Source organism: Ferrimonas futtsuensis DSM 18154, from assembly GCF_000422645.1.
Classification (GTDB): domain Bacteria; phylum Pseudomonadota; class Gammaproteobacteria; order Enterobacterales; family Shewanellaceae; genus Ferrimonas; species Ferrimonas futtsuensis.
Genome location: NZ_AUGL01000026.1, coordinates 1 through 55872, shown reverse-complemented (window position 1 = coordinate 55872; position 55872 = coordinate 1). Strand labels below are relative to the sequence as shown.

The 55872-nt window shown below is 58.7% G+C and carries 55 protein-coding genes; 36 read left to right on the top strand and 19 right to left on the bottom strand.

The genetic code is table 11. The features are described 5' to 3' along the window. Positions 1–31: 31 nt before the first annotated feature. From G505_RS0115770 to G505_RS0115745, 6 genes are read left to right on the top strand one after another with little or no spacing between them, the layout of a single operon-like run. Complete coding sequence (locus tag G505_RS0115770) at positions 32–679, top strand: 4Fe-4S dicluster domain-containing protein (protein WP_051216328.1); 648 nt, start codon at positions 32–34, stop codon at positions 677–679. A 4-nt stretch (positions 680–683) separates the two neighbouring features. Further along, a complete protein-coding gene (gene nrfD, locus G505_RS0115765; protein ID WP_028110435.1) occupies positions 684–1628 on the top strand; it encodes an NrfD/PsrC family molybdoenzyme membrane anchor subunit in 945 nt (314 codons plus the stop codon). Positions 1629–1675: 47 nt separating this feature from the next. Continuing rightward, positions 1676–2200 (top strand): nitrous oxide reductase accessory protein NosL, encoded by a 525-nt coding sequence (locus tag G505_RS0115760; protein WP_028110434.1) that lies wholly within the window; start codon positions 1676–1678, stop codon positions 2198–2200. Positions 2201–2210: 10 nt separating this feature from the next. After that, complete coding sequence (gene nosD, locus G505_RS0115755; protein WP_035385480.1) at positions 2211–3482, top strand: nitrous oxide reductase family maturation protein NosD; 1272 nt, start codon at positions 2211–2213, stop codon at positions 3480–3482. Then, positions 3479–4390: an ABC transporter ATP-binding protein gene (locus G505_RS0115750; protein ID WP_028110432.1), complete on the top strand. Its 912-nt coding sequence runs from the start codon at positions 3479–3481 to the stop codon at positions 4388–4390. Before nosD ends, G505_RS0115750 begins: the two co-directional genes overlap by 4 nt. After that, on the top strand, positions 4384–5205 hold the full coding sequence (locus G505_RS0115745) for an ABC transporter permease (protein WP_051216319.1): 822 nt from the start codon (positions 4384–4386) through the stop codon (positions 5203–5205). Before G505_RS0115750 ends, G505_RS0115745 begins: the two co-directional genes overlap by 7 nt. Positions 5206–5253: 48 nt before the next feature. Here G505_RS0115745 and G505_RS0115740 read toward each other — a convergent pair whose 3' ends face one another. Both G505_RS0115740 and mutY read right to left on the bottom strand, forming a co-directional pair. Then, positions 5254–5529, bottom strand: coding sequence for an oxidative damage protection protein (locus tag G505_RS0115740; RefSeq protein ID WP_028110430.1), 276 nt, complete (start codon positions 5527–5529; stop codon positions 5254–5256). Positions 5530–5585: 56 nt separating this feature from the next. Further along, positions 5586–6641: an A/G-specific adenine glycosylase gene (mutY, locus tag G505_RS0115735; RefSeq protein ID WP_028110429.1), complete on the bottom strand. Its 1056-nt coding sequence runs from the start codon at positions 6639–6641 to the stop codon at positions 5586–5588. 79 nt (positions 6642–6720) lie between these two features. Here mutY and trmB point away from each other — a divergent pair, with 79 nt between their 5' ends. The 5 genes from trmB to G505_RS0115710 all read left to right on the top strand — a co-directional run bounded on the left by trmB (position 6721) and on the right by G505_RS0115710 (position 10744). Then, positions 6721–7431 carry a tRNA (guanosine(46)-N7)-methyltransferase TrmB gene (gene trmB / locus G505_RS0115730; RefSeq protein WP_028110428.1) on the top strand — a complete coding sequence of 237 codons (711 nt, stop codon included), beginning with the start codon at positions 6721–6723 and terminating at the stop codon, positions 7429–7431. A 9-nt stretch (positions 7432–7440) separates the two neighbouring features. Continuing rightward, the gene (locus tag G505_RS0115725) at positions 7441–7782 is read left to right on the top strand and encodes a 50S ribosome-binding protein YggL (RefSeq protein ID WP_028110427.1); all 342 of its coding nucleotides are present in this window, start codon (positions 7441–7443) and stop codon (positions 7780–7782) included. After that, positions 7782–8696 carry a glutaminase B gene (glsB, locus tag G505_RS0115720; RefSeq protein WP_028110426.1) on the top strand — a complete coding sequence of 305 codons (915 nt, stop codon included), beginning with the start codon at positions 7782–7784 and terminating at the stop codon, positions 8694–8696. The genes G505_RS0115725 and glsB overlap by 1 nt, the downstream gene beginning before the upstream one ends. Positions 8697–8837: 141 nt before the next feature. Beyond that, complete coding sequence (locus G505_RS0115715) at positions 8838–9647, top strand: DUF2884 family protein (RefSeq protein WP_028110425.1); 810 nt, start codon at positions 8838–8840, stop codon at positions 9645–9647. Between the two features lie 167 nt (positions 9648–9814). Continuing rightward, complete coding sequence (locus G505_RS0115710; protein WP_028110424.1) at positions 9815–10744, top strand: LysR family transcriptional regulator; 930 nt, start codon at positions 9815–9817, stop codon at positions 10742–10744. Positions 10745–11345: 601 nt separating this feature from the next. Here G505_RS0115710 and hemW read toward each other — a convergent pair. From hemW to G505_RS0115675, 7 genes are all read right to left on the bottom strand, one after another. After that, on the bottom strand, positions 11346–12488 hold the full coding sequence (gene hemW / locus G505_RS0115705) for a radical SAM family heme chaperone HemW (RefSeq protein ID WP_084644030.1): 1143 nt from the start codon (positions 12486–12488) through the stop codon (positions 11346–11348). Positions 12489–12490: 2 nt separating this feature from the next. Beyond that, entirely contained in the window at positions 12491–13087 is a 597-nt protein-coding gene (rdgB, locus tag G505_RS0115700; RefSeq protein ID WP_028110422.1) for an RdgB/HAM1 family non-canonical purine NTP pyrophosphatase, read from the bottom strand. A gap of 63 nt (positions 13088–13150) precedes the next feature. Beyond that, positions 13151–13588 carry a DUF4426 domain-containing protein gene (locus tag G505_RS0115695; protein ID WP_028110421.1) on the bottom strand — a complete coding sequence of 146 codons (438 nt, stop codon included), beginning with the start codon at positions 13586–13588 and terminating at the stop codon, positions 13151–13153. A 65-nt stretch (positions 13589–13653) separates the two neighbouring features. Then, positions 13654–13941, bottom strand: coding sequence for a DUF167 family protein YggU (gene yggU / locus G505_RS0115690; protein ID WP_035385479.1), 288 nt, complete (start codon positions 13939–13941; stop codon positions 13654–13656). After that, positions 13938–14486, bottom strand: a complete 549-nt coding sequence (locus G505_RS0115685) for a YggT family protein (RefSeq protein ID WP_028110419.1) — start codon at positions 14484–14486, stop codon at positions 13938–13940. The genes yggU and G505_RS0115685 overlap by 4 nt, the downstream gene beginning before the upstream one ends. A 26-nt stretch (positions 14487–14512) precedes the next feature. Next, positions 14513–15331, bottom strand: a complete 819-nt coding sequence (gene proC, locus G505_RS0115680; RefSeq protein ID WP_028110418.1) for a pyrroline-5-carboxylate reductase — start codon at positions 15329–15331, stop codon at positions 14513–14515. An 11-nt stretch (positions 15332–15342) separates the two neighbouring features. Next, positions 15343–16026 (bottom strand): YggS family pyridoxal phosphate-dependent enzyme, encoded by a 684-nt coding sequence (locus G505_RS0115675; RefSeq protein WP_028110417.1) that lies wholly within the window; start codon positions 16024–16026, stop codon positions 15343–15345. Positions 16027–16054: 28 nt separating this feature from the next. Between G505_RS0115675 and G505_RS0115670 the strand changes: the two genes are divergently transcribed. The 5 genes from G505_RS0115670 (at position 16055) to G505_RS0115650 (ending at position 23043) form a co-directional block, all read left to right on the top strand. Next, complete coding sequence (locus G505_RS0115670; RefSeq protein ID WP_028110416.1) at positions 16055–17086, top strand: type IV pilus twitching motility protein PilT; 1032 nt, start codon at positions 16055–16057, stop codon at positions 17084–17086. A gap of 8 nt (positions 17087–17094) precedes the next feature. After that, positions 17095–18210: a PilT/PilU family type 4a pilus ATPase gene (locus G505_RS0115665; RefSeq protein WP_028110415.1), complete on the top strand. Its 1116-nt coding sequence runs from the start codon at positions 17095–17097 to the stop codon at positions 18208–18210. A gap of 23 nt (positions 18211–18233) precedes the next feature. Next, positions 18234–18881, top strand: a complete 648-nt coding sequence (locus G505_RS0115660) for a TetR/AcrR family transcriptional regulator (RefSeq protein WP_028110414.1) — start codon at positions 18234–18236, stop codon at positions 18879–18881. A gap of 186 nt (positions 18882–19067) precedes the next feature. Continuing rightward, positions 19068–21329 carry a putative bifunctional diguanylate cyclase/phosphodiesterase gene (locus G505_RS22540; protein ID WP_051216317.1) on the top strand — a complete coding sequence of 754 codons (2262 nt, stop codon included), beginning with the start codon at positions 19068–19070 and terminating at the stop codon, positions 21327–21329. 418 nt (positions 21330–21747) lie between these two features. Next, a complete protein-coding gene (locus G505_RS0115650; RefSeq protein ID WP_028110413.1) occupies positions 21748–23043 on the top strand; it encodes an NAD(P)/FAD-dependent oxidoreductase in 1296 nt (431 codons plus the stop codon). A gap of 74 nt (positions 23044–23117) precedes the next feature. Here G505_RS0115650 and yciA read toward each other — a convergent pair whose 3' ends face one another. The 3 genes from yciA to nfo form a co-directional block, all read right to left on the bottom strand. Then, positions 23118–23513 carry an acyl-CoA thioester hydrolase YciA gene (gene yciA / locus G505_RS0115645; protein WP_035385478.1) on the bottom strand — a complete coding sequence of 132 codons (396 nt, stop codon included), beginning with the start codon at positions 23511–23513 and terminating at the stop codon, positions 23118–23120. Beyond that, positions 23513–24529: a low-specificity L-threonine aldolase gene (gene ltaE, locus G505_RS0115640; protein ID WP_028110411.1), complete on the bottom strand. Its 1017-nt coding sequence runs from the start codon at positions 24527–24529 to the stop codon at positions 23513–23515. Before ltaE ends, yciA begins: the two co-directional genes overlap by 1 nt. Positions 24530–25004: 475 nt before the next feature. Next, complete coding sequence (gene nfo, locus G505_RS0115635; protein ID WP_028110410.1) at positions 25005–25850, bottom strand: deoxyribonuclease IV; 846 nt, start codon at positions 25848–25850, stop codon at positions 25005–25007. A gap of 127 nt (positions 25851–25977) precedes the next feature. Between nfo and ung the strand changes: the two genes are divergently transcribed. Both ung and G505_RS0115625 read left to right on the top strand, forming a co-directional pair. Continuing rightward, the gene (gene ung / locus G505_RS0115630) at positions 25978–26634 is read left to right on the top strand and encodes a uracil-DNA glycosylase (protein ID WP_211219983.1); all 657 of its coding nucleotides are present in this window, start codon (positions 25978–25980) and stop codon (positions 26632–26634) included. Between the two features lie 97 nt (positions 26635–26731). After that, a complete protein-coding gene (locus G505_RS0115625) occupies positions 26732–27274 on the top strand; it encodes a hemerythrin domain-containing protein (protein WP_028110408.1) in 543 nt (180 codons plus the stop codon). A gap of 55 nt (positions 27275–27329) precedes the next feature. Here G505_RS0115625 and G505_RS0115620 read toward each other — a convergent pair whose 3' ends face one another. From G505_RS0115620 to tal, 3 genes are all read right to left on the bottom strand, one after another. Beyond that, positions 27330–27515, bottom strand: coding sequence for a DUF3545 family protein (locus G505_RS0115620; RefSeq protein ID WP_028110407.1), 186 nt, complete (start codon positions 27513–27515; stop codon positions 27330–27332). Between the two features lie 109 nt (positions 27516–27624). After that, positions 27625–29268 carry a glucose-6-phosphate isomerase gene (pgi, locus tag G505_RS0115615; RefSeq protein ID WP_028110406.1) on the bottom strand — a complete coding sequence of 548 codons (1644 nt, stop codon included), beginning with the start codon at positions 29266–29268 and terminating at the stop codon, positions 27625–27627. Positions 29269–29323: 55 nt separating this feature from the next. Continuing rightward, positions 29324–30280 (bottom strand): transaldolase, encoded by a 957-nt coding sequence (tal, locus tag G505_RS0115610; protein ID WP_028110405.1) that lies wholly within the window; start codon positions 30278–30280, stop codon positions 29324–29326. A 761-nt stretch (positions 30281–31041) separates the two neighbouring features. On the opposite strand from tal, the gene G505_RS0115605 reads away from it, so the two are divergent. Further along, entirely contained in the window at positions 31042–32490 is a 1449-nt protein-coding gene (locus tag G505_RS0115605) for an alanine/glycine:cation symporter family protein (RefSeq protein ID WP_028110404.1), read from the top strand. 102 nt (positions 32491–32592) lie between these two features. Next, a complete protein-coding gene (gene yaaA / locus G505_RS0115600) occupies positions 32593–33369 on the top strand; it encodes a peroxide stress protein YaaA (protein WP_028110403.1) in 777 nt (258 codons plus the stop codon). A gap of 61 nt (positions 33370–33430) precedes the next feature. On the opposite strand, the gene G505_RS0115595 is transcribed toward yaaA, so the two are convergent. Both G505_RS0115595 and rpsT read right to left on the bottom strand, forming a co-directional pair. Further along, positions 33431–34828 carry a M20/M25/M40 family metallo-hydrolase gene (locus G505_RS0115595; protein WP_028110402.1) on the bottom strand — a complete coding sequence of 466 codons (1398 nt, stop codon included), beginning with the start codon at positions 34826–34828 and terminating at the stop codon, positions 33431–33433. 150 nt (positions 34829–34978) lie between these two features. Beyond that, positions 34979–35239: a 30S ribosomal protein S20 gene (rpsT, locus tag G505_RS0115590; protein ID WP_028110401.1), complete on the bottom strand. Its 261-nt coding sequence runs from the start codon at positions 35237–35239 to the stop codon at positions 34979–34981. Between the two features lie 263 nt (positions 35240–35502). Here rpsT and murJ point away from each other — a divergent pair, with 263 nt between their 5' ends. The 12 genes from murJ (at position 35503) to G505_RS0115530 (ending at position 49196) form a co-directional block, all read left to right on the top strand. Then, the gene (murJ, locus tag G505_RS0115585) at positions 35503–37059 is read left to right on the top strand and encodes a murein biosynthesis integral membrane protein MurJ (RefSeq protein ID WP_028110400.1); all 1557 of its coding nucleotides are present in this window, start codon (positions 35503–35505) and stop codon (positions 37057–37059) included. Positions 37060–37128: 69 nt separating this feature from the next. Then, positions 37129–38058, top strand: coding sequence for a bifunctional riboflavin kinase/FAD synthetase (gene ribF, locus G505_RS0115580; RefSeq protein WP_028110399.1), 930 nt, complete (start codon positions 37129–37131; stop codon positions 38056–38058). 60 nt (positions 38059–38118) lie between these two features. Further along, complete coding sequence (gene ileS / locus G505_RS0115575) at positions 38119–40935, top strand: isoleucine--tRNA ligase (protein ID WP_028110398.1); 2817 nt, start codon at positions 38119–38121, stop codon at positions 40933–40935. A 10-nt stretch (positions 40936–40945) separates the two neighbouring features. Continuing rightward, positions 40946–41446, top strand: coding sequence for a signal peptidase II (gene lspA, locus G505_RS0115570; RefSeq protein ID WP_028110397.1), 501 nt, complete (start codon positions 40946–40948; stop codon positions 41444–41446). After that, positions 41443–41889 carry an FKBP-type peptidyl-prolyl cis-trans isomerase gene (fkpB, locus tag G505_RS0115565; protein WP_028110396.1) on the top strand — a complete coding sequence of 149 codons (447 nt, stop codon included), beginning with the start codon at positions 41443–41445 and terminating at the stop codon, positions 41887–41889. Before lspA ends, fkpB begins: the two co-directional genes overlap by 4 nt. Positions 41890–41891: 2 nt before the next feature. Beyond that, positions 41892–42821, top strand: a complete 930-nt coding sequence (ispH, locus tag G505_RS0115560; protein ID WP_028110395.1) for a 4-hydroxy-3-methylbut-2-enyl diphosphate reductase — start codon at positions 41892–41894, stop codon at positions 42819–42821. Positions 42822–42928: 107 nt separating this feature from the next. Further along, positions 42929–43486 (top strand): type IV pilus modification protein PilV, encoded by a 558-nt coding sequence (pilV, locus tag G505_RS0115555; RefSeq protein WP_028110394.1) that lies wholly within the window; start codon positions 42929–42931, stop codon positions 43484–43486. Next, positions 43483–44436, top strand: coding sequence for a PilW family protein (locus G505_RS0115550; RefSeq protein ID WP_028110393.1), 954 nt, complete (start codon positions 43483–43485; stop codon positions 44434–44436). Before pilV ends, G505_RS0115550 begins: the two co-directional genes overlap by 4 nt. Then, entirely contained in the window at positions 44433–44873 is a 441-nt protein-coding gene (locus G505_RS0115545) for a hypothetical protein (RefSeq protein WP_028110392.1), read from the top strand. The genes G505_RS0115550 and G505_RS0115545 overlap by 4 nt, the downstream gene beginning before the upstream one ends. Beyond that, positions 44873–48538 carry a pilus assembly protein gene (locus G505_RS21765; protein WP_051216314.1) on the top strand — a complete coding sequence of 1222 codons (3666 nt, stop codon included), beginning with the start codon at positions 44873–44875 and terminating at the stop codon, positions 48536–48538. Before G505_RS0115545 ends, G505_RS21765 begins: the two co-directional genes overlap by 1 nt. Next, the gene (locus tag G505_RS0115535) at positions 48535–48930 is read left to right on the top strand and encodes a type IV pilin protein (RefSeq protein ID WP_028110391.1); all 396 of its coding nucleotides are present in this window, start codon (positions 48535–48537) and stop codon (positions 48928–48930) included. The genes G505_RS21765 and G505_RS0115535 overlap by 4 nt, the downstream gene beginning before the upstream one ends. Next, entirely contained in the window at positions 48927–49196 is a 270-nt protein-coding gene (locus G505_RS0115530; protein ID WP_028110390.1) for a TapY2 family type IVa secretion system protein, read from the top strand. Before G505_RS0115535 ends, G505_RS0115530 begins: the two co-directional genes overlap by 4 nt. On the opposite strand, the gene G505_RS21760 is transcribed toward G505_RS0115530, so the two are convergent. Next, positions 49197–49724 carry a GspH/FimT family pseudopilin gene (locus tag G505_RS21760; RefSeq protein WP_051216312.1) on the bottom strand — a complete coding sequence of 176 codons (528 nt, stop codon included), beginning with the start codon at positions 49722–49724 and terminating at the stop codon, positions 49197–49199. Positions 49725–49832: 108 nt separating this feature from the next. Here G505_RS21760 and G505_RS0115520 point away from each other — a divergent pair, with 108 nt between their 5' ends. After that, positions 49833–50171, top strand: coding sequence for a P-II family nitrogen regulator (locus G505_RS0115520; protein ID WP_028110389.1), 339 nt, complete (start codon positions 49833–49835; stop codon positions 50169–50171). A gap of 70 nt (positions 50172–50241) precedes the next feature. On the opposite strand, the gene G505_RS0115515 is transcribed toward G505_RS0115520, so the two are convergent. After that, complete coding sequence (locus G505_RS0115515) at positions 50242–51009, bottom strand: outer membrane protein assembly factor BamD (RefSeq protein ID WP_028110388.1); 768 nt, start codon at positions 51007–51009, stop codon at positions 50242–50244. Positions 51010–51132: 123 nt separating this feature from the next. On the opposite strand from G505_RS0115515, the gene rluD reads away from it, so the two are divergent. From rluD to clpB, 3 genes are all read left to right on the top strand, one after another. Further along, positions 51133–52104: a 23S rRNA pseudouridine(1911/1915/1917) synthase RluD gene (gene rluD, locus G505_RS0115510; protein WP_028110387.1), complete on the top strand. Its 972-nt coding sequence runs from the start codon at positions 51133–51135 to the stop codon at positions 52102–52104. Continuing rightward, positions 52104–52826, top strand: coding sequence for a peptidoglycan editing factor PgeF (gene pgeF / locus G505_RS0115505; protein WP_028110386.1), 723 nt, complete (start codon positions 52104–52106; stop codon positions 52824–52826). Before rluD ends, pgeF begins: the two co-directional genes overlap by 1 nt. A gap of 70 nt (positions 52827–52896) precedes the next feature. Continuing rightward, positions 52897–55467, top strand: coding sequence for an ATP-dependent chaperone ClpB (clpB, locus tag G505_RS0115500; RefSeq protein WP_028110385.1), 2571 nt, complete (start codon positions 52897–52899; stop codon positions 55465–55467). The last annotated feature ends 405 nt before the right edge of the window (positions 55468–55872 follow it).

Below are 55872 nucleotides of genomic sequence, written 5' to 3'. Positions count from 1 at the left end.
GTTGAAGGGCCTGGGCGTGGGGTCGGTAGCCATGCTGGCGGGAGGGTGCGGTTCCACCGATCCTGCCGCCGGAGGTGGTGAGGGACCCAACTATGTGCTGCTGTTTGACCAGACCAAGTGTGTGGGCTGCGGCCGCTGTAAAGATGCCTGTAACCAGGCGAACAACCTGCCGGAGGGCGTTGCCCGCCTGACCCTGGAGCGTCAGAGCGACCGGGTGCCGGGTGCGGTATGTCCCCGCTGTGGCAAGACCGAGTGCAATTGCGATCGCAAATATGTGCGGGTCTCCTGCCAACAGTGTGACAACGCCCCCTGCGTGATGGTGTGCCCCACAGGGGCGGCGTACCGGGATGAGAAAACCGGCATCGTCACCATGGACGGCGACAAATGTGCCGGCTGCAAATACTGCATCGCCGCCTGTCCCTACAAGGTGCGATTTATCAACAGTGAAACCAAGGTGGCGGAGAACTGCGACTTCTGTCTGCAAAGCCGACTGGCCAAAGGTGAGCTGCCGGCCTGTGTCAGTCAGTGCAAGTTTGACGCCCTGGTGTTTGGCGATGCCAGCGATCCCAAGTCCTACGTCGCCCGACTGCTGGCGGTCAAGAACACCGCCAGGGTGAAGCCACACCTGGGCACCGAGCCCAGTGTTCACTACATCCCTATTGCCAAGCCTGAGGTGTAACAAGATGAACGGAATCGATTTTTCCACCGGTCTTGGCGACGCCATCGCCTGGCCCTGGCCCATTGCGGTTTACCTGTTCTTTGCGGGGATCTCCGGTGGCGCCCTGGCCATTGCCCTGTTAATGCGGATCTACAAGAAGCAGACCCAGGATACGCCGCTGCTCAAGGCGGCGGGTGTCGTCTCTTTTGTCACCATCTGTCTGGGGATGTTGTGCCTGGTGCTGGATCTTTCCAACCCACTGTTCTTTTGGAAAATCCTGCTCTATTACAACCTGAATTCGGTGATGTCCCTGGGCGTTATCGTACTGCTGTTCTACATTCCGCTGACCGCGGTGATTGCCGCCATCGCCCTGCGTGGTGAACTGGCCCGCTTCCCCCAGCTGAAGTCGCTGATGCCCTGGCTGGAGAGGCTGGCTACCCTGCGCACTCCCCTGGAGTGGTTGACCCTGGTGCTGGCGGTCTCCGTCTGCGCCTACACCGGCTTCCTGATCTCGGCGCTGATTCGCTTCCCCATCATCAATACCTCGTTGCTGCCGGCGCTGTTCATCGTCTCCGGCCTGTCCGCGGGGGCGGCCATGGCCAAGATGGTGGCGGTGAAGTGGTTTGGTGAGTCTCTGCACTCCCAGGATATGACCCTGCTGCACGGCGCCGAATGGCCGATCATGGCGGTTGAGGCGATGTTCCTGTTCATGCTGTTCAGCGGCCTTATCTTCGGCGCCGGACCCAGCCAGGCGGCCACCCAGGCGTTTTCTCAGGGAGGCTGGTCCAGCCTGTTCTGGGGCGGGGTCATCGGCCTCGGCTTCGTTCTTCCCCTGATGCTGAACTTCGCTCTGGGTCAGAAGTTTGCCCACTCGGGCAGAGCCTTCTACCTCACGGGGGGCAGTGTGATTTGCGGCATGATGTGCCTGCGACTCTTCCTGCTCTACGCGGGGCAGATCTACACCATCTGATATGAGTACCGGGGAGGCTGGTCCTCCCCACAACCAAGAGAAAGACTATGCGTAACCTCCTGTTGCTCCTTCTGCCCCTGGTTTTGACCGGCTGCGGCCAATCTGTAGCGGACACGACTCCGGTGGCCGGCCCCAAGACCCACAGCATTCAGGTCACCGACGAGCGACGTTGCCACCAGTGTGGCATGTTCATTACCCGTTATCCGGGTCCTAAGGGGGTCGCCCGGGTCAAGGGACAACCTGGAGATACCGCGTTCTGTTCTACCAGCGACCTGTTCCAGTTTATCCTTCAGCCCCAGAATCGGCGCCAGGTGGAACAGGCCTGGGTTCATGACCTGGCCCAGACCGACTGGGACAAGCCCTCCGACAGCGCCTTTATTCCTGCGAACCGGGCCTGGTATGTGGTGGGATCCTCCCGACACGGTGCCATGGGCCCCACCCTGGCCAGTTTCAGCTCCCGTAATATGGCGGAGGCCTTTGCCAACTCCTATGGCGGTAAGGTTCGTGCCTATGACCAGCTGACCCTGGAGATGCTGGGCAAGGGTGGTCACCACAAGCACAAGCATCACTGACGGAGTCCAGATGTTGAGAGGGCTGCTGTTTCTACTGACGTTTCTGCCCCTGCTGTGTCAGGGGGCGAGCATCAGCGTGCAGGGGCCACAACAGCTCGCCCACTGGCTTGAGGCGGCCAGGCCCGGTGATGAGCTGCGGCTTGAGCCCGGTCTCTACCCTGGCAACTGGCGCATCGGTCAGTCGTTGATTTTGCGAGGCCAGCCTGGGGTGATCTTCGATGGCGGCGGTCGGGGGACCGCCATCCTGCTTGCTGCCGACGGCATCGAGCTTCACGGACTGACGGTGGAGAACTGGGGGGATGAGCTGCCGGAGATGGACGCCGCCATTCGCGGTGAACAGGGCGTCTCCCGAGTGCTGATTGCCAACAACACCCTGCGCGGTGACGGCTTTGGTATCCGCTTCGATGCCGGGGAGGGGTTTCAGATCCTCGGTAATCTGATTGAGGGGAACACCAGCCGACCCGTGGTTGCCCGGGGAGACAACATCTACTTCAAGGGCAGCCGCCAGGCGGTCATCAGCGGCAACCGTCTCAGTGGCGGTCGTGATGGCGTCTATGTGGAGAGTGTGGCGGAGGTGGTGATCGACGCCAACACCATGAGCGATCAGCAGTATCCGGTGCACTATATGTATGCCAGGGAGACGGTCACCAGTCACAACACCAGTCACAATGTCGTGGGCGGCTACGCAATTATGGGTTCCGAAGGGGGAGCAGTACTGGGCAACCGCGTGGAGGATGCGGTAGAGTTCGGCATCCTGCTCAATATCAGCAGTGGCGTACGGGTTCAGGATAATCTGGTAAGCCGCATCCATAACCCTGATGCTGCAACTGTTTTTGATGGCGAAGGCAAGGGGATCTACGTCTATGGCGCCCAGGATAACACCATCTCAGGCAATCGCTTCGCCCAGAGCCAGATAGGCATCGCCATGGCGCTGGGAGGGGAGGGCAACCAGGTGTTCGCTAACGACTTCATCGCCAATCAGGTGCAGGTGCGTTACGTCGGGGACGTGGTGCTGGAGTGGAGCCACCAGGGACGGGGCAACTATTGGAGCAGCTACGGCGGCTGGGACACAGACCGAGATGGCATCGGCGATCTTCCCTATCGCCCCAATGATGCCCTGGATAGGCTGTTCTGGGTCTACCCGGAAGCAAAATTTTTAATGGAATCCCCGGTTGTGGGGGTTCTGCGTTGGCTGGAGCGGCAGATGTTGCCGCCCCAGGCGGAAGGCATTACCGACAGCCGACCGTTAATCTCTCCCGTCATTGAAAGAAGTAACCTATGACACAATCGGCAGTCTCAGTGGTACAGGTGAGCAAGCGCTTTGGCGAGGTTCAGGCTCTGGATGAGGTCAGCCTGTCTCTGCGCCCCGGCGAACTGCTGGGGTTGCTGGGCCATAATGGTGCCGGCAAGACCACTCTGATCAAACTGATCCTCGGCCTGAGCACCCCGGATCGTGGCCAGATCCGGGTCAATGGCAGGGATCCGGGCCGGACCGAACACCGGGCTTCTCTGTCTATCGGCTACCTGCCTGAGCATGTCAGCCTCTATGACAACCTCAGTGGCGGAGAGTTGCTGGGCTATTTTGCCGGCCTACGCCGGGTAGGCAAGGAACGGGTGGAGGAGGTGCTGGCCAGGCTGCAGCTGGATTACGCCAGGGACCGCAAGGTGCGCACCTACTCCAAGGGGATGCGTCAACGCCTGGGGCTGGCTCAGGCGATCCTGGCTGAGCCCAGGGTGTTGATCCTGGATGAGCCCACCGTGGGCCTGGATCCCCAGGCCAGCGCCCTGTTCTACGAACTGGTGGCCGCCCTGCGCAACAATGGCACCGCGGTGATCATCTGCACCCATGAGCTGACCCTCATCGATCGCCATCTGGACTCGGCCCTGATCCTGGCCAAGGGGCGCGAGCTGGCCCGGGGCAGCATCGAGGAGTTGCGCCAGGAGCACAAGCTTCCCACCAAGGTGGAGGTGGCCGGAGCAGAGCTGCTGGCCAGTCGTGATATGTTGCTGGCGGCTATGTATGACCCTCAAAGCAAAGCCTTTATGGTCGGCCAGGAGCAGAAGCGACAGCTGCTTGAGCACCTGACCGCCCACCATAAGATTTTCGACTTCAATGTCCTGCCCCCATCGCTGCCTGAGGTGTATCAGAGCTGCCAGCTTAGGGCGCAACTGGAGGAGTTACCATGCTGAACCCGGTGGCCCTGGTGGCCCACAAAGAGTTTATCGACGGTTTTCGCCACCGCTGGGTAGTTTTTGCCTCTCTCAGCTTTGCACTGCTATCCCTGGCGGTGGCTTTTCTTGGCTCGGCGGTCAGTGGCCAGCTGAGCACCCCGGAGCTGGCGCCCACCATCTCCGCCTTGGCAACCCTGGCGGCCCTGGTGATCCCCCTGCTGGCGGTGCTTCTCGGCCACGACAGCTTTGTGGGGGAGCTCGAAGGGGGCACCCTGCTGCTGCTGCTCTCCTACCCCATCAGCCGTTGGCAGCTGCTGCTGGGCAAGTTCCTCGGGCAGGGGGCGGTACTGGCCACCACCTGCCTCATCGGGTTCGGGGTCACCGCCGTGGCTCTGGGTTTTGTGGTGGGCACCGATCAGCTGCTGGAGCTGACCGCCGCCTTCGCCCTGTTTATCTTCAGCTCGGCTTTGCTGGCCTGCACCTTCCTGCTGGTGAGCTATCTGGTGAGCCTGGCGGTGAGCACCAAGGGCAGGGCGATGGCCATCTGCCTGCTGCTGTGGTTTGTGCTGGTGCTGCTCTACGACCTGGTACTGCTGGGACTGATTGTGGCCGAGGGCAGCGAGTCCTGGGTCAGGGCGCTGATGATGGCCAACCCGGTGGATCTGTTCCGCCTCTCCAACCTGGTGTACGTGGAGCATCAGTCGGTCAGCGGCGTACTCTCCCTGGTGACTTCCCAGAACTCTAACCTGTGGCTGATGTTGCTGCTGATGTTCGCCTGGAGCGCCGCCGGCCTGTTTGCCGGCTGGCAGATCTTCAAGCGCAAAAGGGTCTGACAGACAACAAAAAGCCCGCCAGTTGGCGGGCTTTTTCGTGGAACAGGCTTACTTCTCCTCGGGCGGACGGTAGCCTTCAATCTCCACGTCCTGGCCTTCAAACAGGAAGCCGGTCATCTTCTCCTCAAGCATCTGGCGGTGCTCGGGATTCATCATGTTGAGCTTGTGCTCATTGATCAGCATGGTCTGCTTCTTCTGCCACAGGCCGAAGGCTTCCTTGGAGATGTTGTCGAAGATCTTCTTCCCCAGCTCGCCGGGGTACAGCTGAAAGTCCAGGCCTTCAGCCTCTTTGTTCAGGTATTGGCAAAATACGGTGCGTGCCATGATCGGGTCCTTACCAGATTGGATTGCTCAGTTATACCAAATGCGGCCCTAGAACTCTAATCCCGACGGCCGGTTACCAGGCTCCTCAGCAGCCCTTCGGTGGGGGCGGCCAGACCCACCTGGATGGGGCTCTCAAGGGCAAACCAGTTGTGCTCCAGTTCCCCCACCTGGCCAGGCGGGCGTCCCAGCTCCAGCTTCACCGGTTGAATATCCAGGTGATAGTGGCTGAAGGTGTGGCGAAATGGTTCGAAAGGGTGCCAATCTGTGTCGATGCCCTGGGTTGTCAGCCACTGTCTGGCCTGCTGCTCGGTGTCGAACTGGGGAAAGCACCACAGGCCGCCCCAGATGCCGCTGGGGGGGCGTTTGTGCAGCAGAACCTGACCGTCATGCACCAGCATCAGCTGGACGCAGGCCCGCACCGGCTTCTCTCTCTTGGGCTTCTTGCCTGGGTAGTCGGTCTGGCTGCCCTGGTCATGGGCCTGACAGTCGTCTCCCACCGGGCACTCGCCACACCTGGGTTTGGTGCGGGTGCAGATCATGGCGCCTATGTCCATCATCGCCTGGTTGTAGGCCTGGATCTCGTCTGCCGGTGTTACCGCTTCGGTGGCTTGCCACAGGCGGTTCTCCACCGCTTTCTGCCCTGGCCAGCCGTCGATGGCCTGATGACGGGCCAGCACCCGCTTGACGTTGCCGTCGAGGATGGGATGACGCTGTCCCTGGGAGAGGGAGAGCACGGCGCCGGCGGTGGAGCGACCAATGCCGGGCAGGGCCATCACCTGCTCCAGGGTTTGAGGGAACTCGCCATTGTGCTCGGCCATGATCGCCTTGGCGGCTTTGTGCAGATTGCGGGCACGGGCGTAGTAGCCCAGCCCGGTCCAGTGGTGGAGCACGTCATCCGTGGGGGCCTCGGCCAGATCCTTGATCGTCGGGAAGCGCTCCATGAATTTCAGGTAGTAGGGAATCACAGTTGCGACCTGAGTTTGTTGCAACATGATCTCTGAGATCCATACTCTGTAGGGACTTTTATCCTGCTGCCATGGCAGGGTTTTTCGTCCAGCGAGCCGGTACCACTGAATCACCCTGTCAGAAAATGACCTCCTGCTCGCTTCCATCAACTATTCACCTAAATTACAATTGCCGCTTTTTGGCGTCACAGTGTAACGCCTTAGGGCTATAAGCGAGAAGGTTGAGATGACTGAAGAGCAAAAGCCGGATCTGCCTGAGGGCAAGCGTATCCGCAAGATCCGCTCCTATGTAAAGCGTGAAGGGCGCATGACCAAGGGCCAGGCCCGGGCTATGGAGGTCTACTGGCCCACCATGGGCCTGGAGCACGACATGGGCAGGATCGATCTGACCCAGGTATTCGGTCGTGAGGCGCCTGTGGTGCTGGAGATCGGTTTCGGCATGGGTAAGTCCCTGGTCGAGATGGCCGCCGCCGAGCCGGAGAAGAACTTCATCGGCATCGAGGTACACGGCCCTGGCGTGGGTGCCTGCCTGATGTACGCCGAAGAGCTGGGTGTAAAGAACCTGCGCGTCTATGAACACGACGCGGTGGAGATACTGGGCGACTGCATCCCTGATGCCTCCCTGGATCGGGTACAGTTGTACTTCCCAGACCCCTGGCATAAGAAGCGTCACCACAAGCGCCGCATTGTTCAGCCGGAATTCATTGAATCGGTACGCAATAAGCTTAAGATGGGCGGCGTATTCCATATGGCGACCGACTGGGAGCACTATGCCGAGCATATGTTGGAGGAGATGAATGAAGCCCCGGGCTTTACCAACACCGCCGACAAGGACTTTGTGCCCCGCCCCGATTTCCGTCCCCTGACCAAGTTTGAAGCCCGTGGCCATCGCCTGGGCCACGGTGTCTGGGACCTTATCTTTGCTCGAAGCAAATAGGAGAGCAGTATGACCACCATTCCAACCGCCAAGAACCGTAGCCGCCGCCTGCGCAAGAAGCTGCGCGTAGACGAGTTCCAGGAGCTGGGTTTCGACCTGAGCTGGCGCTTTAACGACGATGTGACCGAAGAGCAGATCGACGCCCTGGTGGATCAGCTGATTGAGGAGGTGATCGAGCCTCTGAAGCTGGGTTACAGCGGTGGCGGCCACAAGGCCTGGGACGGCATCGTTTGTACCCAGAAACTGGGCAAATGCACCGAGGAGCACCGTCAGGCGGTAGAGAAGTTCTTTGCCGACAAGCCGGTGACTGAGGTTAACGCTTCCGAGCTGTACGACATCTGGTGGGGCTGATGCCCGACCTGGCTCTGCTGCAAAGCATCCATGAAGAAGCCCTGCCCCTTATCGGGCAGGGTCAGGTGGCGGACTATATTCCGGCTTTGGCCGGGGTGCCTGCCACCCGCCTCGGCATCGCCATCTGCACCGCGGATGGTGAGATGCTGGGGGCCGGTGATTACCTGGAGCCCTTTTCCATTCAGAGTATCTCCAAGGTGTTCTCCCTGATTCAGGCCATGAGCCTGTATGAGGAGGAGGAGCTGTGGAAGCGAGTGGGTAAGGAGCCCTCGGGAAACCCGTTCAACTCCCTGGTTCAGCTGGAGTTTGAACACGGCATTCCCAGAAATCCCTTTATCAATGCAGGCGCCCTGGTGGTGAGCGACATGCTCCAGGGGAGGCTGAGTGCCCCCAAGCATCGGATGCTGGAGCTGGTGCGCGAGCTCTCCGGCAATCCGCACATCGTCTGCGACAAGGTGGTGGCCCGTTCCGAGTATGAACACTCGGCCCGTAATGCGGCGATCTGCTACCTGATGAAATCTTTCGGCAACTTCCACAACGACGTGGATGACGTGATGAAGAGCTACTTCAACCACTGTGCCATCCGCATGAGCTGCGCCGATCTGGCCCGGGCCTTCTTCTTCCTGGCCAACAAGGGGGTCTGCCTGGGTGGCAGGCGGATGATCAGTGAGCGCCAAAGCCGTCAGGTGAACGCCCTGCTGGCGACCTGTGGGCTTTACGACGGGGCAGGAGAGTTCGCCTATCGTGTCGGCATGCCTGGCAAGAGTGGCGTCGGCGGCGGCATTGTGGCGCTAGTCCCTGGCGAACTCAGTGTTTGCGTCTGGTCCCCCGAGCTCGACCCTTCGGGGAACTCCCTGGCGGGTACCCGGATGCTGGAGCTGCTGGCCAAGCGGCTGGAGCGTTCCATCTTCTGATGGTGAATCTCACCACATTCTGGTGAACACCCCTAGCAACGCCTCGCTACCTTTTATTTAATTTCTTCCATATCAGCAGCTTACATATGTGGCCCGATATTGGCATTATCCAGACATAATCCAATTCAAAGGAGCTGAGTAATGTCATTGTCCAAAGTTGCCGCCGCCGTGATGCTGTCCTCCACTCTGGCCTCAGGTGCCGCCCTGGCCGAAAACCAGCAGTGTGACTTCTCTTTCAACCACGATCTGGTGATCAGCGACACCAAGCTGGAGGTGATGGAGGAGGGGCGCACCCTGTACCTGTTTGAAGATGGCCGACTGTGGGTTGAGGGAGACAGTGTCTCTCTGGATGGCAGCCAGCAGGATGCCATGAATGATTTCCAGTTGGCGGTCTACAACCAGATGCCCGCCACCATGGCGGTGATTGAACAGGCGCTGGAGATGGCGAGCATCGCCATGGATGCGGTCGCCACCGAGTTCTCCGAGCTGGGTGTGGATATGGACAACCTGCGTGATGTGGCTGACACCCTGGCCCAGTCGGTGCGCGAGAAGATTGCCATGGATGATGGTTCCTATCGCCTGGTGAGCGGTGATTTCGATCAATTCGGCGACCAGTTCGATCAGGAGTTCGAGCGTCAGCTGGAGACGGCGATAACCCAGTCCATGGGGGCGATCATGATGCAGATGGGCTCCGCCATGATGAACAGTGAGGGTGAAGGCTTCGAAGCCAAGATGGAAGCCTTTGGCGAGCGCATGGAGCGTATGGGCGAAGAGCTGGAGCAACGCTTCGCCGGCCAGGAACAGATTCTGGAAGCCCAGGCCGAGCAGCTGTGTCGCAGCTGGCAGCAACTGGACGAGATGGAAAATCAGCTGCTGCAGCAGATCCCCGAACTCAAGCCCTTTGACCAGCTGGATGTGAAAGCAGACAAGCTGGCATACCGCTGGTACTGAGCTTTGAACGGGGGCTGGCAGTCTGCCCCCTAAATTCAGTTCGCTACAGCGGACAATCTACTCCCTGAAAAGTTGATCCAAACTCCACTCTTTGCGGCATACCTGCATTTGCCGCTTTTTTTTTGTTTTCTAAAAGGGTTCAATGTATGGGTTAACCGGAGAGTGATATGCGTGAGCTGTTAGAACCCATAGTTATCTATACCCATGTGGTGCGTGCCCAGGGCTTTTCTGCCGCCGCCCGCCGTCTGGGCATCTCAAAATCCAAGGTAAGTAGCCAGGTAAGTCAGCTGGAACAGCAACTTGGCGTTCAACTGGTGCAGCGCACCACCCGCTCTCTGAGCCTGACCGAAGCGGGGGAAACCCTCTATCGTCATGGCGAGTCCATCATCCGTGAGGTGGACTCTGCGGTGGCAAACGTTCAGAGCCTGCATGATGAGATCCGTGGCGTGCTTCGGGTGGGCATTACCCAGGCCTTTGGCTCCATGCACCTGATGCCTCTTATCCCTGATTTTATGGCTCGCTACCCCAACCTGGAGCTGGAGATCAGCTTCCTGGATCACAAGGTGGACGTGGTGAATGAAGGGCTGGACCTGCTGCTTACCATGTCAGAGCAGCTGCCCCTGGGGATGGTTGCCAGGCCTTTGATGGACTGCCGTTTCGTTCTGGTGGCGTCTCCTGACTACCTGGCCAAACACGGTGTTCCCTCTACGCCTGATGATCTGGTGAAGCATAACTGCCTGGTTTACAAAAGCGAGTGGTATGAGCATGCGGTGTGGGAGTTTAAGCGCGGTGCCGACGAGAAGAAGATCCCGGTAAAGGGTAACTATAGGGTAGATGACGCCCCGGCACTGAAAGAGGTCGCCAAGAAGGGGCTGGGCATTGTCTATCTCTCTACCTACCTGCTGGACAACGAACTGCAGGAGGGGGAACTGATCCCTATCTTAACCGAGTGGAGCCTGACCCACCCTCTGGCCCTGCAGGCGGTTTATCCCAGACGCCAGAATTTGGCCCCCAAGGTGCGTGCCTTCACCGATTTCGTCAAGGAGAGCCTGGGCGAAGTGCCACGCTGGGATCGCAAATTGGCCCTGTTATTGTAGTTCCTGGCGAAAACATTGTTCTCAATAAGGAACACAGCCGTGGTTTGCTGGACCCCTGATAGCTAACCTGTTGATTTTTAAGATCTCGCCTGCTTAATCCTGAACCTGATTTTGCAGAAATGTTGCGTTATGGTGGAATTGTTAACGGGCGAGGCCTTGTCAATTGTTCTGATATGAATACAATGGCCACATCGGTTGAGGTTAAAAGCTTTCTGGAATTGACCCCTCCATTAAGCCAGCCGTTTGACCTCACCGAGTGGTGGCGAGTCACCTCGCGGTTCTCCATCACAGGATTATTGAAATCCATCATCTGGAATTTTGGCCCCGGCAGTATCCGGGGCATTTTTCAGCGGCAAAGATACCTCCTCCGTACCCTACAAATAAAGGCCAAAGAGCCTTGGAGAGCGGTAGCCGGGCGATGGGCAGCGTCAAAAACAAAATAATTGAGCCCAGCATAATAACAAGAGATGGGAGAGCCGAAAGGCTCTCCCTTTTTCTTTGGCTGTGCGTCAACATCTGTTGAGATGGGCCAACTATTGTTTGCTGAGGTGAACAAGTGTCGAGGGCTTTCGACAGCCTGCCCGGGAAGTTGGCCTCAGGATCAGTCAGGCAGGAACATCGCAAGCAGTTCATTCAGATAGCGATGACCCTGTTCGGTCAGCCCCATCCTTTCATCATCCAGATGGATCAGTCCCCGGTCCCTGGCCTGCTGCAGCTGTGGCAGAACCTGGGCCAGTGTCAGCGGGGTTCGCTGCGTGAGTTCCGACACAGGCATGCTTTCCATCAGCCTCAGCCGATTCATGTAATACTCCAGGGCGAAGTCCTCCTGCTCGACTCTTGAACAGCTGTCCATGAACTCTCTGTTTGGGTCCAGGAATCCGGTGGGGTGCTTCACCTTCACTGTTCTCAGAACCTGATCGGTCAGAGGCTGGGTGATCTTGCCGTGCGCACCGCAGCCGATGCCCAGATAGTCGCCGAAACGCCAGTAGTTGAGGTTGTGCTCACAGCGGTAGCCCGGTTTGGCCCAGGCGGAGATCTCATACTGTTCATAGCCGGCGGCCACAAGCAGCTGCCGCCCCTTTTCGAAGATCTGCCACTGCACCTCCTCTTCAGGCAATGCTGGGGGCCGGGAGGCAAACTGGGTGTTGGGCTCTATGGTGAGCTGGTACCAGGAGAGGTGAACCGTGTCCTGGGCAATGGCCTGGCGCAGATCATAGAGGGCGTCTTCCACGCTCTGGTCCGGCAGTCCATGCATGAGATCCAGGTTGATGCGCTCGAAGCCCGCTTCTCTGGCGCTGGCCACAGCCTCCAGCGCCTGGGCATCGTCATGGATGCGCCCCAGCACCTTGAGCTTCTGTGGCTGGAAGCTTTGTACCCCTATGGAGAGGCGATTGATGCCGGCACGGCGGTAGCCCTGATAACGGCCCGCCTCCAGGGTGCCGGGGTTGGCCTCCATGGTGATCTCAATGCCTGGGACAAAGGGGAGCCGCTGCTCGATGCCCTGCAGCAAACGCCCAATCCCTTCGGCAGAGATCAGGGATGGGGTGCCGCCGCCAATAAAGATGCTGCGCAGGGCGCGTCCCTGGGCCAGGTGCCTGTCCCGGTCCAGATCCGCCAGCAGGGCATCAATGTAGCCCTCCTCCGGAATGGCGCCTTTGCGGCCATGGGAGTTGAAATCGCAATAGGGGCACTTCTGTTCACACCAGGGGATGTGGACGTAGAGGGAGAGCGGCGGCAGCTGCATCATCAGATGATGCCCTTCTCTGTCAGCTGGGCCAGCAGCAGATCCATCGCCTTGCCACGATGGCTCAGCGCATTTTTCTCGTCAGCATCCAGTTCGGCGGCAGTGCGGGAGTCCCCCTTCACCAGAAACACGGGATCATAGCCGTGGCCCTTCTCGCCGCGGGCCTCGGTAAGGATCTCACCCTCCCAGCTGGCCTGACAGATGATTGGGGTCGGGTCTTCGGCGTGACGCATAAACACCAGAACACACTGGAAGCGGGCATCGCGGTTCTCTTTGCCGTCCATCTCCACCAGCAGTTTGCGCCAGTTGTTCTCGGCATTGGAGGGTAAGCCGGCGAAGCGGGCTGAATAGATGCCAGGCTTGCCGTTCAAGGCATCCACCTCGATGCCGGAGTCATCGGCGATGGCGGGCAGGCCGGTGGCCTTGGCGGCATTGCGCGCCTTAATCAGCGCGTTTTCTACGAAGGTGAGGCCATCTTCAACGGCTTCGGGAACCTCAAATTCGCTTTGGGGGGAAACGCTAATGGGGAAGTCGGCCAGCAGGGTGGCGAACTCTTTGACCTTGCCGGCATTGCCGGTGGCCAGGACAATCTGTTTCATGGCATCTACTCAAACCAGGGCTAGGGGCTGGAATTCTACCCGAGCCCCGGCCTGAGTGCGATATCAGTCTACGTAGAACTTCTGTTTGAACTGCAGGTTGGTGTCCAGGTCCGTGCCGTTGGAGATGTCCAGGGTGAAGGTGAAGGTCTCCTCATTCCTATGGTTCACCTCGGCGATGTAGTAGATGGCAGTGCCTTCGCGAATCTCTTTGAACTTGAGGGACTTCTGGCTTCCCAAGAGGTTCTGGGCATTGCCGCTGATGCTGGCGGCGACCGCCTCTCCCTCATCACCTTTGGAGGTGTCCAGTATGACCACATTCACCAGGCCAACATAGCGACTGCGGTTGATGCCATAGGTCTTGGCGATGGAGGGGGGGATAAAGGTGCTGCCGAAGGAGACGTAGTGGATGGCGTAGTCCCCCACCTGAACCTTCTGCTCCGCCTGGGCGGGAAGGACCAGGAACAGGCTGAGCGCCAGCAGGGCGCATAGACGTTTGAACATAAACGAACTCCTTCTCTGTGTGTTGCGCGTTGGTATGGCCCCGCCTCACAGGGCCACTGTCACTATTATAATAGTTGCTCAATGGGTTCAGGGATCTGCACCGGGTCATCAATGCGTACCTGCTTGTGACGGCCCAGCTCCCCTTTGAGTATGGATACCTGACCCTTGGCCACCCGGAACTGCTTGGCCAGGTACTTGGTCAGGTGAGCGTTGGCCTTGCCGTCTACCGGAGGGGCGGTGATGGCTATCTTCAACTCCTCGCCGTGAGCACCCACTATCTGGTCTCGGCTGGCCTTGGGTTGAATATAGAGATTCAGCAGCAGGGATTCCCCCTGCTGCTCTACTGGCCTCAAATGGCGCCCCAGAGAGGGATCAGGTCATAGAGGAACAGGTTGATGAAGTTGAGGCCAATCAGTACCACCATCAGGGAGAAATCCAGGCCGCCCATGGCAGGAATGACCCGGCGGATGGGGGCCAGCATCGGCTCGGTGAGCTGCATGAACACGTACTCGATGGGGTTCTGGCCCTGGCTTATCCAGCTCATGATGGCGCGAATGATCAGGATCCAGAACAGCAGCATACCGGTTTCCTTCACCAGGGTGATCCCCCCCAGGTAGAAGGCGATGGGGTCAAAGGTGCCGCTTTGTACCAGCATCAGCACCGCCCACTTGCCCAGGGCGACCAGATAAGCCAGCACGACTCCGGCCAGATCCAGGCTGCCGATGGCGGGAATGAACCGTCGCAGAGGGGCCAGTAAAGGGTGGGTGGCCTTCACAATGAACTGACTGAAGGGGTTATAGAAATCGGCGCGGGCCCACTGCAGCCAGACACGCAGGATGACCACCATCAGATAGAGGTTAAAGACCGTGCTGATCAGATAGAGAAAGGCAGATGACATAGTTAATGGTTACCCTAATAAAAAAATTAAAACTGTTCGGCCATCTCTACGGCCCGTTTTACCGCGGCCTTCATGGCCCCGTCCACTGTGTCGCGCAATCCCTGCTGTTCGAAATGTTCTATCGCCTTGGCGGTGGTGCCTCCCTTGGAGGTGACCCGGTTCCGCAGCTCTGCCAGGGACAGATCGGGATTCTGTTTTACCATAGCGGCGGCACCGATGGCGGTCTGTTGGATCATCTCCCTGGCCTGCTCCCGGCTGACCCCCAGGCTGTTGACGGCGCTCTGCTCCATGGCTTCCATCATCAGGAAGAAGTAGGCGGGGGCACTGCCGGCACAGGCGATCACCTGATCGATGCCGGACTCCTGCTCCACCCAGGTGATCTCTCCCACCGCCTGCATCAGGTGACCGGCCAGCTGCCGATCTGCCTGGCTGCACCCCTTTGCCGCGTATAGGCCTGTCATACCCAGCCCGAGCAGGGATGGGGTGTTCGGCATGGCGCGTACCACCCGCACTTCCTGACCCAGATACTCGGCGATTCTGGCGCAGGTAACGCCGGCAGCGATGGAGACCACCAGCTTGTTGCTGAAATCGATGTGGCTTAGGGTTTCGCAGACCTGTTTCAGGATCTGGGGTTTCACTGCCAGGATCACAACCTCGCTGGCCGCCGCATCCAGATTATCGTTGCTGGTGCGGATGGAGAATCTGTTTTGCAGCTCCTCCAGCTTCGGGTTGCTTGGATTGCTGGCGATGATGGCACTGGCAGGGTAGCCGCCCTTGACCAGGCCACTGATGATACTGTGGCTCATGTTGCCGGCCCCGATAAAGCCCAGGGTTGGCTGTTGCATCTGTGTCACTGTTAGGTCCTTGCCCCAAAAATGGCCGTTCCCAGCCTGACCATGGTGCTCTGTTCGGCGATGGCGGCATCTAGGTCGCCGCTCATCCCCATGGAAAGGGTATCTATATCGCTAAATTCAGATTTTAGCTCATTAAACAGCTTTTTAACTTTGGCAAACTGCGCCCTCTGCTGTGCGGGATCCGGAGTGGCCATGGGGATGGCCATCAGTCCGCGCAGACGGACGTTCTGCAGTTGGCTGACTTCCCGAGCCAGGGCGAGCACCTCATTGGCACTGGCGCCGGATTTGGACTCCTCATCGCTGATGTTCACCTGAAGGCAGATGTTCAGCGGGGCCAGCTCAGCCGGCCTCTGTTTCGCCAGCCGTCGGGCGACTTTGATGCGATCCACGCTGTGAACCCAGTGGAACTGCTCGGCGATGGGGCGTGTCTTGTTGGACTGGATGGGGCCGATAAAGTGCCAGATGATCCCCAGATCGGTCAGCTGCTGCTGTTTCTCCAGCGATTCCTGAAGATAGTTTTCTCCGAAATGGCGCTGACCCGCCTCATAGGCCTCTCTGAGCATGGACGCGGGCTTGGTCTTGCTTACGGCGAGCAGGGTGATCTCGTCTGAATTTCGTCCGGCGGCGGCGGCAGACTGTGCAATCTGCGCTTTGGCCAGACTCAGCTGGTCTGCTATGGTTGTCATAATTTTTGGGTTATGTGATGTCAGATAAATGGATATTACTGAGCTTCTTGCTTTTAGTGTAAAACACAACGCCTCCGATCTGCACCTATCTTCCGGCGTGGCACCTCTTATTCGGGTGGACGGCGAGGTTCGCCGTCTGAGTGTTCCGGAACTGGATCACGCCACCATCCAGGCTCTTGTCTACGACATTATGAATGACAAGCAGCGTAAGGAGTATGAAGAGAAACTGGAGATCGACTTCTCCTTCGAAGTGCCGGATCTGGCACGCTTCAGGGTAAACGCCTTCCACCAGTCTCGGGGGGCCGCCGCGGTGTTCCGTACCATCCCCAGCGAAGTGCTGACTCTGGAACAACTGGATGCCCCGGACATTTTCCGTCAGATCGCCTCCTTCCCCAGGGGGCTGGTGCTGGTGACCGGCCCTACCGGTTCCGGTAAGAGTACCACCCTGGCGGCCATGGTGGATTACATCAACGCGGATCGCCGCGATCATATCCTGACCATTGAGGATCCCATTGAATTCGTCCACAAGCCGAAAAACTGCCTGATCAACCAGAGGGAGGTGCACCGGGATACTCACAGCTTCAACAATGCCCTGCGCAGCGCCCTGCGGGAGGATCCCGATGTGATCCTGGTAGGGGAGCTCAGGGACCTGGAAACCATCCGCCTGGCTCTGACTGCGGCAGAAACCGGCCACCTGGTGTTTGGCACCCTGCACACTACGTCGGCGGCCAAGACCATCGACCGGGTGGTGGATGTCTTTCCGGCGGCGGAGAAGGATATGGTGCGCACCATGTTGTCGGAATCCCTGCAGGCGGTGATCTCCCAGACTCTGGTGAAGAAGGTGGGGGGAGGCCGGGTGGCTGCTCATGAGATCATGATGGGCACTCCGGCCATCCGTAACCTGATCCGTGAGGACAAGGTGGCGCAGATGTATTCCGCCATTCAGACCGGTATGAGCCATGGTATGCAGACCCTGGAGCAGAGCCTGACCAAGCTGGCCAACCAGGGCGTCATCAGCCGTCAGGATATGCTGTCCAAGCTGAATAAGCCTTCCCTCTAGGAGCCCCCATGGAGATCAATCGGCTTTTGGCCCAGATGGTCAGCCACCAGGCCAGTGACCTGTTTATCACCGCAGACTTTCCCCCCAGTGCCAAGGTTGACGGGGTGATGACTCCCCTTGGTGAGGCGCCACTGACCGCTGAGCAGGCTCTGTCCCTGGTGGAGTCTGTGATGACTGCGGACACCAAAGCGCAGTTTCATCGGCATCGCGAGGCCAATTTCGCCTACAGCTTTGATGAGTCTCTGGGGCGTTTCCGGGTCTCTGCATTCTGGCAGCGGGAGCAGGCAGGCATGGTGCTGCGTCGCATTCAGACCGAGATCCCCACGCCCCAGCAGTTGCACCTGCCTCGGGTGATGACGGACGTGGTGATGGCCAAGCGCGGCCTGGTGATCATGGTGGGGGCCACGGGCACGGGTAAGTCCACCTCGCTGGCGGCCATGGTGGGACACCGCAATGCCCATCAGGCGGGGCACATCCTCACCATCGAGGACCCGGTGGAGTTTGTCCATAAGCACCGCAAAAGCATAGTGACCCAGAGGGAGGTGGGGCTGGACACCGAATCCTTCGAAGCGGCCCTGAAGAGCTCCCTGCGCCAGGCTCCGGATGTGATCCTCATTGGTGAGATCCGCAGTCAGGAGACCATGGAGTTTGCCCTGGCCTTCGCGGAAACCGGCCATCTGTGTATGGCCACACTGCACGCTAACAACGCCAATCAGGCACTGGATCGCATCATGCACCTGGTGCCCAAGGAGAAGCACCGGCAGCTGCTGTTTGACCTCTCGTTGAATCTGAAGGCGGTGATGGCCCAACAACTGGTGCCCTGCAAGGAGGGCAATGGCCGCAGGGTGGCCATCGAGGTGCTGCTGAACACCCCCAGGGTGGCGGACCTGATTGCCAAGGGTGAACTGCATGAGTTGAAGGCGACCATGGCGGCCAGTCGGGAGCAGGGGATGCAGACCTTCGACCAGGCTCTGTTTGACCTCTACATGGCTAAGCAGATCAGCTATGAGGATGCCCTTCACTACGCCGATTCCCCCAATGACCTGAGACTGATGATCAAACTCAAGGCCAGTGAGGGGGGCTCAACGGGCAGCCTGGAAGGGGTCACCATTGAACTGGACTAGAGTACGCAGGGGTGACGGAATCCATGGCCAATAAACTGGGGCGGCCAGTCGGGGAGTCCAATGCCAGAGAGCTGTTGATAGAAGCAGCCCGGGATCTGTTCTCTGAATTGCCCTACGAAAAGGTGTCCACCCGTAAGGTGGCCGAGCGGGCCGGGGTGAATGCTTCGCTGATTCGCTACTACTTCTCCAACAAGTGGGGATTGTTTGAGGCGATGATGCAGGAGACGGTTCAGCCTGTGTTCGACAAGGCGATCAAGGCCAGGCAGGGGGAGGACTTCTCATCCCTGTCTGAGATGTTTCGTACCTATTATCGGGTGATGTCCAAGAGCCCCTCTTTTCCCAAGCTGATGTATCGACTGCTCTCCATGGATGGCAGGGATGGTCAGGTCGTTCATGCCTACTCCATGATTGAGAAAGGACTTGGGCTGGGCGAAAAGCCGCTGATGCAGGCCATGGCAGACAATGGTGATCTCAAGCCCGGTATAGACCCAACCATGGCCAGACTGAGCCTGATGAGCTTGATGGTGTTTCCTTTTGTCGCACCGCCGAAAATGCTCCAGCTTCATGGCATTACTCTGGATGAAGAGTTCATCGAACGCCTGGCTGAGCACAACCTGGCCCTGCTGGAAGCGGGACTGCTGCGAGAAAGTGACTCATCCACTTGTGAGTGATCCGCCCGGATTTCTAGGAAATGTTTGGTGGTGACTCTGGGGCAACTATCTGACCAAATAGCTTTTTGTGCCAGGAGACTGCTAACTCGACACCCTGGTTTTGCACCTGGGCCTAGCGGGAACCGTCCATTCTGACTAACTTTAAAGTTGGAGTCGGGAGGACTCTCTGGGTTTAGAGGTGCAAGGATGCGCAGTTACTCCGCATGGTCTATCAGAGCACAGCTGGTGGTGCTCTTTCTCATTATTCTCTCATTGGGTGGACTGGGTGCCTGGCGCATCCATCTGCATGGTGTCGAGCTCGATGGCGCCAGCCACCATCTGGTCAATGAGCAACTGCCCAGCCTGGCCCAGGTGCATCGGCTGCAGTTCGAGGTCGTATCCATAGAGAAGCTGTTGATGGCGCTCAGGCATCAAGGGCTGACTCCCTCTCTGCTCCAGTCCCTGACCCAGGCCAGATTGCGCGTGCTCGACATGGTTTCCACCGGTGCCCTGGAGCGCCACTCTCCTGTTTTGGTGCGGCTGTTGGAGGAGGGGGCAGGCCGCCTGGATGAACTGCTGGCCCTCTACGGCGAAGGGCTGAGTCAGGGGGAGCGCCTGGAATCCGTTTTTTCTGCCACCCTGTCTGTCTCGGAACGGGTTCAGGGTGAGCTCTCCTCCATGTCTGAACAGCTGATGCTCAGCGGCCAGAGTTATCCCGATACGGTGCGAGCCCTCAATCAGCAAGCCATGGAGATGGCCATGGGGGCCAATCTGGCCCTGTGGTTGCTGGTTGGCGCCGTCATCTATCTGTTGCGACTCTACACGAAAGAACACAGGCGAAGCCTCAGGCTGACCAGTTTTGCCAAGCGCAACCCGGATCCTGTCATGGCGAGCAACCTGAACCTGGAGGTGGAATACGCCAATCCTGCGGCGTTGAGTCTGTGCCGCTTGCTGGGGCTGTCCGGCCCGGCAACACTGCTTGAACAGATTAAGCCTGACGCCCAGCAGCTGATTCAGCAGGGTGATGAGCTTTTGGAGAGGGAGCAGGAGGTGGGCAACCGCACCCTGCTGGTGCGCATGGTGTTGCTCAAATCATTGTCCCAGGTGCAGTTCCATCTCAAGGATATCTCCAAGGCTCGCCGGGTAGAGAAGAACATGGAGCATCAGGTTAACCATGACTTTCTCACTGGCCTGCCAAACCGACGCCAGTTCGAGCGGGATCTCAAGTTCTGGCTTAAAGAGTCTCAGCACGATGTGGTGGTGGGTATGCTGCACCTGGACCGCTTTCAAAGGGTGACCGCCGCCATCGGTTTCGAAGGGGGGGATTCTGTGCTCAAGGGGGCCACAGAGTTGCTGAGGAACCAGTTGAATAAGGAGGCGGATCCCGATGCACAGCTCTCCCTCTACCGGTTCGAGTCTACCCGGTTTGCCATGCTCTGGGTGACCCCGTTTAAACGCACCAGGGTGAAGGCGTTGGCCGAACGGATCCGGCGGGGGTTTGCGTCGCCAGTGGTGTGCGTCAGGACCAACCGGCGTTTTCATTTCACACTGAGCCAGGGGTTTGCGGCAACGGGATTGTCCGAGCGGGATGTGGACAGCCTGGTGCGTGATGCGGACTGCGCAGCGGGGCGGGCCGCGGCCCAGGGAGGGGACCGCCTCTGTATCCATACTCCTGAGCAGGGTGACATGGAGCGTCGCAGGGTGCAGTTGGAGCAGGATCTGCGCTATGCCCTGGAGCGGAATCAACTGCAGGTCTACTACCAGAAGCAGTGCAACCATCATGGGCAGATTGTCGGGGCCGAAGCACTGTTGCGCTGGCAGCACCCGGAACTGGGTTTGGTCCCCCCTGATGAATTTATCGGCCTGGCGGAGCAGACTGGCCTGATACTGGACATCGGGGAGTGGGTGCTGGAACAGGCCTGCCTTCAGGTGTGCAGCTGGAATGGTCAGGGAGGAGAGATGGGGGTGGCGGTGAACATCTCGGCCCGCCAGCTGATGGACAGCAAATTTGTTGAGAGGGTGGAGTCGGTGATCCAGCGCACCGGGGTGGACCCGGAGATGGTGGAGTTTGAGTTGACCGAGTCGATGATGATGGAGAACCTGGAGCGGGGCAAGGAGGTGATGCTCAGGCTGAAGGCCTTAGGGATCTGCTTTGCCATCGATGACTTCGGAACCGGCTACTCTTCACTGGCCCACCTGTCCCAGCTTCCCTTTGATGTGCTCAAGATCGATTACAGTTTTGTGCGTCATCTCCCCCGGGATCCCTATTACTGCAAAATCACCAAAGCGGTGCTGTCACTGGCCAACACCCTGGGTCTCACTGTGGTTGCCGAGGGGGTGGAGTACGCAGAGCAGCAGAGGTGGCTGGCCCGCCATGGCTGCGACCTGATGCAGGGCTATCTGCACGGCAAGCCCATGCCCATTGTGGAGTTTGGTAAAGTCCTGGAAGTGGAGCCCCTTGCCCATTGACCTGGTCTTACCCTTGGACCCTGGGGGGGAGTCTGTGAAACTTTCTGAGAAGCCAAGGAGAACAAACATCATTACTGGGCGTCATTCTCAATGTTTGCACAGCTTTGGTGCATAAAAGTGTAACTTTTCAAGATTATCGAAAGCTCAATTGGTCAATTGGTTATTTTTTCAAGAAAACTTTCGATAATCAGCGCATTAGATGTGCGCCCCATCTTCATTTCTGGTTTATTTAGTTGCTGATCATAAAAGCTTTTTTCCTATCCTTTTGGCTAATTGCTGAGCACCTTGGCCATTGTTAGACTCGCCCCGATCTTCACTGGATCAACTTTTGCTTAAGCCGTTGTTAACCCGGTACTTTACCGGATGGCGGGAGTCACCCGCCAAGTGTTTTCCTAAGAGTCCAACCTGGAGTGGAGCAATGACTAAGATAGTGATCGTCGGCGGCGGAGCCGGCGGCATGGAGATAGTGACTAAGCTGGGCAGGAAATTGGGAAAGAAGGGAAAAGCGGAGATCACCCTGGTGGATCGCTGTGATCACCATATCTGGAAGCCTCTGTTGCATGAGCTGGCCACGGGCAGTCTGGATGAGGGGCTCAATGCCCTGGATTACCGGGTTCATGCTGCACGGAATGGGTATCGGTTCGAGCAGGGGATGCTGCATGGCATCGACCGGGGGGCGAAGCAGCTGATTCTCTCTCCCATGAAGGATGACCAGGACAGGGAGATCCTGCCTGAGCGGCGCATCGACTATGACTACCTGGTGTTGGGAGTGGGGGCGGTCACCAACGATTTTGGGATTGCCGGCGTGCAGCAGTACTGTGATTTTCTTGATCTGACCGAGGAGGCGATGCAGCTGCGTCGCAAGATCCGCAACCGATTCCTGCAGTACGCCAAGGAGCATAATGTGGAGACGGAGCACTTCCAGATCTCCATCGTTGGTGCCGGAGCAACCGGTGTTGAGATGGCGGCGGAGATGCACCATGCGGCCAATACCCTGAGGGGCTACGGCTATGACATCAAGGAAGATCTGCTGAAGGTCAACCTGATAGAAGCGTCCAACCGGGTACTGCCGAGGATCGATAAACTGCACATCTGCGATGCGGTAGGCCGAGAGCTGGGCAAACTGGGGGTTAATGTGATGACCAATACCCGCATCAGCGAAGTAAAGGCTGATGGCATGTTGACCAGTAGTGGCCAGTTTATCCCGTCAGATATGGTGATCTGGTCCGCTGGGGTAAAAGGCCACCCCATGCTTGCCACTCTGGGGCTGGAGACCAGCAACACGGATCAGATCCTGGTGCACCCAAGTTGTCAGAGTGTCACCGATCCGGCCATCTTTGCCTTCGGAGACTGTGCCGCCTGCCCTCAGGAGGATGGTTCCTGGGTGCCGCCGAGGGGGCAGACTGCCCGGCAGATGGCTCTGTTGGTGGGTGACAACGTTCAGAAGTTGATGGAGGACTCCAACGCCCCCCTGGGTGAGTATGTTTACCGGGATCTGGGTGCCTTCATCAACATGTCCAGATTCCATACCGTGGGCAATCTGCTCTCCTGTGTCGGAGGTGGAATGACGGTGAAGGGGAAGCTGGCACGCTGGGTGTATACCACCCTCTATCGCCGACACCTGATCGCCCTGCATGGGCTTTGGCGAGGGCTGTTGCTGATGACCCTCAATGGGTTGCAACGTCTGATGCGGCCTGAGTTAAAGTTGCATTGATATTCAGTCAGTGAATGATGCAGGTAGAGAAAGGGGAGCCATTGGCTCCCCATTTTTTGGCAGATGTCCTGATGTCAGCGCTGTGCTGGGACTGGCCTTGGCTTCCCGGAGTCGGTGATGGCCACATAGGTAAAGGTGCCTTCTGTCACGCAATGACGCTCATCTTCTCCTTTGAGTACCGGCTTGGCCCACACCTCCAGGGTAATGGTCATGGAGCTGGTGCCAACTCGGGTACATTGGCCATAAACGCACACCGCGTCTCCTACCGAGACCGGAGTATGGAAACTCATGCCATCTACCGACACTGTGCAGATACGTCCTCGGGCGATCTCCTTGGCCAGCAGACCGCCTGCCATGTCCATCTGGGACATGATCCAGCCGCCGAAAATGTCGCCGTTGGGGTTGGTGTCAGCGGGCATGGCCAGGGTACGCAGCAGCAGTTGGCCCTTGGGAGTGCGTGTGTTGCTCATTATCTGTTACTCGTAAAGAAAGCTTTGGTTTCGGTGACCAGCTTATCCACGCCGGCTCGATCCACATCCAGGTGGGTCACCAGTCTCAGGGTATTGGCCGCGGAGATGACGATACCCCGCTGAGCCAGGTGATGCTGCAGAGCCCTCGGATCCTGTCCCTTCAGGCGGGCAAACACCATATTGGTCTGGACCTGGGCCAGGTCAACTTCAAACTCCTCAAGTTGGCTCAGTTCACTGGCCAGGTGAAGGGCGTTGGCGTGATCCTCGGCCAGGCGCGCCACATTGTGCTCAAGGGCGTATTGCCCGGCGGCGGCCAGGATGCCAGCCTGGCGCATGCCTCCGCCCAGCACCTTGCGCCAGCGGCGAGCCTTGTTGATAAGGGCTTCATCACCGACCAGCAGCGAGCCCACAGGTGCCCCCAACCCCTTGGACAGACAGATGGTCAGGGAGTCGAAATGCTGGGCGATGGCGGACAGGGGCAGTTGCAGCTTTACCGCTGCGTTGAATACCCGGGCGCCATCCAGGTGGATCTTCAGGCCATGATCGAAGGCAAAACGCTGGGCTCGAGCCAGATACTCCTGGGGGAGTACCTTACCGCCGATGGTGTTCTCCAGGCTCAGCAGTCGGGTCTGGGCGAAGTGGATGTCATCGGGCTTTATCTGGGCCGCAAGCGTATCCAGAGGCAGGGTGCCATCTGGGTTGTTCTCCACCGGTTGAGGCTGGATGGATCCCAGAACGGCGGCGCCGCCCCCTTCGAATCGGTAGTTGTGTGCCTGCTGACCACAGAGGTATTCGTCTCCCCGCTGGCAATGGCTCATCAGGGCCAGCAGATTGGCCTGGGTGCCGGAGCTGGTGAACAGGGCTGCTTCGAAACCGGCCAGATCCGCGGTGTACTCCTCCAGTCGATTGACGCTGGGGTCATCGCCGTAGACGTCGTCCCCAACCTGAGCGTCGGCCATAAGACGGCGCATCTCTTCACTGGGGCGGGTTACCGTATCGGAGCGGAAATCGATCATCGCAGTTCCTGATTTTCTGTGGAGAGTGGAGGCCACACTCTATCAGTTTGGTTTATTAATGACACTTATTTGCATTGATACCGGACTCTGTGCTGTGGCATGGGTCACAGCAATGGTCAGGTTGCATGAAGTTACTGATTTGTAGAGATCGGTTAATGGGAGCGATATCGCCATTTCACATGAGCGAAATTAATTCGAGGAGTATTTTTCGTCGTTTGTGCCAGGCCTGGATTGGGGGTAAATTGAACACCTCGTTGATTCAGGAGTCAGAGTCCAGGTCAATGATCGCCGCAGGGTATAGGCACAAGGTTTGTGCCATCTCAGTGTGTGAGTGTTTTTCGTTTCATCCAGTTATTTTGCCAAATGGGGCCGAGAAGTTTTTTTGTGTCGGAGCTTCTCAATACGTCAGTCCCTTTTGCTATTTTACTGTTGGCAGGCCTTGATGGCCTGCCTTTTTTTTGCCTGTCTTCCGGGCTCAATCTCTCTCCAGGCTGTACAACCAGCGGATCTCTTCGGCCCAAAGATCTTCATCAATGGTCTCCAGGACCATGGGGATCTCCTGTGTCGAGGGATGGTTCATAATAAATTCAAATGCGTCGACCCCCATCTCCCCTTGCTGCAGGCTGTGGTGACGGTCCACCCGACTGCCCAGGGTGGATTTGGAGCCATTGAGGTGCATCGCCTTGAGGTATTCCAGTCCTACGATTGCGTCAAACTCCGCGAAGGTGGCCTCGGCGGCGGCGTAGCTGGACAGGTCATAGCCGGCGGCAAAGGTGTGGCAGGTATCCAGACAGACCCCAATCCGGCTTTTGTCCTCCACCAGTTCGATGATGCGGGCCAGGTGTTCGAAGCGGTGTCCCATATTGGAGCCTTGTCCCGCGGTGTTTTCGATCACTGCGGTCACCCCCTGAGTCTTGTCCAGGGCCAGGTTGATGGAGTCGGCGATCAGCTTCAGGCAGTGGTCTTCGTCGATCTGCTTCAGATGACTGCCTGGGTGGAAGTTAAGCAGTGGCAGACCCAGCTGTTCACAGCGCTGCATCTCATCGATGAAGGCCTCCCGCGAGCGTGCCAGGGCATCGGGGTCCGGGTGGCCCAGGTTAATCAGGTAGCTGTCATGGGGCAGGATATGCTGCGGGGCGATGCCCACCTTGGCGCAGTTCTCCTTGAAGGCCTGGATGCTCTTCTCTGTAAGGGGTTTGGCCTGCCAGCGACGCTGATTCTTGGTGAACAGGGCAAAGGATTTTGCGCCAATCTTCCGGGCGTTCAGAGGGGCATTCTCTACGCCGCCTGAGGCGCTGACGTGGGCTCCGATTCGTCTCATCTGTGCATTTCCTGATTTCTGTAACAGGGGGATCCTAGGGAGTCCGGGCGCTGGGATCAATTGCTCTGAATCATTGGGTTGTTTATGCTGTGCCTCTTTTCGAGCAGAGTCGGGAGAAACCGTGGATATTAGCTGGCAGGGCATTGTGGATAGGCAGCGGGAGCAGCCCTATTTTCAGGAGATGGCTCACCGCATCGCCGACATCAGGCAAAGTGGTGTCGAGGTCTATCCCCCCAGTGGAGAGGTGTTCAACGCGCTCTTCCAGACCCCTTTCGAACAGGTCAAGGTGGTGATCCTCGGGCAGGATCCCTACCACGGCCCGGGCCAGGCTCACGGCCTGAGTTTTTCTGTGCCACAGGGGGTGGCAACCCCGCCCTCTCTGAAGAACATCTATAAGGAGCTGGCTCAGGATATCCCCGGGTTTGAGATTCCAGGCCACGGTTATCTGCAGTCGTGGGCCGAGCAAGGGGTCCTGCTGCTCAATACAGTACTGACTGTTGAGCGGGGCAAAGCCCACTCCCACGCGCGGTTTGGCTGGGAGCGGTTTACCGATGTGCTTTTGGATGAGCTGAATCAGCGCCATCCTGGTGCGGTGTTCATGCTGTGGGGCGCACATGCTCAGAAGAAGGGGGCCAAGCTGGATGACCGGCGCCATCTGGTGCTGACTGCACCCCATCCGTCCCCGTTATCGGCCCATCGTGGCTTCTTCGGGTGCCGCCATTTCTCCATGGCAAATCAATGGCTGGAGCAGCGGGGGGAGTCCCCGATCGATTGGCGCCCTTGATCTCTGTCAAAGCTTAGAGGCTTGAACAGAAAATGTTTTTTGGTGGCAACTTAAATTTAACTATGATTAAACGACGTACGTTTTTAAGGGGAATGCCATGCTGGCCAGGATTCATACCGACCACAAACACATTCTGACTTTGCTCCGGGTTCTCTCCGGAAAGGCGAAGAGCCTGCGAGAGGGGCAGGAGGTTAACCTGACCCTGATCCGGGATGTGGTGCACTACCTGATGCAGTACGCCGACCACAGCCACCACCCGATGGAGGATATCCTCTATCGTCACTATCTGGACAAGACTGGGCGAGAGGGGGAGGTGAGTCAGCTGGAAAAGGAGCACCAGTCTCTGCATGTCTCTACCGAGGAGTTATTGGACACCCTGGGGATGATTCTCAACGATGCCGTGGTGCCCAGAGAGAAGCTGATCCACGATGTGGAAGCCTTTGTGCAGATGCAGATCAACCATCTCAAGTATGAAGAGGGCAAGGTACTGCCCCTGTTGGAAGCGACTTTTGATGAGGATGACTGGAAGCAGGTGGACCGACTGGTGGCCAGCAAACTGGTCGAGGACCCCCTGTTTGGCAGTGCCTCTGAACAGGAGTTTGAAGATCTGCGCAACTACCTGGCCGACGTCGAAGATTGATCATCGAGTCTTGCACTACAAAAAGCCCCGCGAGTGCGGGGCTTTTTTAATTCTGTCAGGCTTCGATGAGGTCCCAGTCGGGCTCGTAGTTGAAATCGATATCTTGCAGCTCTTTTTCCAAGCGATGACGCTCTTTCAGTGCTTCAATTTCCCGCCACTTGCGCTTCTTGCTGCTGCTCCGTGAACGGGTCGGCTTTTCGACCACGCTTCCTAATGGTGAGCCGTAATCCAACCTTTCCATAGGTCCCCTCCTCAGCTTTGCCTCAGTAATATCGGTATATCACAGCCGGATTTCAGTATGCAACTCAAATGTTGCATAAAGGTTACTGAGGCCGAAGGGGATTACTCGACTAGATCTCTCCTTTATGGAAGATAGTAATCAGCCTGGCCGTGGAGGCATCCTGATCCAGCTTTGGTGTATCGCTTTCCAGGTCATCTAATATGGAATTGCCCAACACCTTACCGAGCTCAACCCCCCACTGATCGAAGGAGTTGATCTGCCAGATCGCTCCCTGGACGAAGGTGCGGTGCTCATAGAGAGCAACCAGTGCGCCCAGGGTGGCGGGGGTCAGTTTGTTCATCAACAGGGTATTGCTGGGTTTGTTGCCCGGCATCACCTTGTGGGGAGCCAGGGCGTCGATGGCGTCGGCGTCCATCCCCTTCTGCTCCAGCTCACGGCGGGCCTCCTCCAGGGTTTTGCCGGCCATCAGCGCCTGGGTCTGGCCAAAACAGTTGGCGGCCAGCATGGCGTGATGACGGCCCAGGGGGTTGTGGCTGTTCAGCGGCAGGATAAAGTCTGCGGGGATCACGCCGCTGCCCTGATGCAGCAACTGATGGTAGGCGTGCTGGCCATTGGTGCCTTCGCCGCCCCAGATTACCGGACCTGTGTGGTAGTCCACGTCGCTGTTGTCTGCGTTGACCCCTTTGCCGTTGCTCTCCATATCTAACTGCTGGACGTAGGCGGGCAGACCACGCAGGTAGTGGTCGTAGGTCAGAATCACATGGCTGGCGGAGTCAAAGAAGTTGGTGTACCACACCGCCAGCAGCCCCATCAGCATCGGCAGGTTCTTTTCCAGAGGCGCGCTCTGGAAGTGCTGGTCCATCTGTGCGGCACCGCCGAGCAACTGACGGAACGAGTCGAAACCAATCTGCAGGGCGATGGGCAGGCCGATGGCAGACCACATGGAGTAGCGGCCACCCACCCAGTCCCACATGGGGAAGATGTTCTCTTCGTCGATGCCAAACTGGACTGCGGCAGGGACATTGGACGTTACGGCAACGAAGTGCTGACCAATGGCTTTATCCGGCGCTCCTTTGGCCAGGAACCAGTCTCGGGCGGTCAGAGTATTGGTCAGGGTTTCCTGAGTGGTGAATGACTTGGAGGACATCACAAACAGGGTGGTTTCGGGATCCACCTTCTTCAGCTTTTCACTGATGGCGGTGCCGTCGACGTTGGCCACGTAGTGGCAATTGAGATCTTTATGCCAGTAGGGCTTGAGCGCCTCGGCCATGATTTTGGGGCCCAGGAAGGAGCCACCGATGCCGATGCTGACAATGTCGGTAAATTTCTTGCCGGTGTAGCCGAGCCATTCACCCTGGTGAACCGCCTTGACGAAGGCTTCCATCTTGCTCAGGGTGCTGGCGATCTCCTGACGAATGTCCTCACCGTCCACCATCAGCGGGGTATCACTGTTGCTGCGCAGGGCGGTATGCAGCACGGCACGATTCTCGGTGTGGTTGATGGCGTCGCCACCGAACATGGCGTCGATCTTGGCACTCAGGCCGGACTCTTCGGCCAGCTGGGCCAGCAGTTTGAGAGTCAGATCATTGATGCGGTTCTTGGAGAAATCCAGTTGCAGGCCTGCGGCCCCCGCCAGATACCGCTGGGAGCGGGCTGGGTCGTCAGCAAACAGGGTTCTGAGGTGGGTGGCCTTAATCTCTTTGGCGTGCTCCGCCAGGGCTTTCCAGGCAGGCAGGGAGGTCAGGGTGCTCATGACAGATCCTTATAAAACAGTCAGGCTCCCCACAGGGGGAGCCCGGAAAATCGCGTTAGCCGGTCAGCTGCTCGCTGAGCATCGCTTCCAGTTTGTCCTGGTCGATGGCGAAGTTTCGGATGCCTTCGGACAGCTTGTCTGTGGCCATGGCATCCTGGTTCATCTCCCAACGGAACTGGGCTTCGGTGATGGGGGCCGGGCGGGATTCCACGTCGCCGCTGAAGCTCAGCTTTCGCTCTACCTGAACATTGCTCTGTTCCAGTTGCTCCAGCAGGCCCGGGCCAATGGTCAGGCGATCACAGCCTGCCAGTTCCAGAATCTCGCCGGTGTTGCGGAAGCTGGCACCCATCACCACGGTCTGATAGCCGTGGCGCTTGTAGTAGTCGTAGATGCTGCTGACGGAAAGTACGCCAGGATCCTCGGCGGCACTGTACTCCTTGCCGGTGCTGGCTTTATACCAGTCGAGAATCCGGCCAACAAAGGGAGAGATCAGGTAGGCGCCGGCTTCGGCACAGGCGCGGGCCTGGGAGAAGCTGAACAGCAGGGTCAGGTTGCAGTTGATCCCTTCCTGCTCCAGGTGGCGGGCGGCTTGAATGCCTTCCCAGGTGGAGGCCAGCTTGATCAGGATGCGTTCGTTGCTGATTCCCGCTTCATTATAGAGGCGCATCAGCTTGTGGGCTTTATCGATGGAGCCCTTGGTGTCGAAAGAGAGGCGGGCATCGACTTCGGTGGAGATGCGTCCGGGAACGATCTTGAGGATCTCCAGGCCGATGTTGACCGCCAGTTTGTCGGCGGCATCTTCCAGTTGTTGTGCAGGATCGCTGCTCTGCGCCTTGGCCCAGGCGACCGCTTCCTCAATCAGGGGGGCGTACTCAGGGATCTGGGCGGCCTTCAGGATCAGAGAGGGGTTGGTGGTGGCGTCTTCCGGGTGGTAGCGTTTGATCGCTTCGATATCACCGGTATCGGCTACTATGGTCGTCAGTGCTTTCAGTTGGTTTAGAGCATTAGACATAGATGTTCTTCCGTTACAACTTTCTGGGCAATTAGCCCACCATTAAATGCGATTTTGTATTATTTGCCAACAATAAAGTAATAAAATTACAGTGAATCGCCAGCCTCAGGGACCCAATCGCTCATTTTGGGAGTGAATTCCCTTTGGTCTCTTTCCCCCTCTCCAGCCGTGAGCTGAGGCAAGAGTCAGGCTCCGCATAGAAAAAGGTGCTTGTTTCTCAATGATTTCAGGCTACTTTTTCGAGCAGAATCAGAGAGTCTAGATCAAAGCGACACCTGGGTTCACCCATATAAGTCAATTTTCACCGGGTTTTTCATGGAACAGAGCCAATTTCCATCCATGGGTGAGTGAAAAGTCATCAGAGTCGAGTGTCGCCGCAGGTCTACATCTCCGGCCTATAGAAAAAGGTAGTCGTCAGGCCGGGGTTTGCCACGACGATTATGGGTAAAATATTGGCTTCAGGTTAAAAAAATGCTGCCGAGGGTGGCTTTTTGGGTAATGCTTTGGTTGCGCCCAGGATAGCGGGGTGTTGTGTTGTGAGCGGCCTCACGCGCTGTTCTGAAAAACCTATGCTAACGTGCCCCCCCATCGCCCGAAAGAGGTGCCTAAAAGTTGCCCTCTTTTGTTCAATTACAACCCTAAATCGGGGCGAAAGGCCAGGCAAGGCCGCACTTTGTGGTTAGGGACAGTCCCATTAATAGTGAACCGGTCAGAATGACACCGGGTTTTTTCACTCAGCAAAGAAGAATTCCAATATGAATATGACAGCAGTCACCGGGGCCACTGCCCTGGAAGCCGTGAACGACGTTCTGGCTTCGGCAACCGGCGCCGTAAACGGTCTACTGTGGAATCACATCCTGATCTACCTGCTGGTATTTGCAGGCCTCCTGTTTACCGTACGCCTGGGCTTCATCCAGTTCCGCCGCCTGGGCCATGGTTTCCGCTCTGTGATGCATGGTCGTGAGACCGAACACGGCATCTCCTCCTTCCAGGTGTTCTGTACCTCCATGGCCGCCCGTGTGGGTACCGGCAACATGGCGGGTATTGCCGTGGCCATCGTCGGTGGTGGTCCAGGCGCCATCTTCTGGATGTGGGTCATTGCCCTGCTTGGCATGTCCACCGCGTTCGTTGAGGCCACCCTGGCTCAGCTGTTCAAGGTTGAGGACGATGAAGGCTTCTACCGTGGCGGCCCCGCCTTCTATATGGAGAAGGGCCTGGGTCAACGCTGGATGGGCATCCTGTTCTCCATCTTCCTGATCATCTCCTTCGGCTTTGTGTTCAACGCCGTTCAGGCCAACACCATTGCCGGTGCCATCGGTGATGCCTTCGGCCTCGATAAGCTGATGCTGGGCCTGGTGATGGTCGCCGCGACCGCCTTCATCATTGTCGGTGGTATGAAGAAGGTGGCTCACGCCTCCGAGGTGATCGTGCCGATTATGGCCGTGGTCTATCTGGCGGTTGCCCTGGTGGTGGTGTTCATGAACCTGGGCAAGGTGCCTGCGGCTCTGGCGCTGATCATCGAGAGTGCTTTTGGCCTGGAGCAGTTTGCCGGCGGTGCACTGGGTGCGCTGATCATCGGTGCCAAGCGCGGGCTGTTCTCGAACGAAGCGGGTATGGGTTCGGCGGCCAGCGTGGCGGCCAGTGCCAACCCTAACCCCAAGCACCCCGCTTCCCAGGGCTTCATCCAGATGACCGGTGTCTTCGTTGATACCCTGGTGATCTGTACCGCCTCGGCGGCCATCATCCTGCTCTCCGGCGTGCTGGACAACCCGGGTGATGCCCAGGGCATTGGCCTGCTGCAACTGGCTCTGACCAATGAACTGGGTGGCTGGGCAAGCTACTTCGTGGCTTTTGCCATCATCCTTTTCAGCTTCAGCTCCATCATCGCCAACTACAGTTACGCCGAGAACAACATCATGTTCCTCAACGGCAACACCCACAAAGGGCTGATGCTGTTCCGCATCGCCGTACTGGGTATGGTGCTGTTCGGCTCTCTGGCTAAGGTGGCTGTGGTCTGGGACCTGGCCGACGCCTCCATGGGTCTGATGGCGCTGGTGAACATCGTGGCGATCCTGGGTCTCTCCGGTCTGGCGGTGAAACTGGCCAAGGACTACGTGCAGCAGCTGGATGCGGGTAAGACCCCCAGCTTCGATCCCGCACGTTTCCCCGAGCTCAAGGGCAAACTGGCCCCGGGCGTCTGGGAGAAGTAAGCCGATTACCCCTATCGAAAACCACGCCATCCGGCGTGGTTTTTTTGTTTGGCGCCGGTGCTATCATGGCTGCACTACTGTTGAATAAGGATGGAGCCTGCCATGCTGGCCGTTATTTCCCCCGCCAAGAATCTGGATTACGACACCCCCGCCCCCACTGCTGTCAGCACCCAGCCGCAGATGCTGGATGAGGCCGCCGAGCTGATTGAGGTGTGCCGTAAGCTGACTCCGGCGGATCTGGCCTCTTTGATGAAGCTCAGCGATAAGCTGGCGGGGCTGAATGTGGCCAGGTTCCAGGCGTGGAGCGCTCCCTTTACCGCAGACAATGCCAAGCAGGCGTTGTTTGCCTTCAATGGCGATGTCTACACCGGCCTGGACGCGGGCAGTCTGAATGAGCAGGAGCTGGCGTACACCCAGCAGCATCTGCGGATTCTCTCCGGCCTCTACGGTCTGCTGCGCCCCCTGGACCTGATGCAGGCCTATCGCCTGGAGATGGGCACCAAGCTGGCCAATCCCAGGGGCAAGGACCTGTATGCATTCTGGGGCAAGCTGATCACCGACAGGCTCAACCAGACTCTGGCTGAGCAGCAGACCCAGATTCTGGTGAACCTGGCGTCCAACGAGTACTTCAAGTCGGTGAAGATCCGTGAGCTGAACGCCAAGGTAGTGACCCCGGTATTCAAGGATTTTAAGAGTGGCCAGTACAAGATCATCAGCTTCTACGCCAAGAAGGCGCGGGGGATGATGGCTCGGTTTATGGCCAAGGAGCAGGTGACCGAGCTGGCCCAGCTGGAGCAATTCAACTACGGCGGTTACTACTACAGCGCCGAGCACTCCGACGATAAGACCCTGGTGTTCCTGCGGGACGAGCCGGCGTAGAGTCCGGCAGAGACACAAAAGGAGGACGCGGGTCCTCCTTTTTTGTGCGGGTGTTTCAGGGTCACTCTTTTGGAAGAGGAATCGGGCGCAGCGTCTGTTCGGCGTTGGCCATCAGCCAGGTGTAGAGGGTGTAGACGGCACTGCTCTGGCGCAGGGCGTCAGGATCCACCTTATCCAGGGTGTCATCCATGGTGTGGTGGAAGTCAAAATAGTCGGTGCCGTCCATGGACAGGCCCGCCACCGGCACCCCTTCGTCCGGCAGGATGGAGACATCCGGGCCGCCCCAGGTGCGGTTGTGACCCCTCTCTACCCCGAGAGAGGCCAGCTGCTTGGCAACCTCCTCCATCATCGGCAGGGCGGCGTCATTGACCCTGGAGTCCAGGCGATAGATGGGGCCAGCGCCAAAGTCCGCCTCGGCGGCAATATAGATGCTGTCCAGTGAATCCAGGTGCGCCTGTTTGTAGGCTTTGGCGCCGACCAGGCCGATCTCCTCTGCGGCAAACAGCACCACCCGGATGGTGCGCCTGGGCTTAAGATCGCGCTCGATGATGTGCTTGGCAGCCGCGGTGACCATGGCGACGCCAGCCCCGTCATCCAGGGCGCCGGTGCCCTCATCCCAGGAGTCCAGATGAGCACCGATCAGGACAATTTCATTTGGCAGGGTGCTGCCGGTGATCTCGGCGATCACATTGTGGCTGGTCTGCTCGGTACGGGTTTCGCTGCCCAGGGTCAGGTTGAGGCTGACGGGCTGGCCCCGTTTCAGCAGGCGGGCCAGCTGATCCGCGTCCGGATTGGAGAGGGCGGCGGCGGGGATCTGGGCGATGCCATCCTGATAGCGCATCATACCCGTATGGGCGAAGCGGTGGCTGTCTGTGCCCACGGAGCGCAGCAGCATGGCCACGGCCCCCTTCTTGGCCGCTTCCACGGCGCCTTTGCCCCGGGCCTTGACCACAGGGCCATAGCCGCGGCCATCCTTGTATCGCTCCATCTTATGGTTGATGAAGACGATCTTCCCGGTCACCTGGTCGGCGTCGGCGCTCTTCAGCTCTTCGAGGCTGTCAAAGGCCACCACCTGGGCTTCGACGCCCTCTGCGGTTGTTCCTATGGTGTTACCCAGGGCACTGACCACCAGGGGTTGGGGGAAGGGGGCGGTGATGCTGGCCTTGGCGTCTCCTCGGTGCCAGTGGGGCACGGTCACAGGTTCGATGTAGACTTTGTCGAATCCCATGGTCTCCAGCTTGGCTTTGGCCCAGGCTACGGCACGGCGATCCGCTTCGGTGCCTGGCAGCCGTGGACCAACTTCCGTAGTCAGGGATTCCAGCAGATTCCAGGCCTGGTTGCTGACCGTGGCGTGTTGGCGCAGCTGTTGACCCTGGTCCAGGACCTCTTGAGTAAAGGGGGCGGCCAGTGTGGAGTGGGCGGCCAGCAGGCTGGCGAGCAGTGTCAGGGGCAGACGCATGGGGATCCTTGTGGTTGTGATTTTTCCATGGCCGGGCAATGTAGCAGATTCGGATGGGGCCAGGCAAAGAAGCGAAAGGGCGGGACACCGAATTTCAGGCATAAAAAAAACCGGCCTAGGCCGGTTTTTTATCGTCACGAAACCAGAAGCTTACAGAGCTTTGATCTGAGCGTTCAGACGGCTCTTGTGACGGGCAGCCTTATTCTTGTGAATCAGGCCTTTGGTCGCCATGCGATCCAGGATCGGCGCGGCGGCGTTGAAAGCTTCGGTAGCAGCAGCTTTGTCGCCAGAGGCGATAGCAGCTACGGTTTTCTTCAGATAGGTGCGCAACATGGAGCGGCGGCTAGCATTGTGCTGGCGACGCTTCTCAGACTGAATTGCACGCTTCTTAGCAGACTTGATGTTAGCCAAGGTCAAACTCCTAAAAGACGGTGCTGTCGTATTCTCAAAGGCCGTGGAAAATACCGCTTTTATGGGGCAATGTCAATCACGCCGCGCAAATTAGCGACACCAAGTTCGGAGAAACTCCTAACTTTGGCATTCTTCGGGCCAACTAGTTTAAGATGGGGCGCAATTCTAGCAGCATTTTTTGTCGGGCGACAGGGGCAGTGAGGGATATTTCTCACCCCAGCCTCTTTGCGGCGCCTCGGCAGTGAAAAGTAGAGCAATTTCCTTTGAGTAAACAGTTGATGCGCTCCGGGGCGGTGGTGAGTGCCATGACCCTGATCTCCCGTGTTCTGGGATTGGTTAGGGATGTGGTGGTGGCCAACCTCATGGGGGCGGGTGCCGCGGCGGATGTCTTTTTCCTGGCCAACAAGATTCCCAATTTCCTTCGGCGCCTGTTCGCCGAGGGCGCTTTCGCCCAGGCCTTTGTACCTGTATTGACCGAATATAAGCAGAAGGGCAGCGATGAGGAGGTTCGCCACCTTATTGCCAAGGTCAGTGGCACCCTGGGCACCCTGGTGACCATCGTCACCCTGGTGGGGGTGGTGGCCTCGCCGGTGTTGGCGGCGCTGTTTGGCACCGGCTGGTTCGTGGCCTGGCTCAATGACGAGCCCGCCGGGGCCAAGTTTGAACTGGCCAGCCTGATGCTGAAGATCACCTTCCCCTATTTGTGGTTTATCACCTTTACCGCGTTGTCCGGAGCCATTCTCAACACTCTGGGGCGCTTCGCCGTTGCTGCCTTTACCCCGGTATTCCTGAATATTGCCATCATCGGCTGTGCCCTTTGGCTGGCCCCCCAGTTGGCTCGCCCTGAACTGGCCCTGGCCTGGGGGGTGTTCCTGGGCGGCCTGATTCAGTTCCTGTTTCAGATCCCTTTTCTTCTCAAGGCCAAGGTGTTGGTGCGGCCCAGCTGGGGCTGGAACGATGACGGGGTTAAGCGGATTCGCACCCTGATGCTGCCAGCGATGTTCGGGGTGTCGGTCAGCCAGATCAACCTGCTGTTCGACACCTTTATCGCCAGCTTCCTGATGACCGGATCCATCAGCTGGCTCTACTACTCGGATCGCTTGCTGGAGTTTCCCCTTGGGCTGTTTGGCATTGCCATCGCCACGGTGATTCTGCCCGCCCTGTCCCGCAAGCATGTGAGTGACAATGGGGGTGAGTTTGCCTCTACCATGGATTGGGGGGTACGCTCAGTGGTGGTGCTCGGCGTGCCGGCGGCGGCGGGGTTGATTGCCCTGGCTCAGCCGATGTTGATGGTGCTGTTCATGCGCGGTCAGTTTTCTGTGGCAGACAGCCAGATGGCTTCTTACAGCCTGATGGCCTACGGCAGTGGCTTGCTCAGCTTTATGCTGGTGAAGGTGCTGGCGCCAGGCTACTACTCCCGTCAGGATACCAAGACGCCGGTGCGCTATGGCATCATCGCCATGGTGAGCAACATGGTGTTCAATGTGATGCTGGCTATCCCCTTCGGCTATGTGGGGCTGGCCATGGCCACCGCAGCCTCTGCCACTCTCAATGCCGGATTGCTCTACGTTGGCCTGCGCCGTCAGGGGGTTTACTGCCTGAGTGGCGAGACCCTGGGTTTCGTGGCCAGGGTGATTGTGGCTGCCGTGGTGATGGCGGTGACTTTGCTGCAACTGTCTCCCGCGGAAAGTGAGTGGGTGGCCATGACCTTTGCCGCGCGCTGCCTGACCCTGGCGGCGCTGATTGGCGGAGGCGGGGCACTCTATTTGGTGATCTTGATGGTGTCCGGGATCCGCCCTCGTCATTTGCGTGCAGCCTGAGTGCTGATTCCGGCGTCACTCTGAGGTATAATCCGGCGATTTTCGACAGTAAAAAGCCCTGGCAATACGATGGAGCTGATCCGAGGTATACATAATCTGCGTCCCCGTCACCGGGGGTGCGTTCTGACCATAGGTAACTTTGACGGGGTCCATCGGGGCCACGCCGAGGTGATTAACTCCTTGGTCGAAAAGGGCAAAGAGCTGAATTTGCCCACCACGGTGATGCTGTTTGAGCCTCAGCCTCAGGAGCATTTTGCCGGCGATCGTGCTCCGGCACGTCTGAACCTGCTGAGGGATAAGCTGCAGCGGCTGACGGAGCTTGGGGTGGACCGGGTGCTGTGCATCAGTTTTAACCACAGGTTTGCCGAGTTGACCAGTGAACAGTTTATTGATCAGCTGCTGGTGGATAAGCTGGATGTTCGCTACCTGGTGGTAGGGGACGATTTCTGTTTCGGAAAAGGGCGCAAGGGGAACTTCCAGACCCTGGAGCAGGCTGGCGAGCACCATGGTTTTCAGGTGGTGCCCACCGCCAGCTTTATGATGGCTCAGCAGCGGGTCAGCTCGACCCTGATACGCCTGGCCCTGGCGCACGGAGATCTGGACCGGGCCCATGGGATGCTGGGCTACCACTACCAGATTACCGGCCGGGTGGCTCATGGCCGCAAGTTGGGGCGGACTCTGGGCTTCCCTACCGCCAACATCCTGATGAAGCGCCGGGTGGTGCCCGTCAACGGAGTGTTTGCGGTGCGGGTCTATGATGAGCGCAACCGTTGCTATGAGGGGGTGGCCAATGTGGGTCACAGACCCACGGTGTCGGGAACGCGCTGCCAGTTGGAGGTGCACCTGTTCGAGTTCGACGGTGACCTCTATGGAGAACATTTGCGGGTGGCTCTGGTGAGTCACTTGAGAAAAGAGCAGGCTTTCGAATCTCTCGAGGCTCTGCAATCACAGATTATCAAGGATGCTCAGCAGGCCAAGACCCTGCTGTCTGCGTCTTAAACTGCTTTATACCAGGGGCATTAAATAGTTGGTGTTACCTGAACTATGGTGAAAGGATCGATGAGCGACTACAAATCAACGCTAAACCTGCCGGAAACTGAGTTCCCCATGCGTGGCAACCTGGCCAAGCGGGAACCTGAGATGCTGAAACGCTGGGACGAGAAAGAGCTGTATAAAGCGATTCGTGCCAGCCGTCAGGGCGCGAAGCCATTCATTCTGCATGATGGCCCTCCGTATGCGAACGGCGACATTCATATTGGTCACTCTGTTAACAAGATCCTGAAAGACATCATTATCAAGTCCAAGACCCTGGGCGGCTTCGATGCCCCCTATGTGCCGGGCTGGGACTGTCATGGTCTGCCTATCGAGTTGAAGGTAGAGGGCAAGGTGGGTAAGCCTGGCCAGAAGATCTCTGCTGCCGAGTTCCGTCAGAAGTGCCGTGAGTACGCTCACAAGCAGGTGGAAGGTCAGAAGGCCGACTTCATCCGTCTGGGTGTGCTGGGTGAGTGGGACAAGCCCTACCTGACCATGGACTACGGTACCGAGGCGGAGATCATCCGCTCCCTGGCCAAGATCATCGACAATGGCCATCTGCACAAGGGCGCCAAACCGGTTCACTGGTGCACAGACTGTGGCTCTGCCCTGGCAGAGGCCGAGGTGGAGTATGAGGATAAGACCTCTCCCTCCATCGATGTGCGTTTCAGCGCCGTGGACGCCAAGTTGGTGGCAGACAAGTTTGACTGTGTCGAAGGCCACACTGGCCAGGGTCCTGTCTCCGTAGTGATCTGGACCACCACCCCCTGGACTCTGCCTGCCAACCGTGCCGTGTGTCTGCACGCCGACCTGCAGTATGCCCTGGTTCAGGTTGAGGGTGACCACCCTGAGCGCCTGATTCTGGCCGCTGACCTGGTGAAGGATGTGATGGACCGTGCCGGCATCGAGCACTACCACAACCTGGGTTACTGTAAGGGCCAGGATCTGGAGATGCAGCAGTTCAATCACCCCTTCTACGAGATGACCGTACCGGCCATTCTGGGTGACCACGTGACCACCGAGTCCGGTACCGGCGTGGTGCACACCGCCCCTGGCCACGGCCAGGAGGATTTCGCGGTGGGCCTGAAGTACAACCTGGAGGTGGCCAACCCTGTGGGCAACAACGGTGTTTACCTGCCTGACACCCCGCTGTTTGCCGGTCAGCACGTATTCAAGGCCAATAATGCCGTGGTGGAAGTGCTGAAGGAGAAGGGGGCCCTGCTGCATCACGAGTCTTTCCGTCACTCCTACCCGCATTGCTGGCGTCACAAGACCCCAATCATCTTCCGTGCCACGCCCCAGTGGTTTATCTCCATGGACCAGGCCAAGCTGCGTGAGCGCTCCCTGGAGGAGATCAAGGATGTGCAGTGGATCCCCGACTGGGGTCAGAGCCGCATCGAGGGGATGGTGGCCGGTCGTCCCGATTGGTGTATCTCCCGTCAGCGCACCTGGGGTGTGCCCATCGCCCTGTTTGTCCACAAAGAGACCCAGGCGCTGCACCCCAACTCCGTAGCCCTGATGAACATGGTGGCGGATCGGGTTGCCGAGGCCGGTATCCAGGCCTGGTGGGATCTGGACGCCGCCGAGTTGCTGGGTGAGGAAGCGGAACAGTACGACAAGGTGATGGACACCCTGGACGTATGGTTTGATTCCGGCTCGACCCACGCCTCCGTAGTGGATGCCCGCGACGAGTTTGGTGGCGCCGAGGTGGATCTCTACCTGGAAGGTTCCGACCAGCACCGTGGCTGGTTCATGTCCTCACTGATGACCGGTGTGGCCATCAAGGACAAGGCCCCCTACAAGCAGGTACTGACCCACGGTTTCACCGTGGATGGCAAGGGCCGCAAGATGTCCAAGTCCATCGGTAACGTCATCAGCCCACAGCAGGTGGTCAACAAGCTGGGTGCCGACATTCTGCGCCTGTGGGTGGCCTCCACCGACTACACCGGTGAGATGACCGTCTCCGACGAGATTCTCAAGCGCAGCGCCGACGCCTACCGCCGTATCCGTAACACCGCCCGCTTCCTGCTGGCCAACATCAACGGTTTCGAGCCCAGCCAGCACATGGTGGCCCCGGCTGAGATGGTGGAGCTGGATCGCTGGATGGTGGCCCGTGCCTATGACCTGCAAAAAGAGCTGATTGAAGCCTACGACAGCTACAACCTGCTGCAGGTTACCCAGAAGCTGATGCATTTCTGCTCCATCGAGCTGGGCAGCTTCTACCTGGACATCATTAAGGATCGTCAGTACACCGCCAAGGCGGACAGCCACGCCCGTCGCTCCTGCCAGAGTGCCATGTACCTGATCCTGGAAGCCATGGTGCGTTGGATGGCGCCGGTAATGAGCTTTACTGCCGACGAGATCTGGCAGCTGCTGCCAGGCGAGCGTGACCAGTTTGTGTTTACCCAGACCTGGTTCGACGGCCTGAGCCGTGAAGCGGGCACCCTGAGCGATGACCAGTGGCAGCAGCTGCTGGAGGTGCGCAGTGTGGTTCGTAAGGCGCTGGAAGAGGCCAAGTCCGAAGGCATTAACAACCCGCTGGATGCCAGTGTGACCCTGTATGCCGATGACGTGCTGACGCCGCTGCTGGCCAGCCTGGGTGACGAGCTGCGCTTCGTGCTGATCACCAGTGATGTTAAGCTGGCGCCATTGGCTGACGCCGGTGAGTTGGCTGAGACCGCTCTGGCCGGTATCAAGGTGGGTGTGACCCTGTCCGAATCCGCCAAGTGTGAGCGCTGCTGGCACCACCGTGAAGATGTGGGCAGCCACGCCGAGCACCCGGCCTTGTGTGGCCGCTGTGTCACCAACGTTGATGGTGATGGAGAGCAGCGTCAGTTTGCCTAACGGAGCGACAATGGCACTACAGTGGAACAACAGCGGCCTGCGATGGATCTGGGTCGCGCTGGTGGCCCTGGTCCTGGACCAGGCGACCAAGCTGGCGGTGATGGACAGCTTTCAGCTCTATGAGAGTGTGGCCCTGATCCCCAGCCTGAATCTGACCTATGTGCACAACACCGGTGCCGCCTTCAGCTTCCTGGCGGATGCCAGCGGCTGGCAGCGCTGGGCCTTTGCCGGCTTTGCCCTGGTGGTGACCACGGTGTTGCTGGTGCTGATGCGCCGCCAGGAGAGCAGCCAGTGGCGGCTGAACCTCTCCTATGCGCTGATCATCGGCGGTGCCATAGGCAATGTTATCGACCGGGTTGCCTATGGCTACGTGGTGGATTTTATCGATTTCTACGTGGGGAGCTGGCACTGGCCAGCCTTCAATATCGCCGACAGTGCCATCTGCGTTGGCGCGGTGCTGATGATCCTCGACAGCTTGATGGACGGCCGTAAGGTCAAGGAGGCGTCATGACAGAGCCAGTGATTGGCAATAACAGCCAGGTATTCGTTCACTTTAATGTGGAGTTGCCCGACGGCACTGTCGCCGACAGCACCCGGGCCCATGGCAAGCCCGCCCGGCTGACTCTGGGTGACGGCAGCCTCAGCGGAGCGTTCGAAGCGGCGATTCGCGGCATGGGTAAAGGGGAGACCCGACGTTTTTCCCTGGACCCTCAGCACGCCTTTGGCGAGCGTAACCCGGACAACATTCACCATATGGATCGTACTCAGTTTGCCGCCGACGCGGATCTGACTGAGGGGACCATCATGGCGTTTTCCACTCCAGACGGTAACCAGGTACCGGGCATCATCCGAGAGGTGGCCGGGGACTCTGTGACCGTGGATTTCAACCATCCCCTGGCCGGGCAGATGGTGATCTTCGATCTGGAAGTGCTGGACATCATCGTTAAGGATTGAGCATGCAGATTCAACTGGCAAACCCCCGGGGCTTCTGCGCCGGCGTCGACCGGGCCATCAGCATCGTAGAGCGGGCCCTGGAGCTGTTTGAGCCGCCCATCTATGTGCGTCACGAAGTGGTGCATAACCGTTATGTGGTGGACAGCCTGCGTCAGCGGGGCGCGGTGTTTGTGGACGAGTTGCATGAGGTTCCGGATAACAGCATCGTCATCTTCAGTGCCCACGGCGTTTCCCAGGCGGTGCGCCAGGAAGCGGACAACCGAGGCCTCAAGGTGTTTGACGCGACTTGTCCTCTGGTGACCAAGGTGCACATGCAGGTGACCCGAGCCAGTCGCAAGGGTCTGGAGTGTGTGCTCATTGGCCATGCGGGACACCCTGAGGTGGAGGGGACCATGGGCCAGTACGATAACACCGACGGTGGGATCTATCTGGTTGAATCTCCAGAAGATGTGCTCAAGATGGAGGTCCGGGATCCGGACAACCTGCAGTTTGTCACCCAGACCACTCTGTCGGTGGATGATACTGCAGAGATCATCGAGACTCTGAGGAGTCGCTTCCCCTCCATCGCCGGCCCCCGCAAAGATGACATCTGTTACGCCACTCAGAATCGTCAGGATGCCGTGCGTGAGTTGGCCTCCCGCTGTGATCTGGTGTTGGTGGTGGGATCCAAGAACTCCTCCAACTCCAATCGTCTGCGTGAACTGGCGGAGAAATCCGGGGCCCGCGCCCACCTGGTGGACGGTGCCGAAGATATCGATGCCGCCTGGCTGGAAGGGGCCGCCAATATTGGTGTGACTGCGGGCGCCTCTGCACCGGAAGTCCTGGTGAAAGGGGTGGTCGCCGAGCTTCAGAATCTGGGTGCCGATAACGTTGAAGAGGCCCAGGGAAGAGAAGAAAACGTGGTTTTCCAAGTGCCTATTGAGCTGAGATAAGCATCTTCTGTTTCGGTATAACAGGCGCCACCCTCTTGGGTGGCGCTTTTTTTATGCTGGCATAAGCTTAGATTCATAGGGATCGACACCGAGCCAACAAGGATGTTATGGCTATTTCTACCCAGTCAGGGGTCACTCTGATCGAGGTGCTGGTGGCGGTGGTGGTGCTGGCGGTGGGACTGCTGGGCACCCTGCAACTGCACCTTGTCGCTCAGCGAAGCAGCTTTGAGTCCTTCCAGCACGCCAGGGCACTGACCCTGGCGGAAGCGATGCTGGAGCGGATACGACTCAACCCCTCTCAACTGGCTGCCTATCAAGGCAGTTATGGCGACTCTGCGCCTTCTCCTCCCTCACCTGGCTGTGTGTCTGCCAGCAGCGTAATCACCCCCTGCACCCCGACTCAGATGCTCGACTGGGATGGCTACCAATGGGCCATGGCCTTGCGGGGCGACGGGGAACGCAAAGGTGGTCAAGCCCGGGGGTTGGCGCAGGCACGGGGCTGCATCCGAGTCCAGGGCAGCAGGGTCGAGGTGGTGGTCAGCTGGCAGAGTCGCCACGGTACTCAGGATGGCGCCACTTCGGGAGACAGCTGGCGTCAGGGGTGTGGCAGCGGCGGCTCCCGGCGGAGACAGGCCTACCTGAACAGCAGCAAGGTGCCCCTATGAAACGGATTCTGGGGATGACACTGGTGGAGCTGATGATCGCCATGGTGCTGGGACTCTTTGTGCTGAGCTCAGTACTGGGCGTCTTTGTGGCCTCCTCCTCTTCGGTGAGCCGCACCGGTCAGTACAATCAGTTGCAGGAGTCGGCACGGCTGGCCCTGAGGCTGATGAGAGAGGAGGTCGCACAGGCGGGATTCTGGGGAGAGCTCACCGGAGACTCGTTGAATCTGGGCAGTGTCCAGGTGCTGGCGGCGGTGGGCAATGATTGCCTGGGAGAGGGGGACAACAACGGGTCCATGCCGGGGCAGCGGGGACATTTTCGCTTCCTGTGGGCCTACCAGCAAACCTCCTCACCCAAGATGACCTGCAGCCAGCAGGCCCTGGTGGGCAGTCATGTACTGCAGATTAAGCGTGCCATGGGGCCGGCACAAGATGCCTCGGGCCTGGACAGCAACCGTTACTACCTGCTGGCCAACGGATCCCGCGGGATCCTGTTCGCCGGCGATACTCTGCCGGTGCCCACCCTGACTCAGGGGCGTTACTGGGAGTTTCAGCACCGGGTGTTCTATGTGGAACGTCGAAATGACGGGGTGCCGGTGCTCAAGTGGCGTCAGCTGTATGTCAATGGTGGCATGGTGGAGGAGGAACTGGTGGAGGGCGTGGAGGCCCTGCAGCTGAGGTTGGGGGTGGACTCAACCGGAGATGGGGCCGTGGACAGCTATATCTTGCCTGAGTCTTTGACTCACGAGCAGTGGGAGGGGGCGTTGACCCTGGTCTCAGTATCCTTGTTTCTGGTGGTCAGGGGGTCGCAAGCGGACCCGTTGGCGCGGCAAGCCCTGGCGCTCACCCTGCCCGGGGGGACTCTGAGCTTTGATGATGGTCTTCCCAGGCGGTTGTTTACCGCCACGGTGATGCTGCGCAATCCGGTACTCGCTTTGAGGGGGCAGTTATGACACGCCACCGAGGTGCCGTGCTGGTTGTCAGCATCTTCCTGTTGGTGCTGCTGATGGTTCTGGGGCTGTCGCTGGCTGGGGGTAGCCGAGTGACCCTGATGGGCTCGGCGGCGTCGGCGGCGCGTCAGCTGGCGTTGCAGCAGGCAAGGGGGGCCCAGGAGGGGTTTGTCGAGCGCCAGCGTCTGGCCAGGCAAAACAGCTTGCTGCTCACCAACAGTGGCACCCAGACCCAGGCAGATACCCTCTTCGCCGCCGAACACAGCATCGGCTTTATCGGCGAGGCGCCGTGCAAGAGAACGGCGCTGGCGGATGCGGGCAGCAGCTTTGTGTGCCGAACCAACCAGGTTAGCTCTCAGGTGAGGTATGGAAAAGGGGCGTTGGGCAGCCTGAGTGTGACCACAGGGATAGAGCAGCAGGTGCTGCTGGTGGGGAACTGATGATGCGGATTCTGTTTGTGGCAATGCTGATCTGGGGAGTGGGCACCGTTTGGGCCGATGATACCGAGCTCTATGTGTACGGTGGTTCCCTGACGTCGGACAGCCGTCCCCAGGTACTGATCATCTTCGATAATTCAGGTTCGATGAAGACCGAGGAGGAGGAAGCGCCGCCCCCCTTCGACCCCGCCCATGACTACACGGGAGGCAATGACCGAGGGCGTTTCTATTACGTGCGCGGTCAGGTGAACAACAATCTGCCTGACCCAAGAAGTAACAATGAATACCGGTATTTCGACCGGGGTCTCAATGGCTGTGCCGCGGCGGTAGCATCCATGAATCCGGGAGACCCCGGGGCCAGAGCTATTATCGATCACACCGGTTTCTTCACCGATTCCATGCTCAACTTCCGTAAGGGGGGACGGCGGGATCCCGAGTGGCGCTGGCGCCGATTCCCCTCCAGTCTGAGGTGGGCCCATGATCGTGGCAGCATAGAGGGGTTTGGTTTTGACTGTCTTCAGGACATTCATGACCTCAGCCTGATCAATGCCACCGGACACACCAGCGCCAGCCTGCAATTGAGCGGCTTCCCCCAGGACCTGCAGCAGGATTTGCCCTACGACGGCAGCCATGCAGGACTCAGCAGCGCTCAATTGGAAGCCGCCGCCCAGGCATCGCTGACACAGACCGGCTTTGCCAATGCGGAGAGCGTTACCCTCTACACCGAGAACTACCTTTACTACCTGCTCACTGCCGAATCGGTACGCCGCAGTCGCCTGGCCATTGCCAAGGAGGTGGTGACCTCTATGGTGGAGAGTACCCCGGGGGTGGATTTTGGGTTGGCCGTGTTCAACGTCAACAGTGGCGATGATCAGTACCAGAGCGGTAGTCATGGGGGGCGGTTGCTCAGTGGCATACAGGAGATGTCGACTCTCAATAAGGCCAATTTGATCAACACGGTGGAGGGGCTGACCGCCAGTACCTGGACACCTCTGTGTGAAACCTTGTTTGAGGCATATCGCTACTTCAGTGGTGGGGGGCTGATGTTCGGCAGCGGTACGGCGGTGTATGGTCAGCCCTTCGCTACGGCAAGCAGCTATATCAGCCCCTTTGCCAGTTGCCAGCCCCAGGCCTATGTGGTGCTGATCACCGACGGTTCCCCCACCAAGGATGAGGCCCTCAACAGCCGCATCCGCAGTGAGCTGGGACTGGCTGGTTCCCAGGCCTATTCGGTGTATGACCCCTATCGTACCCTGGGCAGTGGTGACTGGGCAGACAGCTACCTGCCTGCCCTGGCCGAGTATCTGCATACTCAGGATCTGAATGGCTCGGTCAGTGGTCGCCAGAGTGTGGTCACCTACACCATAGGCTTTTCCCAGGACGCCATCGATCAGGCCGGTGCCCTGCTGGCAGAAACCGCCCGGCGGGGAGGTGGCCAGTACTTCCCAGCGGCCAGTGCCCAGGCCTTGCAAAATGCGCTGCAGCGGGTGTTTTCAGAAATACTGGCGGTGGACGCCAGTTTCACCTCCCCCTCCATCGCCGCCAACAGCTTTGACCGGACCCAGACACTGGATTCGGTGTACTACTCCATGTTTCTGCCTTCGGATCGCCCAAGATGGTCCGGTAACCTGAAGAAGCTGAAGATCCTCGCATCCGGGCAGGTGGTCGATGCCAAGGGAGCGCCGGGCATAGACAGTTCGGGCAATATTGCTGAGACCGCGTGCAGCTTCTGGACTCAGGCAGCCACCTGCACTCTGGCGTCCAGTGGCGGTGATGGCAATTCGGTGGAGGAGGGCGGCGCTGCGGAAAGTCTGGTGGCTCAGACTCTGCGCCGGACTCTGGTGGAGCCAGCGTCCGGCAGCGGTCCCCTGGTGCCCCTGAGTCAGTCTGCTCTGGAAGCGAGGGCAGGCGGGAGTGCAGCCCTGCTGGCGGAGCTGGGGATCGGTGCCGGCGAGCTGGCGGGCACCCTGGCCTGGCTAGCCGGCCAGGATGTGGATGATGAGGATGACGATGGGGTGACCGCCGAAACCCGGACGGATCTGATGGGCGATCCGCTGCACTCCAAGCCCTTGGCCATCCACTATGGTCAGCAGAAGGGGGTGAGGATTGTCATGGGCACCAATGGCGGTGTGCTGCACATGTTCCAGGATGCAGGCGACACCCTCTCCGAGAGCTGGAGCTTCCGCCCTCACAGATTCCTGGGCTTGCAACCCACCTTAAGGAGTAACCCCAGGACCGGAGGACACAGCGTCTACGGTGTGGACGGCTCACCGGTGGCCTTTGTGGATGACAGCAACGGTGACGGAGAGATCGATGCCGCCAGCGGGGAGCGGGTTTGGGTATTCTTCGGTCTGCGCCGGGGTGGGAGGGCCTACTATGCCCTGGATCTGAGCAATCCCGATGAGCCGTCGCTGATGTGGATTCGCAGTGCTGCAGACCCCGGAATGTCTTTGCTGGGGCAAAGTTGGTCTGAACCTGTCATCACCAGGATACCGGATCACCCTCTGGGCAACCTGTCAGCGGCGTCTGCCAGGCCGGTGCTGATCGTCGGCGGTGGATACGACACCAACAACGATCTGGAGACTGTTGGCTCCCCCGACAATCTGGGGAGGGCGGTGTTCGTGCTGGATGCCCAGAGCGGTGAGCTGGTGCACAGGTTTTCCGCCGAGGGCGGAGAAGCGGGGCACACCCAGGTGGGATTTTCAGACAGCATCCCCGGACGGGTGGCGATGCTGGATGGCAATGGCAATGGCGATGGGCTGACGGATCGCCTCTACGCGGCGGACACCGGCGGCAACATCTGGCGCCTGGATCTTCCTGGTGCGCGCAGCAGTCACCCCTGGACCGGCTTCAAGTTTGCTCAGCTTGGGGGGGCAACTCAGGCCGATGATCGCCGTTTTCACCATGAGGTGGCGGTAGCCCAGACCAAGATTCTGCTGAAAGAGTCACTGACTGAAACCCGGGATGGCCAGAGTGTCACCCGGGTGGTGACCACGGAGCGGTCCTATGATGCCGTGGTGGTTGGCAGCGGCAATCGTGCCCACCCCAATGCCTCTGGGACCCAGGATGGGCTCTTTGTCTTGAGAGATCTGAACCTCTATCCACAGAGTTTTGATGGGAGGGCGGAGCCTGGACACAGCGAGGTGCCTGAGGCCATCAACTGGAATCAGCTGTTTGACGCTACTGCCGATCCCATTGGCCAGGCCGATGGTGAAGACGCGCGCCTGGTACAGGAGCTGCTGGCGGGCAGCAAACTGGGTTGGCGAGTGAGCCTGGGTCAGAATGAGAAAGCGCTGTCGGCGGCCACCATTCTCAATGGCAATGCCTATTTCACCACCTTTGTACCCGGTAATCAGAACCAGGCTGACAGCTGCCTTTCTGCGGGGCAGGGGCGGCTCTATGTGCTGGATCTGCACCTGGGGCTGAATCGTTATCGGCACAGATATCTGAATCTGGGGGCGCGTCTGCCGGATACGCCCCAGGTTGTGGTGCCGCCTCCGGCGGACGGCGCGGATCCAGATTGGAATCCCAAGGTGTTTCTGGTGGGAGTAGGGCAGGGGTTTACCTTGGGTGAGGAGGGGATACGCCTCAGCGGCAGTGGCAGTGGCGATCCGGACAAGGTGTTGGCACCGAGGTATCTCTATTACTATCAGGGGGGCGAGCGATGAAGCATCAATGGGGTATCAGCTTGATAGAGTTGATGTTGGTGGTGGCCATCCTGGGGGTGTTGCTGACTCTGGCCCTGCCCTCTTATCAGGGACAGCTGGCAACAGGGTACCGCAGCGAGTCGGTGGCGGCCCTGATGAAGCTGGCCAATCTTCAGGAGCGCTACTATCTGCATCACCAGACCTACACCGATGATATGACCAAGTTGGGCATGAGCACAGACCCTTGGGAGCTGGACAGCGGCCGTTTCAGCTTAGATGCTCAGTCGGCAGGCAGCGACAGCTTTGTGCTTAAGGCGACGGCCCAGGGAGCCCAGGCTTCCGTCGATCCCGGTTGTGCGGTCATCACTTTGAGTGACTCCGGGGCACGCACTCCTCTGGAGTGTTGGCAATGAAGCTGTGGTGGATGGTTTTACCCCTTATGCTCAATCAGCCTGTGAGGTTGGAGTACAAGTGCTGGCTGGAGGACAGCGAGGGACATCAGAGGATTCTGTTTTTCCTCTGGCATCCAAACCGTGCCCGCCAGGAGCAGCAGCAATTGCCCGGGCGAGTCCTCGCGGATGAGCCGGCAGAGATCATGCGGGTGATGGAGTGTCAGCCGGGGCGTGAGAGGTTTCGCTCCCCCCAAGCCCGGGCTTTGGAGCAACTGACGCCCAGATGATCACTGGCAATTGGTGGTTCCGTCATGATCCTCCAGCTTTACCCGACCGGTGCGGCTGATCACCACTTTCACCGGGTGGCTGACCAGTTGCTGGTCGCTGCAGTAGTAGAAACTGCCGTTCTGGCCGGTAAACCCCTCAGGATCGAATCGGATCGCATTGACAGTGGCGCTGTACGTCAGGTGATCCGCTGAGTTGATCCGGTTGCGGCTGACCATGACGAGGTCGTCGCTGCCCAGGGATTGCAGTGGGGGGGCATCAATAAAGATCTGATAACCCTCTCGCCACTGACCATTGCATTGGTTGCCGGAGGAGAGAGGACAGAGGGTGACCATCGCCTGGTAGCTGAGAGCCAGGTGACGGGCCTGGGCCAGGTCATGGTAGAGAGCGTGGACCTTCGCTTCGGCTCTGGCGTTGGCAAACAGGGTGCGCATGGAGGGAGCGCCCCACAGCAGCAGAATGGCGGCAACCGCCAATGCGATCATAAGTTCAACCAGGGTTAACCCCAGCTCGTAGCGTCCTGGCAACATTTCAGGCTTCCCTATCCCGATTTGAATCGCTTACACTCTTATCAGTTTAGCTGGCAACTGGCTGGCATGGTTGTGCAATGGCGCGGGTAGCGCACAAGGGTAGGGCAGATGAAAAAGATTGAAGCGATCATCAAGCCGTTTAAGCTGGATGATGTTCGGGAGGCACTGGGTGAGATTGGTGTGAATGGTATGACGGTTCAGGAAGTGAAAGGCTTCGGTCGTCAGAAAGGACACACCGAGCTATACCGTGGAGCCGAGTATATGGTGGATTTTCTGCCCAAGGTGAAGATTGATCTGGTGATCGCCGATGAACTGGTCGATCAGGCGATCGAGGCGATCGTCGATATTGCCCGTACCGGAAAGATTGGCGATGGCAAAATTTTTGTGACTGACGTCGAGCGGGTGATTCGTATCCGCACCGGTGAAGAGAACGAAGACGCCATTTGATGCCTTCCCGCTCGGCAGGGAACCCATAAAAAAGGCGCCAGAGGGCGCCTTTTTTGATCTTGAGCCGGTGTCAGTCAGCCAGGCTGTTGTCCGGGTAGGTTGCTTTGAGAACGGTCAAAGCGTTTTGCTTCAGCTTCTCCTGACCCAGCTCTTCATAGCTCTGAACCATCACCTCCAGAGCGCCCTCTACTGCGGGGGTGCCGGCGTAGGTTTCCAGGATCTGCTGGGCACGGTTGGCGGCGGCAATCCAGGCCTCGATCTTGACGTAATATTCGGCCACGCGCAGAGAGTATTCGGCCAGACGATTTTTAATGGCGATCATTCGCTGGCGGCCGTCGGTGGCGTAGCGGCTGTCCGGGAAGGTCTTAACCAGCTTCTCAAAATCTTTGAACGCTTCCTTGGCATTCTCGGGATCGCGGTCGGTGCGATCCATATCCAGCAGCTCGTGGAACAGGTAGCTGTCAGCCTGCATGTTCACCAGACCACGCATGTAGTACACGTAGTCGATATCCTTATGGGTAGGATTTAGGCGGATAAAGCGGTCGATGTTGGCCAGGGCGCTGGCGGTGTCAGCCATCTTGTAATAGGCGTAGATCAGGTCCAGTTGCACCTGGGTTTTGTAGGTGCCGAAGGGATATCTGGAGTCCAGGGCTTCAAGAACCTTTGAGGCCTTGGTAAAGTTGCCGGCTTCCATGGCCTGGCGGGCATCGCCATACAGAGCTTCCGGGGAGCGGTCTTCGACGACGTAGGCATCAGGGCCCTCTTTGGTTGAGGAGCAACCGGCCATCATCAGGGTGCCGGCCAAGGCGAGAAGCAAAGGGCCTGCTAGTTTACGCATTGTTTGAACCAATTCCTTATCATTATCGTGAAGTTCTGCTGCAAAAAGAGATAAAATTGCGGCTGGAGCGATTCTATCAGAACTGCGAGTGATTTCGAGCTTTTACAGCTGCATCGAGAGTATATGACCCAACACGTTGAATTAAATGGCGTAATTGATACTACGCACCTAGGTATGCGGTTAGACCAGGCTCTGGCCGATCTGTTCCCCGACTATTCGCGCAGCCGAATCAAGGAGTGGATCCTGGCCGGTCAGGTGACTCTGGACGGAGAAACCGTCACCAAACCCAGGGAGAAGGTGTTGGTGGATCAGCAGGTGGCGATTCAGGCCACCCTTGAGGAGGAGGTGAGCTCCAAACCTCAGGATATTGAGCTGGATATCGTTTACGAGGATGAACACATCCTGGTGATCAACAAGCCAGCGGACCTGGTGGTGCACCCGGGAGCGGGCAACGCCGACGGCACCATCTTAAATGCGCTGCTGTACCACTGTCCGGAGATCGCCAATGTGCCCCGGGCGGGCATTGTTCACCGGCTGGATAAGGACACCACAGGTTTGATGGTGGTGGCCAAGACGGTACCGGCGCAAACCCATCTGGTGGCCCAGCTTCAGGCCCGGGAGATCACCCGGGAGTATGAGGCGATAGCCCATGGCACCCTGACCGCCGGCGGCAGCGTGGATGCCAACATTGGCCGCCACCCGCAAAAGCGTACCCATATGGCGGTAACCGAGATTGGCAAGCCAGCGGTGACTCACTACCGTATTGCCGAGAAGTTCCGTGCTCATACCAGGCTGAGACTGCGTCTCGAGACCGGTCGTACCCACCAGATCCGGGTGCACATGGCCCACATCAAGCATCCTCTGGTGGGCGATCCCCTCTACCAGGGACGTCCCCGTCCCACCAAGGGGGCCAGTGAGCAGTTGCAGAGCGTACTCAAAGGCTTCCGTCGTCAGGCGCTGCACGCGGTCAAGCTGGAGCTGGCCCACCCTGTGACCAGTGAATGGATGCAGTGGCATGCGCCGGTGCCTGAGGATATGGTCAAGCTGACCGAGGCGCTGCGTCAGGATACCGCCGAGCGAGGCATGGACTACTGATGTGGTTCACCCCGGATTGGAGTTTGCCTGAAGGGGTGGCTGCGGCCAGCACCGACAGGGTGGGGGGGGCCTCCAAGCCGCCCTTTGACGGTTTTAATCTGGGGACTCATGTCGGTGATGAGGCGGATGCGGTTCGCCTCAACAGGGAGGCGCTGCGCCTGGGGTTGCGACTGCCCAGTGAGCCTGCCTGGCTGGAGCAGGTGCACGGCACCCGGGTGGTGACTCTGCCCTGCGGTGAGCCGATTCCCCAGGCCGATGCCGCCTATACCCACACCCCGGGTCAGGTGTGTACCATCATGACTGCCGATTGCCTGCCTGTTCTGCTGTGCCACCGGGATGGCTCTCAGGTGGCGGCGGCCCACGCCGGTTGGCGAGGGCTTTGCGATGGGGTGTTGGAGCAGACGGTGGCTCGATTCTCCGGAGAGGCATCGGATCTTCTCGCGTGGATTGGGCCAGCCATCTCCGCCGAGGCATTTGAAGTGGGGCCCGAGATCAGGGAGCAGTTTGTCGCCCAGGACCCGAAGGCGGCGTCCGCCTTCGTCGCCCGGGGCGAGAAATTCCTGGCCAACCTGCCGCAATTGGCGCTTCAGCGCCTGTTCGCTCTGGGGTTGACTCAGGTCACCCGGAGTCGACTCTGTACCTTTTCCGATCCCGAAAATTTCTTCTCCTACCGTCGTGATGGCCGCTGTGGCCGCATGGCGTCTCTTATCTGGATCCGTTAAACGGACTTGAAATCCCTGTTAAGCATACCCATCTATTCTCTGTGTTAGATGAATTGTGGGAGTTTAGGGTATGCGACTCGACCGACTGACCAACAAGTTCCAACTGGCTATTTCCGATGCCCAGTCCCTGGCATTGGGACGGGATCACCAGTACATAGAGCCTGAGCACCTAATGTTGGCCCTCCTCAACCAGGATGGAGGCACGGTTCGCCCTGTGCTTGCCGGGTCAGGGATCGACGTTAATGCCCTGAGGTCCAAATTGACGGAAGCGCTGGATCGACTGCCCAAGGTGACCGGCACCGGCGGTGACGTGCAGCTGTCCAGGCACATGGTGGCGGTGTTCAACCTGTGCGATAAGTTGGCGCAGAAGCGCAAGGATCAGTACATCTCCAGTGAGCTGTTCCTGCTGGCGGTGATTGAGCGCGGCGACGCCCTGGGTGAGACCCTGAAACAGATGGGGGCGGACAAATCGCGCCTCGAGGCCAGTATCGACAAACTGCGGGCAGGCCAGACTGTTGAGGATCAGAACGCCGAGGACCAGCGTCAGGCGCTGGCCAAGTACACCATCGATCTGACCGAGCGCGCCGAAGCGGGTAAGCTGGATCCGGTCATCGGCCGGGATGATGAGATTCGTCGTACCATCCAGGTGCTGCAGCGCCGCACCAAGAACAACCCTGTGCTGATCGGTGAACCCGGTGTGGGTAAGACCGCCATCGTAGAGGGACTGGCGCAACGGATCATCAATGGTGAGGTCCCCGAAGGCCTCAAGGGGAAAAAGGTCCTCTCCCTGGACATGGGATCCCTGCTGGCGGGGGCCAAGTACCGCGGTGAGTTCGAGGAGCGCCTGAAAGCGGTGCTTAATGAGCTGTCCCAGTTAGAGGGGCAGATCATCCTGTTTATCGATGAGCTGCATACCATGGTGGGTGCCGGGAAGGCGGAGGGAGCCATGGATGCCGGTAATATGCTCAAACCTGCGCTGGCCCGGGGGGAACTGCACTGTGTCGGTGCCACCACTCTGGATGAGTACCGTCAGTATATTGAGAAGGATGCGGCCCTGGAGCGCCGTTTCCAGAAGGTGCTGATTGAAGAGCCCAGCGTCGAGGACACCATTGCTATCCTGCGGGGACTGAAGGAGCGCTATGAGCTTCACCACAGTGTGGAGATCACCGATCCGGCCATCGTTGCGGCGGCCACCCTGTCTCACCGCTATGTGTCTGACCGTCAGCTGCCGGACAAGGCCATCGACCTTATCGATGAGGCGGCGTCCTCCATCCGTCTGCAGATCGACTCCAAACCGGAGCCCCTGGACCGGCTGGAGCGCAAGATCATTCAGCTTAAGCTGGAGGAGGAAGCGCTCAATAAAGAGGAGGATGAGGCCAGTCGTAAAAGATTGCAGATCCTCACCGACCAGCTTAGCGGCCTGGAGCGGGAATACCTCGAGCTTGAGGAGGTCTGGAAGACGGAAAAGGCTGCCCTGGCGGGAACCCAGCACATTAAGTCAGCCCTGGAGCGTGCGCGCCAGGATCTGGAGGTGGCCAAGCGGGCCAGCGACCTGAGCCGGATGTCTGAGCTGCAGTATGGCCGTATCCCGGAACTGGAGAAGCAGCTGGATCTGGCCGCCCAGGCTGAGATGCAGGACATGAACCTGCTGCGCAACAAGGTGACAGACAACGAAATTGCCGATGTTCTTTCTAAGGCGACAGGCATTCCGGTGGCCAAGATGCTGGAGGGGGAGCGGGAGAAGTTGCTGCACATGGAATCGATGCTGCACAAGCGTGTCATTGGCCAGGAGGAGGCGGTATTGGCGGTGTCCAATGCCATTCGCCGAAGCCGGGCTGGCCTGGGAGACCCAAAACGTCCGATCGGTTCCTTCCTGTTCCTGGGACCCACAGGTGTGGGTAAGACCGAATTGTGTAAGTCGCTTGCCCAGTTCCTGTTCGACACCGACGAGGCGATGGTTCGCATCGATATGTCGGAGTTTATGGAGAAACACTCGGTGGCACGGCTGGTGGGGGCACCTCCAGGTTACGTGGGTTATGAGGAGGGGGGCTACCTGACCGAGGCGGTTCGACGTAAGCCCTATTCGGTGATTCTGCTGGATGAGGTGGAGAAGGCGCACCCCGATGTCTTTAACATTTTACTGCAGGTGCTGGATGATGGTCGCCTGACCGACGGTCAGGGCCGAACCGTGGACTTCCGCAATACCGTGGTGATCATGACCTCCAACCTCGGCTCGGACCTGATTCAGCAGCAAGCTGGCGAAGAGTATGAGCAGATGAAGTCCTCGGTGATGGGGGTACTGAGCCAGGCGTTCAGACCGGAGTTTCTCAACCGCATCGATGAGACCGTGGTGTTCCACCCTCTGGCTCAGAAACACATCAAAGCCATCGCCCGGATTCAACTGCAGATGCTCAAGGCGCGGTTGATGGAGAGAGACTATCAACTGGAGGTGAATGAAGAGGCCCTGGCACTGATTGCCGAGGCTGGGTTTGATCCGGTATTTGGTGCTCGCCCCCTGAAGCGGGCCATCCAGAACCGATTGGAAAACCCGCTGGCTCAGGAGATCCTCAGTGGCCGGCTGCTGCCGGGCAAGGAGATCACCATAGAGAAAGGCGAACAGGGCTTCAGCTTCATTCAGTAAGTGGTGAGACCCAAAGGGGCCCTTTAGGAGGGTCCCTTTGTCTTTTTAGACGATTTAGAACCAAGAGTTATAGACCTTTCCGGCGCTGGCCAGGATCTTTGGTCTACACTTGAAAGTCTGCAGCAATACCTCATTGGCCTCGCCGTCTTAAGGAACCTCCTTGGCGACGAAGATGGCGCGAGGCACCGCTCTGACCAAGTTGTTTCATGCCGGTCTCAGGGATCATGGCATCAAACGCTTGACTGCTCAGCGGTTTGCAGTATGATGATCGTCCGCTTTCGAGATGTGGCCTGTGAATACTCTACGGAGTGTTACCCGAGCAAACTTTTTTACCGGCAACGAGAAAAAAGTACTTGACGAAAGCTGGGAGTCGCGTAGAATGCGCCTCCTGTCTCGATGAGAGAC

What these genes read in the sequence shown, in the direction of transcription:
- ribF (WP_028110399.1), top strand. Translation starts at nt 37,129, where the DNA reads ATGGAGCTGATCCGAGGTATACATAATCTGCGTCCCCGTCACCGGGGG.
- G505_RS0115710 (WP_028110424.1), top strand. Translation starts at nt 9,815, where the DNA reads ATGCGTGAGCTGTTAGAACCCATAGTTATCTATACCCATGTGGTGCGT.
- yciA (WP_035385478.1), bottom strand. Translation starts at nt 23,513, where the DNA reads ATGAGCAACACACGCACTCCCAAGGGCCAACTGCTGCTGCGTACCCTG.
- G505_RS0115530 (WP_028110390.1), top strand. Translation starts at nt 48,927, where the DNA reads ATGAAGCTGTGGTGGATGGTTTTACCCCTTATGCTCAATCAGCCTGTG.
- G505_RS0115545 (WP_028110392.1), top strand. Translation starts at nt 44,433, where the DNA reads ATGACACGCCACCGAGGTGCCGTGCTGGTTGTCAGCATCTTCCTGTTG.
- nfo (WP_028110410.1), bottom strand. Translation starts at nt 25,850, where the DNA reads ATGAGACGAATCGGAGCCCACGTCAGCGCCTCAGGCGGCGTAGAGAAT.
- G505_RS0115520 (WP_028110389.1), top strand. Translation starts at nt 49,833, where the DNA reads ATGAAAAAGATTGAAGCGATCATCAAGCCGTTTAAGCTGGATGATGTT.
- G505_RS0115650 (WP_028110413.1), top strand. Translation starts at nt 21,748, where the DNA reads ATGACTAAGATAGTGATCGTCGGCGGCGGAGCCGGCGGCATGGAGATA.
- tal (WP_028110405.1), bottom strand. Translation starts at nt 30,280, where the DNA reads ATGTCTAATGCTCTAAACCAACTGAAAGCACTGACGACCATAGTAGCC.
- G505_RS0115745 (WP_051216319.1), top strand. Translation starts at nt 4,384, where the DNA reads ATGCTGAACCCGGTGGCCCTGGTGGCCCACAAAGAGTTTATCGACGGT.
- ispH (WP_028110395.1), top strand. Translation starts at nt 41,892, where the DNA reads ATGCAGATTCAACTGGCAAACCCCCGGGGCTTCTGCGCCGGCGTCGAC.
- mutY (WP_028110429.1), bottom strand. Translation starts at nt 6,641, where the DNA reads ATGGAAGCGAGCAGGAGGTCATTTTCTGACAGGGTGATTCAGTGGTAC.
- G505_RS21765 (WP_051216314.1), top strand. Translation starts at nt 44,873, where the DNA reads ATGATGCGGATTCTGTTTGTGGCAATGCTGATCTGGGGAGTGGGCACC.
- G505_RS0115760 (WP_028110434.1), top strand. Translation starts at nt 1,676, where the DNA reads ATGCGTAACCTCCTGTTGCTCCTTCTGCCCCTGGTTTTGACCGGCTGC.
- G505_RS22540 (WP_051216317.1), top strand. Translation starts at nt 19,068, where the DNA reads ATGCGCAGTTACTCCGCATGGTCTATCAGAGCACAGCTGGTGGTGCTC.
- pgeF (WP_028110386.1), top strand. Translation starts at nt 52,104, where the DNA reads ATGTGGTTCACCCCGGATTGGAGTTTGCCTGAAGGGGTGGCTGCGGCC.
- lspA (WP_028110397.1), top strand. Translation starts at nt 40,946, where the DNA reads ATGGCACTACAGTGGAACAACAGCGGCCTGCGATGGATCTGGGTCGCG.
- G505_RS21760 (WP_051216312.1), bottom strand. Translation starts at nt 49,724, where the DNA reads ATGTTGCCAGGACGCTACGAGCTGGGGTTAACCCTGGTTGAACTTATG.
- trmB (WP_028110428.1), top strand. Translation starts at nt 6,721, where the DNA reads ATGACTGAAGAGCAAAAGCCGGATCTGCCTGAGGGCAAGCGTATCCGC.
- fkpB (WP_028110396.1), top strand. Translation starts at nt 41,443, where the DNA reads ATGACAGAGCCAGTGATTGGCAATAACAGCCAGGTATTCGTTCACTTT.
- G505_RS0115695 (WP_028110421.1), bottom strand. Translation starts at nt 13,588, where the DNA reads ATGTTCAAACGTCTATGCGCCCTGCTGGCGCTCAGCCTGTTCCTGGTC.
- G505_RS0115740 (WP_028110430.1), bottom strand. Translation starts at nt 5,529, where the DNA reads ATGGCACGCACCGTATTTTGCCAATACCTGAACAAAGAGGCTGAAGGC.
- nrfD (WP_028110435.1), top strand. Translation starts at nt 684, where the DNA reads ATGAACGGAATCGATTTTTCCACCGGTCTTGGCGACGCCATCGCCTGG.
- G505_RS0115665 (WP_028110415.1), top strand. Translation starts at nt 17,095, where the DNA reads ATGGAGATCAATCGGCTTTTGGCCCAGATGGTCAGCCACCAGGCCAGT.
- pilV (WP_028110394.1), top strand. Translation starts at nt 42,929, where the DNA reads ATGGCTATTTCTACCCAGTCAGGGGTCACTCTGATCGAGGTGCTGGTG.
- ileS (WP_028110398.1), top strand. Translation starts at nt 38,119, where the DNA reads ATGAGCGACTACAAATCAACGCTAAACCTGCCGGAAACTGAGTTCCCC.
- ltaE (WP_028110411.1), bottom strand. Translation starts at nt 24,529, where the DNA reads ATGATCGATTTCCGCTCCGATACGGTAACCCGCCCCAGTGAAGAGATG.
- G505_RS0115670 (WP_028110416.1), top strand. Translation starts at nt 16,055, where the DNA reads ATGGATATTACTGAGCTTCTTGCTTTTAGTGTAAAACACAACGCCTCC.
- G505_RS0115685 (WP_028110419.1), bottom strand. Translation starts at nt 14,486, where the DNA reads ATGTCATCTGCCTTTCTCTATCTGATCAGCACGGTCTTTAACCTCTAT.
- hemW (WP_084644030.1), bottom strand. Translation starts at nt 12,488, where the DNA reads ATGCAGCTGCCGCCGCTCTCCCTCTACGTCCACATCCCCTGGTGTGAA.
- G505_RS0115625 (WP_028110408.1), top strand. Translation starts at nt 26,732, where the DNA reads ATGCTGGCCAGGATTCATACCGACCACAAACACATTCTGACTTTGCTC.
- rdgB (WP_028110422.1), bottom strand. Translation starts at nt 13,087, where the DNA reads ATGAAACAGATTGTCCTGGCCACCGGCAATGCCGGCAAGGTCAAAGAG.
- proC (WP_028110418.1), bottom strand. Translation starts at nt 15,331, where the DNA reads ATGCAACAGCCAACCCTGGGCTTTATCGGGGCCGGCAACATGAGCCAC.
- pgi (WP_028110406.1), bottom strand. Translation starts at nt 29,268, where the DNA reads ATGAGCACCCTGACCTCCCTGCCTGCCTGGAAAGCCCTGGCGGAGCAC.
- G505_RS0115550 (WP_028110393.1), top strand. Translation starts at nt 43,483, where the DNA reads ATGAAACGGATTCTGGGGATGACACTGGTGGAGCTGATGATCGCCATG.
- G505_RS0115605 (WP_028110404.1), top strand. Translation starts at nt 31,042, where the DNA reads ATGACAGCAGTCACCGGGGCCACTGCCCTGGAAGCCGTGAACGACGTT.
- clpB (WP_028110385.1), top strand. Translation starts at nt 52,897, where the DNA reads ATGCGACTCGACCGACTGACCAACAAGTTCCAACTGGCTATTTCCGAT.
- G505_RS0115715 (WP_028110425.1), top strand. Translation starts at nt 8,838, where the DNA reads ATGTCATTGTCCAAAGTTGCCGCCGCCGTGATGCTGTCCTCCACTCTG.
- glsB (WP_028110426.1), top strand. Translation starts at nt 7,782, where the DNA reads ATGCCCGACCTGGCTCTGCTGCAAAGCATCCATGAAGAAGCCCTGCCC.
- nosD (WP_035385480.1), top strand. Translation starts at nt 2,211, where the DNA reads ATGTTGAGAGGGCTGCTGTTTCTACTGACGTTTCTGCCCCTGCTGTGT.
- G505_RS0115515 (WP_028110388.1), bottom strand. Translation starts at nt 51,009, where the DNA reads ATGCGTAAACTAGCAGGCCCTTTGCTTCTCGCCTTGGCCGGCACCCTG.
- G505_RS0115675 (WP_028110417.1), bottom strand. Translation starts at nt 16,026, where the DNA reads ATGACAACCATAGCAGACCAGCTGAGTCTGGCCAAAGCGCAGATTGCA.
- G505_RS0115770 (WP_051216328.1), top strand. Translation starts at nt 32, where the DNA reads ATGCTGGCGGGAGGGTGCGGTTCCACCGATCCTGCCGCCGGAGGTGGT.
- G505_RS0115725 (WP_028110427.1), top strand. Translation starts at nt 7,441, where the DNA reads ATGACCACCATTCCAACCGCCAAGAACCGTAGCCGCCGCCTGCGCAAG.
- G505_RS0115535 (WP_028110391.1), top strand. Translation starts at nt 48,535, where the DNA reads ATGAAGCATCAATGGGGTATCAGCTTGATAGAGTTGATGTTGGTGGTG.
- G505_RS0115750 (WP_028110432.1), top strand. Translation starts at nt 3,479, where the DNA reads ATGACACAATCGGCAGTCTCAGTGGTACAGGTGAGCAAGCGCTTTGGC.
- G505_RS0115620 (WP_028110407.1), bottom strand. Translation starts at nt 27,515, where the DNA reads ATGGAAAGGTTGGATTACGGCTCACCATTAGGAAGCGTGGTCGAAAAG.
- G505_RS0115595 (WP_028110402.1), bottom strand. Translation starts at nt 34,828, where the DNA reads ATGCGTCTGCCCCTGACACTGCTCGCCAGCCTGCTGGCCGCCCACTCC.
- G505_RS0115660 (WP_028110414.1), top strand. Translation starts at nt 18,234, where the DNA reads ATGGCCAATAAACTGGGGCGGCCAGTCGGGGAGTCCAATGCCAGAGAG.
- rluD (WP_028110387.1), top strand. Translation starts at nt 51,133, where the DNA reads ATGACCCAACACGTTGAATTAAATGGCGTAATTGATACTACGCACCTA.
- yaaA (WP_028110403.1), top strand. Translation starts at nt 32,593, where the DNA reads ATGCTGGCCGTTATTTCCCCCGCCAAGAATCTGGATTACGACACCCCC.